38 protein-coding genes are annotated in these 51,555 nt (G+C 72.5%); 21 read left to right on the top strand and 17 right to left on the bottom strand.

Going from position 1 to position 51,555, the window contains the following annotated elements; all coding sequences use genetic code 11:
• The 9 genes from ACFQ87_RS05185 to ACFQ87_RS05145 all read left to right on the top strand — a co-directional run.
• Positions 1–2,664 (top strand): SDR family NAD(P)-dependent oxidoreductase (locus ACFQ87_RS05185; RefSeq protein WP_380609201.1); only part of this gene is annotated, 2,664 nt, incomplete at its 5' end.
• A 104-nt stretch (positions 2,665–2,768) separates the two neighbouring features.
• Positions 2,769–10,169, top strand: a complete 7,401-nt coding sequence (locus ACFQ87_RS05180; RefSeq protein WP_380609200.1) for a beta-ketoacyl synthase N-terminal-like domain-containing protein — start codon at positions 2,769–2,771, stop codon at positions 10,167–10,169.
• Between the two features lie 49 nt (positions 10,170–10,218).
• Positions 10,219–11,844, top strand: a complete 1,626-nt coding sequence (locus ACFQ87_RS05175) for a PfaD family polyunsaturated fatty acid/polyketide biosynthesis protein (protein WP_380609199.1) — start codon at positions 10,219–10,221, stop codon at positions 11,842–11,844.
• Positions 11,841–13,589 carry an acyl-CoA dehydrogenase family protein gene (locus ACFQ87_RS05170; protein ID WP_380609198.1) on the top strand — a complete coding sequence of 583 codons (1,749 nt, stop codon included), beginning with the start codon at positions 11,841–11,843 and terminating at the stop codon, positions 13,587–13,589. The genes ACFQ87_RS05175 and ACFQ87_RS05170 overlap by 4 nt, the downstream gene beginning before the upstream one ends.
• On the top strand, positions 13,589–15,382 hold the full coding sequence (locus ACFQ87_RS05165; protein ID WP_380609197.1) for an acyl-CoA dehydrogenase family protein: 1,794 nt from the start codon (positions 13,589–13,591) through the stop codon (positions 15,380–15,382). Before ACFQ87_RS05170 ends, ACFQ87_RS05165 begins: the two co-directional genes overlap by 1 nt.
• Before the next feature lie 44 nt (positions 15,383–15,426).
• On the top strand, positions 15,427–16,161 hold the full coding sequence (locus tag ACFQ87_RS05160; protein ID WP_380609196.1) for a 4'-phosphopantetheinyl transferase family protein: 735 nt from the start codon (positions 15,427–15,429) through the stop codon (positions 16,159–16,161).
• Positions 16,162–16,172: 11 nt separating this feature from the next.
• Positions 16,173–17,489 (top strand): NAD(P)/FAD-dependent oxidoreductase, encoded by a 1,317-nt coding sequence (locus tag ACFQ87_RS05155; RefSeq protein ID WP_380609195.1) that lies wholly within the window; start codon positions 16,173–16,175, stop codon positions 17,487–17,489.
• 50 nt (positions 17,490–17,539) lie between these two features.
• Positions 17,540–17,932, top strand: coding sequence for a cupin domain-containing protein (locus ACFQ87_RS05150; RefSeq protein WP_380609194.1), 393 nt, complete (start codon positions 17,540–17,542; stop codon positions 17,930–17,932).
• A 92-nt stretch (positions 17,933–18,024) separates the two neighbouring features.
• Complete coding sequence (locus tag ACFQ87_RS05145; protein WP_380609193.1) at positions 18,025–18,201, top strand: hypothetical protein; 177 nt, start codon at positions 18,025–18,027, stop codon at positions 18,199–18,201.
• A gap of 29 nt (positions 18,202–18,230) precedes the next feature.
• On the opposite strand, the gene ACFQ87_RS05140 is transcribed toward ACFQ87_RS05145, so the two are convergent.
• Complete coding sequence (locus ACFQ87_RS05140) at positions 18,231–18,851, bottom strand: MerR family transcriptional regulator (RefSeq protein WP_380609192.1); 621 nt, start codon at positions 18,849–18,851, stop codon at positions 18,231–18,233.
• 290 nt (positions 18,852–19,141) lie between these two features.
• Between ACFQ87_RS05140 and ACFQ87_RS05135 the strand changes: the two genes are divergently transcribed.
• The 7 genes from ACFQ87_RS05135 to ACFQ87_RS05105 all read left to right on the top strand — a co-directional run bounded on the left by ACFQ87_RS05135 (position 19,142) and on the right by ACFQ87_RS05105 (position 25,701).
• On the top strand, positions 19,142–19,564 hold the full coding sequence (locus tag ACFQ87_RS05135) for a DUF3291 domain-containing protein (RefSeq protein WP_380609191.1): 423 nt from the start codon (positions 19,142–19,144) through the stop codon (positions 19,562–19,564).
• A 165-nt stretch (positions 19,565–19,729) separates the two neighbouring features.
• Positions 19,730–21,229 (top strand): MFS transporter, encoded by a 1,500-nt coding sequence (locus tag ACFQ87_RS05130; protein WP_380609190.1) that lies wholly within the window; start codon positions 19,730–19,732, stop codon positions 21,227–21,229.
• 88 nt (positions 21,230–21,317) lie between these two features.
• Entirely contained in the window at positions 21,318–22,070 is a 753-nt protein-coding gene (locus ACFQ87_RS05125; RefSeq protein ID WP_380609189.1) for a TetR/AcrR family transcriptional regulator, read from the top strand.
• Positions 22,070–23,677 (top strand): multicopper oxidase family protein, encoded by a 1,608-nt coding sequence (locus ACFQ87_RS05120; RefSeq protein WP_380609188.1) that lies wholly within the window; start codon positions 22,070–22,072, stop codon positions 23,675–23,677. The genes ACFQ87_RS05125 and ACFQ87_RS05120 overlap by 1 nt, the downstream gene beginning before the upstream one ends.
• A gap of 137 nt (positions 23,678–23,814) precedes the next feature.
• Entirely contained in the window at positions 23,815–24,255 is a 441-nt protein-coding gene (locus ACFQ87_RS05115) for a hypothetical protein (RefSeq protein WP_380609187.1), read from the top strand.
• Positions 24,256–24,358: 103 nt separating this feature from the next.
• Entirely contained in the window at positions 24,359–24,559 is a 201-nt protein-coding gene (locus tag ACFQ87_RS05110; protein WP_380609186.1) for a hypothetical protein, read from the top strand.
• A gap of 569 nt (positions 24,560–25,128) precedes the next feature.
• Entirely contained in the window at positions 25,129–25,701 is a 573-nt protein-coding gene (locus ACFQ87_RS05105; RefSeq protein WP_380609185.1) for a hypothetical protein, read from the top strand.
• A gap of 466 nt (positions 25,702–26,167) precedes the next feature.
• Here the strand turns inward: ACFQ87_RS05105 and ACFQ87_RS05100 are convergent, their stop codons facing one another.
• Positions 26,168–26,515: a hypothetical protein gene (locus ACFQ87_RS05100; protein ID WP_380609184.1), complete on the bottom strand. Its 348-nt coding sequence runs from the start codon at positions 26,513–26,515 to the stop codon at positions 26,168–26,170.
• Positions 26,516–26,839: 324 nt separating this feature from the next.
• A complete protein-coding gene (locus tag ACFQ87_RS05095; RefSeq protein ID WP_380609183.1) occupies positions 26,840–27,799 on the bottom strand; it encodes a hypothetical protein in 960 nt (319 codons plus the stop codon).
• Between the two features lie 433 nt (positions 27,800–28,232).
• Between ACFQ87_RS05095 and ACFQ87_RS05090 the strand changes: the two genes are divergently transcribed.
• Complete coding sequence (locus ACFQ87_RS05090) at positions 28,233–28,415, top strand: hypothetical protein (RefSeq protein ID WP_380609182.1); 183 nt, start codon at positions 28,233–28,235, stop codon at positions 28,413–28,415.
• Positions 28,416–28,623: 208 nt separating this feature from the next.
• On the opposite strand, the gene glnA is transcribed toward ACFQ87_RS05090, so the two are convergent.
• Positions 28,624–30,036 carry a type I glutamate--ammonia ligase gene (gene glnA / locus ACFQ87_RS05085; RefSeq protein WP_380609181.1) on the bottom strand — a complete coding sequence of 471 codons (1,413 nt, stop codon included), beginning with the start codon at positions 30,034–30,036 and terminating at the stop codon, positions 28,624–28,626.
• 285 nt (positions 30,037–30,321) lie between these two features.
• On the opposite strand from glnA, the gene ACFQ87_RS05080 reads away from it, so the two are divergent.
• The gene (locus ACFQ87_RS05080; protein ID WP_380609180.1) at positions 30,322–30,789 is read left to right on the top strand and encodes an RDD family protein; all 468 of its coding nucleotides are present in this window, start codon (positions 30,322–30,324) and stop codon (positions 30,787–30,789) included.
• Positions 30,790–30,907: 118 nt separating this feature from the next.
• Here the strand turns inward: ACFQ87_RS05080 and ACFQ87_RS05075 are convergent, their stop codons facing one another.
• The 7 genes from ACFQ87_RS05075 to ACFQ87_RS05045 form a co-directional block, all read right to left on the bottom strand.
• A complete protein-coding gene (locus ACFQ87_RS05075) occupies positions 30,908–31,606 on the bottom strand; it encodes a DUF4191 domain-containing protein (RefSeq protein WP_380609398.1) in 699 nt (232 codons plus the stop codon).
• A gap of 101 nt (positions 31,607–31,707) precedes the next feature.
• A complete protein-coding gene (locus ACFQ87_RS05070) occupies positions 31,708–31,911 on the bottom strand; it encodes a hypothetical protein (RefSeq protein WP_380609179.1) in 204 nt (67 codons plus the stop codon).
• Positions 31,912–32,084: 173 nt separating this feature from the next.
• The gene (gene lipA / locus ACFQ87_RS05065) at positions 32,085–33,038 is read right to left on the bottom strand and encodes a lipoyl synthase (RefSeq protein WP_380609178.1); all 954 of its coding nucleotides are present in this window, start codon (positions 33,036–33,038) and stop codon (positions 32,085–32,087) included.
• Between the two features lie 177 nt (positions 33,039–33,215).
• Positions 33,216–34,013, bottom strand: coding sequence for a lipoyl(octanoyl) transferase LipB (lipB, locus tag ACFQ87_RS05060; RefSeq protein ID WP_380609177.1), 798 nt, complete (start codon positions 34,011–34,013; stop codon positions 33,216–33,218).
• 136 nt (positions 34,014–34,149) lie between these two features.
• Positions 34,150–36,060 carry a helix-turn-helix domain-containing protein gene (locus ACFQ87_RS05055; protein ID WP_380609176.1) on the bottom strand — a complete coding sequence of 637 codons (1,911 nt, stop codon included), beginning with the start codon at positions 36,058–36,060 and terminating at the stop codon, positions 34,150–34,152.
• A gap of 67 nt (positions 36,061–36,127) precedes the next feature.
• Positions 36,128–37,489, bottom strand: coding sequence for an MFS transporter (locus tag ACFQ87_RS05050; protein ID WP_380609175.1), 1,362 nt, complete (start codon positions 37,487–37,489; stop codon positions 36,128–36,130).
• Positions 37,490–37,721: 232 nt separating this feature from the next.
• Complete coding sequence (locus ACFQ87_RS05045; RefSeq protein ID WP_380609174.1) at positions 37,722–38,483, bottom strand: 3-hydroxybutyrate dehydrogenase; 762 nt, start codon at positions 38,481–38,483, stop codon at positions 37,722–37,724.
• 309 nt (positions 38,484–38,792) lie between these two features.
• Here ACFQ87_RS05045 and ACFQ87_RS05040 point away from each other — a divergent pair, with 309 nt between their 5' ends.
• Complete coding sequence (locus ACFQ87_RS05040; RefSeq protein ID WP_380609173.1) at positions 38,793–40,670, top strand: regulator; 1,878 nt, start codon at positions 38,793–38,795, stop codon at positions 40,668–40,670.
• A 582-nt stretch (positions 40,671–41,252) separates the two neighbouring features.
• Here the strand turns inward: ACFQ87_RS05040 and ACFQ87_RS05035 are convergent.
• Together ACFQ87_RS05035 and ACFQ87_RS05030 are read right to left on the bottom strand one after the other, a co-directional pair.
• Positions 41,253–42,584 carry an FAD-dependent oxidoreductase gene (locus ACFQ87_RS05035; RefSeq protein ID WP_380609172.1) on the bottom strand — a complete coding sequence of 444 codons (1,332 nt, stop codon included), beginning with the start codon at positions 42,582–42,584 and terminating at the stop codon, positions 41,253–41,255.
• A 347-nt stretch (positions 42,585–42,931) separates the two neighbouring features.
• Positions 42,932–43,846, bottom strand: a complete 915-nt coding sequence (locus ACFQ87_RS05030) for a TIGR01777 family oxidoreductase (protein WP_380609171.1) — start codon at positions 43,844–43,846, stop codon at positions 42,932–42,934.
• 55 nt (positions 43,847–43,901) lie between these two features.
• On the opposite strand from ACFQ87_RS05030, the gene ACFQ87_RS05025 reads away from it, so the two are divergent.
• Together ACFQ87_RS05025 and ACFQ87_RS05020 are read left to right on the top strand one after the other, a co-directional pair.
• Complete coding sequence (locus ACFQ87_RS05025) at positions 43,902–44,408, top strand: GNAT family N-acetyltransferase (protein ID WP_380609170.1); 507 nt, start codon at positions 43,902–43,904, stop codon at positions 44,406–44,408.
• A gap of 97 nt (positions 44,409–44,505) precedes the next feature.
• Positions 44,506–45,618, top strand: coding sequence for a DUF2510 domain-containing protein (locus ACFQ87_RS05020; RefSeq protein WP_380609169.1), 1,113 nt, complete (start codon positions 44,506–44,508; stop codon positions 45,616–45,618).
• A 10-nt stretch (positions 45,619–45,628) separates the two neighbouring features.
• Here the strand turns inward: ACFQ87_RS05020 and ACFQ87_RS05015 are convergent, their stop codons facing one another.
• The 4 genes from ACFQ87_RS05015 to ACFQ87_RS05000 form a co-directional block, all read right to left on the bottom strand.
• The gene (locus tag ACFQ87_RS05015) at positions 45,629–46,144 is read right to left on the bottom strand and encodes a DUF4240 domain-containing protein (protein WP_380609168.1); all 516 of its coding nucleotides are present in this window, start codon (positions 46,142–46,144) and stop codon (positions 45,629–45,631) included.
• 140 nt (positions 46,145–46,284) lie between these two features.
• The gene (sucB, locus tag ACFQ87_RS05010; protein WP_380609167.1) at positions 46,285–48,033 is read right to left on the bottom strand and encodes a 2-oxoglutarate dehydrogenase, E2 component, dihydrolipoamide succinyltransferase; all 1,749 of its coding nucleotides are present in this window, start codon (positions 48,031–48,033) and stop codon (positions 46,285–46,287) included.
• A gap of 66 nt (positions 48,034–48,099) precedes the next feature.
• A complete protein-coding gene (gene lpdA / locus ACFQ87_RS05005) occupies positions 48,100–49,488 on the bottom strand; it encodes a dihydrolipoyl dehydrogenase (protein ID WP_224284763.1) in 1,389 nt (462 codons plus the stop codon).
• Positions 49,489–49,850: 362 nt separating this feature from the next.
• Positions 49,851–51,356: a leucyl aminopeptidase gene (locus ACFQ87_RS05000; RefSeq protein ID WP_380609166.1), complete on the bottom strand. Its 1,506-nt coding sequence runs from the start codon at positions 51,354–51,356 to the stop codon at positions 49,851–49,853.
• Positions 51,357–51,555: the final 199 nt, after the last annotated feature.

The following is a 51,555-nucleotide window of genomic DNA, read 5'->3' as shown; positions in this document are numbered from 1 at the left end:
ACGGGTTATCCGGCGGACATGCTGGAGCTCGACATGGATGTCGAGGCGGATCTGGGGATCGACTCGATCAAGCGGGTCGAGATCATGGGTGTGCTCCAGGAGCGGTTTGCGGTCGACACCGCCGCCGGTCCGGAGCAGCTGGGTGAGCTGCGGACGCTGCGTCACATCGTCGACTTCATGGCCGGGACGGACGAGCCCGCGGGCACCGTCGCCGCAGCGCAGGCTCCGGCCGCCGCCACGGTCGAGCCCGCCGCCGCCGAGCCCAAGCGGTCCGCCCGAATCGGCCGCGCCCAGGCCGCTCTGGTCACCCTCCCCGAGCCGGACCGCCTGGTCGAGGCCTACCCGCAGGGCGCCGGCGCGCTCGTGGTGGACGACGGCGGCGAGCTCGCCCCGGTCCTCGTCGAGCAGCTGGCGGACGCGGGCTGGAAGGTGCACGTGCTGCGCCTGCCCGGTGTCGCCGAGCGCGCCTCGGGCGTGCTGGACCACGCCCTGTCGAGCTGGGGCGTGACCGAACTCGCCGCCCGCGTCGAGGAGGTGCTGGTCGACGGGATCAACCTGGTGCTCGACCTCACCACCACCCCGGACACCGACTGGGCCGACGGCGTGCGCCGACTGGCACACACCCTGCTGGTGGCCAAGTACGTGGTCGAGCCGCTGACCACCGCCGCGGCCTTCGGCCGGGCCGCCTTCGTGACCGTCACCCGGCTTGACGGCGCCTTCGGCCTGCACGGTGTGGCCGAGGAGTCGGCGCCGGCCGGTGGCGTGGCCGGCCTGGTCAAGACGCTGGCGGTGGAGGCTCCCGAGCTGTTCTGCCGCGCCGTCGACCTGGCCCCCGGGCTGGACGCGGCGACCGCGGCCGCCGCGGTCCTGGAGGAGCTGCACGCGGCCGGGGCCGAGCCGATCCAGGTGGGCCGGGACGGCGTCCGGCGGGTCGGCCTGACGCTGGCCGAGCAGCCGCTGACCGCCCCGGGCCGGGTCGCCGCGCCGCTCGGCACCGAGGACCTGCTGGTGGTCACCGGCGGCGCCCGCGGGATCACCGCGGCCTGCGTGACCGAGCTGGCCCGCCGGCACCGTCCGGGGCTGCTGCTGCTCGGCCGCACCCCGCTGGAGGAGGAGCCGACCTGGGCGGCCGGCGTGCCGGACGCCGCGCTGAAGGCCGCCGCGGCCGCCGGACTGAAGGCGGCGGGCGAGAAGCCCACCCCGAAGCGGGTCGAGCAGCTCTTCCGCACCGTTGTGGGCATCCGCGAGATCAACGCCACCCTGGCCGAGGTGCGGGCTGCCGGCAGCCAGGTCGAGTACCTCCCGGTGGACATCACCGACGCGGCCGCCACCGCCGCCGCCCTCGCCCCCTACCGGGAGCGGATCACCGGTCTGGTGCACGGCGCCGGAGTGCTGGCCGACCAGCTGATCGCCAACAAGAAGGCCTCCGAGATCGAGCGGGTCCTCGCGCCGAAGCTGTCCGGGCTGCGCTCGGTCACGGCCGCGCTGAACGCCGACTCGCTGCGCCACGTGGTGCTCTTCTCCTCGGTGGCCGGGTTCTTCGGCAACCGCGGCCAGTCGGACTACGCGATGGCCAACGAGGTGCTCAACGCCTGGGCGTCGTCCTGGAAGCAGCGCCACCCGCAGGCCCGGGTCACCTCGCTGAACTGGGGCGCCTGGGACAGCGGGATGGTCTCCCCGGAGATCAAGGCGCTCTTCGAGGAGCGCGGTCTGGTCCTGATCCCGGTGCGGACCGGTGCGGAGATGTTCGTCGAGCAGTTCGCCGACGAGCGCGCCGACGACGTGGTGACCGTGCTCGGCCCGACCACCCCGCTCTCCGAGCGGGAGGCGGCGGTGCCCGCCTCGGCTGTCACCGTCGAGCGCCGGCTGGGCTCGCTGGCCGACGACCCGATCGTGACCGACCACGTGATCGGAGGCGAGCCGGTGCTCCCGGCAGCGGTCGCGCTCGGCTGGGCGATCGGCGCGGCGGAGCGGGTCAGCGGTGTCCCGGTGGGGCGGGTGCGTGACTTCGCGGTGCAGAAGGGGATCGTCTTCGACGGCGGCCACCCCGACATCTGCCGCCTGGTGCTGACCCCGGCCGGGGACGCGATGCAGGTGGCGATCCGCTCGACCGACGCGGACGGCGCCCTGCGCCCGCACTACGCGGCCGTGGTCGACCTCTCGGCCGCGCCGGCCGAGGCGGTCCTGGCCGGTGAGCTGCCCGCACTGGGCGGCGGGCGGGACGCCGCAGGGTTCTACGCCGACGGCACCCTCTTCCACGGTCCGTCCCTGCGCGGGGTGAGCCGGGTGCTGGCCGAGTCCCAGGAGCGGCTGGTCCTGGAGTGCGAGCTGCCCGAACACCGGCCGGCCGACGGCGCCTTCGCCGGCTCCCGGTTCGCGCCCGGCACCGCCGACCTGCTGCTCCAGGCGGGCCTGGTCTGGGTGAAGCTCTTCCGCGACACGGCCGGACTGCCGCTCTCGGTCGGCCGGGCCGACCTGCACCACCCGCTGCCCGACGGCGAGCCGTTCCTGGTCGTGGTCGAGCCGGCCGCGGGCAACGGCGGTAGCGGGGCCGCGTCCCTGACCATCACCGCCTGCGCCCCCGACGGTCGGGTGCTGACCCGCCTGGACGGTGTCTCGGTGGTCTCGGCTCCCCAGCTGGCGGCCAAGTTCGTCAGCAGCTGACCGCCCGCGTCCGACCGACGGATGAGACCCGGTCGGTCCGGTCGGCGCAAGATCGCGCCCGCCGGCCGGACCGACCGCCCCCAGAAGGGACACCCCAAGCTCCGATGAGCAAGTACGCCATCGTCGGCCTCTCCTGCCTGTTCCCGGGAGCGCAGACCCCGGCCCAGTTCTGGCAGAACCTCCACGCCGGTACGGACAGCCGACGGGACGGGGGCGAGGAGGTCTTCGGCCCCTCCCTCGACGCCCGGGACACCGACCCGCAGCACGGCATCTACTGCCGTCGGGGCGGCTTCGTCACCGACTTCGACTTCGACCCCTCCGGCTACCTCCTCGACCCCGACCGGCTCTCCCGGCTCGACCGGATCTTCCACTGGTCGCTGCACGTGGCCCGGGAGGCGCTGCGCGACAGCGGCAACGCCGACCGGCCCGAGGTGCTGGCCCGCACCGGGCTGATCCTCGGCAACTACTCCTTCCCCACCCCGACTTCCGCGAAGGTCAGCGTCCCGCTCGCGCAGGAGGCGGTGCTGGAGGGCCTGCGCCTGGCGCAGCTGCCCGCCCTGGACGGACTCGCCCCGGGCACCGCGCTGGTCGACCGCGACGGCCTGCAGCCGCAGGACCTGCGGGTCAGCGGCTCCCCGGCCGGCCTGGCCGCCACCGCCCTCGGGCTCGGCGGCCCCCGCTACGCCCTGGACGCCGCCTGCTCCTCCGCCCTGTACGCGCTCAAGCTGGCCTGCGACCACCTCGCGGCCGGCCAGGCCGACCTGGTGCTGGCCGGCGGGGTCTGCGCCCCGGACCCCACCCTGATCCACCTCTCCTTCTCCGACCTGCACGCCTACCCGGAGGACGGGTTCAGCCAGCCGTTCGACGACCGGTCCGGTGGCATCCTCACCGGCCAGGGCGCGGGTATGGTCGCGGTCAAGCGGCTCGCGGACGCGGTGCGCGACGGGGACCGGATCTACGCCGTGGTAGACGGCATCGGCCTGTCCAACGACGGCAGCGGCCGCCACCTGCTGGTCCCGCAGAGCGGCGGCCAGCTCGACTCCTACGAGCTGGCCTACGCCGGAGCGGGGATCGACCCGGCGGGCATCGACTACCTGGAGTGCCACGCCACCGGCACCCCGATCGGGGACGCCACCGAGGCCGAGTCGGTGGCCGCGTTCTTCGGCGAGCGGGGCAAGGTGCCGCTGATCGGCTCGGTCAAGGGCAACATCGGTCACCTGCTCACGGTGGCCGGACTGAGCAGCCTGCTCAAGGTCGTGCTGGCCATGGCGAACGGGCACATCCCGCCGACCATCGGCGTGGACCAGCCGGTGCGATCCAAGGACGGCCGGGTCGGCGACGAGGTGCTGGTGCGCACCGTGCGGCCGTGGCCGCAGGGCGACGGGCCGCGCCGGGCGGCGGTCTCCGCCTTCGGCTTCGGCGGCACCAACGCGCACGTGGTGCTCTCCCAGCCGCAGGCGGACCCGCAGTCGGACTCGCAGCCGCAGCCCGACGCCGCGGAAGCCGAGCCGGTGGCCGCACTGCCCGCCCTCGACGTCATCGGCCTGGGCGCGCACTTCGGCTCGTTCGACTCGGTGGAGGCCTTCGAGCAGGCCGTGCACGCCGGTGCCGACTCGCTGGGCCCGCTGCCCGAGCGGCGCTGGCGCGGCCTGGAGCAGACCGTCGGCGGCTCGCTGGAGCGCGCCGCCGGCGTCGGCCCGGAGGCACTGCCGCACGGCGCCTTCGTGGACGCCGTGGGCATCGACCCGGTGGACCACAAGATCCCGCCGGCCGACCTGCGCACCTACAACCTCCAGCACGCGCTGGCCACCAAGGTGGCCGACGAGGCGCTGCACGACGCCGGATTCAGCCGCGCGGTGCCGCCGGGCCGCAGCACGCCCGAGCCGCGCCGGATCGCGGTGGTGGTGGCGATGGAGATCGAGCCCTACACCCACGCCCGGCTCACCCGCCACGGCCTGGGGGCCTTCCTGCGCCGGGAGTTCGACCGGGCCGGGCTGGAACTCACCGAGGAGCAGCTCGCCGCGATCGCCGCGGTGGGCCGGGACGCGGTGGTCGACCCGATTGTCGCCAACGAGGTGCTCAGCTACATCGGCAACGTGATGGCGAGCCGGATCTCCTCGCTGTGGAACCTGACCGGCCCCTCGTTCACCGTCTCCTCCGACGGCTCGGGCACCGCCGAGGCGCTGGAGATCGCCCGGCTGCTGCTGCTCGACCCCGACATCGAGGCGGTGCTGGTCGGCGCGGTGGACCTGGCCGGCTCGGCGGAGAACCTGCTGCTGCGGCCCGAAGTGGTCGCCGAGGCGGGCCTGACCTTCGGCGAGGGCAGCCAGGGGCGGCGGATCGGCGAGGGCGCCGGTGCCGTCGTGGTCACCCGGCCGGGCAACCCCGCCCACCGCAGCTACGCCCGGCTGGACGCGGTCGCCGTGCGGCACGCCGCGCCGGTGGACGGGGAGCTGCCGGAGGCCGCCACCGAGTCGCTGGTGGCGGCGGCCGAGGCCGCGCTGGCCGAGGCCGGGGTCACGGCCGCGGACATCGGTTACCTGGAGGCGCACGCCGGCGGCAGCGCCGCCGCCGACCGGGCCGAACTCGCCGCGCTGGCCCGGGTCTACCCGGCCGGCGGCGGCAGCGTGGCGCTGGGCAGCGCCAAGGCGCAGGTCGGCGACACCGGGTGTGCGGCGGCCATGGCCGGACTGATCCGGACCGTGCTCTGCCTGCACCACGGCTACCTGCCCGGCACCGGCTCCTGGCGCCGCCCGGCCCCCGAGCTGGCCGAGGCGTTCGCCGCCTCCGCGCTATACGTCCCGCAGGCGTCCCGGCCGTGGCTGCGCGCCGCCAAGGGAGCCCGCCGGTACGCCGCGCTCGACCTGATCGGCTCCGGCGGGGCCCACGGCCACCTGGTGCTGTCCGCCGAGGCCACCCGCGGCGCCGTCGCCCCGAGCGACTGGCAGCGGGCCGGCGGCCCCGCGCTGCTGCCGCTCGCCGCCGACACGCTGGACGAACTGCTCGCCTCGATCGAGCGGCACCGCGAGCTGCTGGCCCAGGGCGCCGATCCGTACCGGCTCGCCCGCGAGGCGGTACGGGCGATGCCCGGCAAGCAGCTGCGCGTGGTGCTGGTCGGCACGGACGCCGCCGAGCTGCGGCTGCAACTGCAGCTGGCCGCCCGCGACCTGCCGACCGCGCTCGCCAAAAGCGGCGAGTGGGCCACGCCGGTGGGGTCCTTCTTCACGGCCCGTCCGATCGGCCCGGAGGGCAAGGTCGCGCTGGTCTACCCCGGCGCCTTCAACTCCTACCCGGGGCTCGGCCAGGACTTCTTCCGGGCCTTCCCCGGCCTGCTGGACCGGTTCGAGGAGCAAGCGGACGAACCCGCCCGGCTGCTGCGCGCCGAGCTGCTCTACCCGCGCACCCAGGTCGCCCCCCAGCGGCGCGACCTGATGCAGCTGGAGGCACGGCTGGGCGAGGACATCCCGTTCATGCTCGCCACCGGCACCAGCTTCGCCATCCTCTACACCGAGCTGGTCCGCGAGGTGCTGGGCGTCCAGGCACACGGCGGCTTCGGCTACAGCCTCGGCGAGAGCAGCATGCTCTTCGCCACCGGGGGCTGGCAGTCCGGCGGCCGCCGGGACGACCTGATCAGCGACACGCCGATCTTCAAGGACCGGCTCTGCGGCCCGCGCCGGACCGTGCGCGAGCTGTGGCAGCTGCCGGAGCAGACCCCGGACAAGGACATCTGGGCCACCTTCGTGCTGCTCACCGGTGAGGAGCAGGTCCGGGACGCTCTCGCCCGCCACGACCGGGTCCACCTCACCCACGTCAACACCCCCGGGGAACTCGTCATCGCCGGCGACCCGGCCCAGTGCGCCGCGCTGATCGCGGAGTTGGGCTGCCCGGCGGCGCGCTCCCCGGTCAACGTGGTCATGCACAACCCGGTGGTGGACGCGGAGCTCGACGGCCTTGCCGGGCTCAACAGCTACCCGACCGGGTCCTTCGGCGACCTGCAACTGTTCAGCGCGTACGACTACGAGGCGCTGGCCGACCTGGACCGCGAGCGGGTCGCCCGGCGGATCGCGCACACCCTGCGCTCCACGATCGACTTCCCGCGCCTGGTGCGCACCGCCTACGACCGCGGGTTCCGCTACTTCATCGAGGTCGGGCCCAGCGCCACCTGCTCGCGGTGGGTGCGCGACACGCTCGGCGACGCGGCGCACGTCGCGGTCCCGATCGACCGCCGCGGTGTGCCGGCCACCAAGTCCGTCGCCCAGCTGGTCGCCCGACTGGTCGGCCACGGCCTGCCGGTGGACCTGATGGCGCTGCTGGGCCAGGATCCGGAGCCCGGTTCGGCCCGCTCCGCCGCCCGCACCGGCCGCGCCACCCGGTTCCGGGTGGGCGGCGGCGACCCGATCCCGGCCCGGATCGCCCGCGGGCTGACTGCGGCCGCCCCGGCCGCCGGGCTGCTGCCGCAGACCCGTCCGCATGCCGTCCCCGTCCTGTCCGTTCCGCCGGAGGAGCCAGCGCTCATGCCCGCCGACCCGACTCTCGCCGACCCGGAGGTCATCGCCTTCGACGGCGATCCGATTACCTTCCTGCCGTGGGCGTCGCCAGCGCCCGCGGGCCAGGCTGCCCCGGCCCCGCTGGCCGCGGTGGCCGTCTCGACCGAGGCCGCCGCCGAACGGCTGCTGCCCGCGACCAGGCCCGTCGCCGCGGCTTCGGCCCCGGCTCCGGTCGCGCCCGCTGCCGCCGCTGCTCCTGCCGCCGCGGTGCCGGCCGCCGCTCCGGGAGCGAGGCCCGCCGCCGAGCTGGTCCGGGAGCTGCGCCGGCAGATGCTCGCCACCCACTCGGTGGCGATGGAGACGCAGCGCATCCTCCAGACCGCCACCCTGAGCCGGGCCGAGGCACTGCTCGACACCGCGCCCGCGGCCGCCCGGCCAGCCCCGGCACAGCCCGCGCCGGCCCCCGAGGCCGCCCACCCGGCGCTGCCCGCCCCGGCCGCCGTGCCGCAGCCCACCGCCCCGGTCGCCGCGCTGCAGCCGACCCCGGCCGCCGCCCCCGCGCCGGTCGTGCACACGCCGGTCCCGCTCACCCCCGCCGCCGGCTCCGGCCCCGCGGCCGCGCGCTCCGGCGTGATCTGGGACGAGGCGGACCTGCTGGAGTTCGCCACCGGCTCGGTCGCCAAGGTCTTCGGCCCCGAGTTCGAGATCATCGACACCTACGCCAAGCGGGTGCGGCTGCCCGCCCAGCCGTACCACTTCGTCACCCGCGTCACCGCGCTGTCCGGTGAGACCGGCGTCTTCAAGCCCGCCACCATCACGACCGAGTACGACGTGCCCGAGGACGCCTGGTACGCCGTGGACGGCGGCGTGCCGCCGGCGGTGACGGTCGAGGCCGGACAATGCGACCTGCTGCTGATCAGCTACCTGGGCATCGACTTCAGGAACAAGGGCGAGCGGGTCTACCGGCTGCTGGACAGTTCGCTGATCTTCCACGGCCCACTGCCCCGTACCGGCCAGACGCTGCGCTACGACATCTCCATCGACCGCTTCGTGCACCAGGGCGACACCACCATCTTCTTCTTCAGCTACCTCTGCTACGCCGACGGCGAGTTGATCCTGGAGCTGAAGGACGCCTGCGCCGGCTTCTTCTCGCAGGCCGAGCTGGACACCCCGCTCGGCGTGGTGATCACCGAAAAGGAGCGGGCCGCTCGCGCCGCGCTCACCAAGGGCACCTTCAAGCCGCTCGCCCACACCGAGAAGAACCACCTGACCACCGCTGACCTGGAGTTGCTGGCCCACGGCCGCCCCGGCGACGTCTTCGGCCCGCACCACGCGCAGGCGCCGGGGATCAACCCGGCGCTGCGGCTGCCGGACGAGCGGCTGCGGATGGTGGACGAGGTGACCATCGACCGCACCGGCGGCCCGCGCGGGCTCGGCACCCTCAGCGCGGTCAAGCATCTCCAGCCGGACGCCTGGTACTTCGCCTGCCACTTCCCGGACGACCCGGTGCTGGCCGGCTCCCTGGTGGCCGAGGGCGCGGTCCAGCTGCTGCAGATCTACCTGCTGCACCAGGGCATGCACCTGACGCTGCCCGACGCCCGGTTCCAGTGCATGACCGACCTGCAGATCGACGTCCAGGTCCGCGGCCAGATCACCCCGGAGCACAGCGAGATCCGCTACGAGGTCGAGGTGATGGAGCTGACGCTGCTCCCGCGCCCCTCGGTGGTCGCCGACATCCTGGTCTACCTCGGCGACAAGCCGGTCATCCGGATGCGCAACCTCGGCCTGCAGGTCCGCGAGAAGGAGGGCACCCCCTACCGCCCGGAGGTCGGCGGCTTCCCCGTCTTCCTCGGCCGGACCAACCGCAACGGCGAGCCCGCCATGATCAACGAGATGCACCTGGCGCACGCCGCCAAGGGCGACCTCGGCATCGCGATGGGCCCGGAGTTCGACATCTACCGCACCAGCCGGGCGCCCTACATCCCCAACGGCGACTTCCAGTTCGTCGACCGCGTGATGTCGCTCAGCGGCACCCGCGGCGACCTGAGCCCCGGCTCGGTGATGGTCTGCGAGTACGACTCGCCGGCCGACGCCTGGTACTACCAGCAGAACTCCCACCCGCACATGCCGAACTGCGTCTACATGGAGAGCTCCCTCCAGGCGGCCATCTTCCTCGGCTACTACCTCGGCGCCACGCTCAAGAAGCCCGACGAGAAGTACGCGATCCGCAACCTGGACGGGCGGGCCACCCTGGTCAAGGACATCGACCTGCGCGGCAAGACCATCCGGCACACCTCCAAGCTGCTGATGACCAGCGCCGTCTCCGGGGCCGTGCTGCAGAACTTCAGCTACGAACTCTCCGCCGACGGCGAGGTGTTCTACACCGGCGAGTCGCTCTTCGGCTACTTCAGCGACGCGGCGCTGGCCAACCAGGTGGGCCTGGACAACGGCGAGTACCTGCCGCCGTGGATCGAGCGCGAGCAGGTGCCGGCCGAGCGCGTGCGCCGGATCGAACTGCCCGCCGACGCGCCCGCCTTCACCGACCCCACCGGCGGTCACCTGCACCTGCCGGGCGGCCACTTCGCGCTGGTCGACCGGGTCGACCTGGTCGCCGACGGCGGCCGGCACGGCCGGGGCTACCTGTACGGCCGGCGCCAGGTGCGCCCCGACGAGTGGTACTTCGACTGCCACTTCCACCGCGACCCGGTGATGCCCGGATCGCTCGGCGTGGAGGCGGTCCTCCAGGCACTGCGCCTGTTCGTGCTGGAGCAGAACCTGGCCGAGGGCATCGAGCGGCCCCGGTTCGCGATGGCCACCGATGTCGAGATGAGCTGGAAGTACCGCGGCCAGATCCTGCGCCACGACGGCGAGATGCAGTTCGACGCGCACATCAAGGAGGTGCGCCGCGAGGAGGGCCGGCTGCTGGTGATCGCCGACGCGGACCTGTGGAAGCCGGGCCTGCGCATCTACGAACTCACCGACGTGGCCATCGAGGTCCGGCCCGGCGCTGGCGCCTGACCGCCTTCGCCCACCCGAGCTCGCACAGCCGATGGAGAACCGAGGACCCATGGACAACCGCGACATCCCGCTCCGCTGGTACGGGGAGCGATACCCGAGCACCGACCCGGCTGGGATCTACCAGGTGCTGGCCGACCTGGACGAGCACTGTGCCGTCGTCGTCACCCCCGAGGGCATCGGGGTCGTCTCCGGCGGCTCGGTGGCCGTCGGCGGCGAGGGCCTGCCGCTGCTCGCCGCCGCCGCGCCGCTGCCCCCGCACCGGCTCGGCTCGGCCGCCTTCCAGGCCGCGCACGGCGTCCGGCAGCCGTACATGGCCGGCGCGATGGCGGGCGGGATCGCCTCGGCCGACCTGGTGATCGCCTTGGCCAGGGCGGGCTTCCTGGCCTCCTACGGCGCGGCCGGGCTGCTGCCCGAGACGATCGGGAAGGCGCTGGCCCGGTTCGCCGCCGAGATCCCGGGACTGCCGTACGCTGTCAACCTGATCCACAGCCCCAGCGAGGACCGGCTGGAGCGGGAGGCGGTGGAGCTGTTCCTGCGCCACGGGGTGCGCTGCGTGGAGGCCTCGGCCTTCATGGGCCTCACCCCGCACGTGGTCCGCTACCGGCTGGCCGGGCTGCGCCGGGACGCGGCCGGCCAGGTGGTGGCCGAGAACCGGCTGATCGCCAAGGTCTCCCGGGCCGAGACCGCCGAGCGCTTCATGCGCCCGGCCCCGGCCGCCCTGGTCACCACCCTGCTGGAGCAGGGCCTGATCACCGCCGAGCAGGCCGCGCTCGCACACCACGTCCCGCTGGCGGACGACATCACGGTGGAGGCCGACTCCGGCGGCCACACCGACCGGCGCCCGCTGCCGGCGCTGTTCCCGCCGATCCTGCGGCTGCGCGACACCGTGCAGCGCGAGCACCGCTACGCCGTGCCGATCCGGGTCGGCGCGGCCGGCGGGCTGGGCACGCCGGTGGCGGTGGCCGCGGCCTTCGCGATGGGCGCCGCGTACGTCGTCACCGGCTCGGTCAACCAGTCCTGCCTGGAGTCCGGGGCCTCCCCGGCCTCCAAGGCGCTGCTCGCCGAGGCCGGCATCGCCGACTGCGAGATGGCCCCGGCGGCCGACATGTTCGAGATGGGCGTGGAGCTCCAGGTGCTCAAGAAGGGCACCCTCTTCCCGATGCGGGCGCAGCGGCTGTACCAGCTCTACCAGGCCTACGACGGCCTGGAGGCGCTGCCCGCCGCCGAGCGGGGCAAGCTGGAGCAGCAGATCTTCCGGCGGCCGCTGGAGGACGTCTGGCAGGAGTGCGTGCGCTACTTCGAGCGGCGCGACCCCGAGCAGCTGGCCCGCGCGGCGGGCAACTCCAAGCGCCGGATGGCGCTGGTCTTCCGCTGGTACCTGGGGATGTCCTCGCGCTGGGCGGTCACCGGCGAGGCGGACCGCACCATGGACTACCAGATCTGGACCGGCCCGGCGATGGGCAGCTTCAACGACTGGGTGACCGGCAGCTACCTCAAGACCCCGGGCAACCGCCGGGTCGCCGAGGTGGCCCACCATCTGATGCGCGGCGCCGCCTTCCACACCCGGCTGGCCCAGCTGCGCAACGCCGGGGTGCACATCCCGGCGCCCGCCGCCGACTACCGCCCGGTGCCGCTGGAGGCCCCGGTCCTGGGCAGCTCGGCGGGCACCCGGTGAGCGCCACCCCACCGGGCGCCGACCGGCCCGCCGCCCTCACCCCCGAGGCGCTGGAGCTGCTGCTCGGCGACCCGGCCGACGCCGCCAACCCGTACGGCTTCGCGGCGGCCGTGGCCCGCGACGAGCACGACGAGTTCCCCGAGGACCTGTGCGAGGCGCTGCGCCAGGCCGGTTTCCACCTCAACTACCTGCCCCGGGAGTGGGGCGGCACCTTCGAGTCCTTCGACCGCAGCCTGACCCTGGTGCGGGCCGCCGCCCGCCGGGACGTCAACGTGATGCCCGGCACCATGTTCAGCATCATCGCGGCGACCTGCCTGCAGCTGCACGGCAGCCAGGAGCAGCAGCGGCGGGCCGCGGAGATCCTGCGCCGCGGCGGCGCCGTGGCCTTCGCGCTGACCGAGGCGGAGCACGGCAGCGATCTGCTCGCGGGCGAGGTCCGGCTCTCCCCGGACGGGCTGCTGGACGGCGAGAAGTGGATGGTGGGCCTCGGCCAGCGCTGCGAGGCGGTCTACGTGGTCGCCCGCACCGGCGAGCGCGGCCCGGGTGCCTTCTCGGCCGTGCTGCTGGAGCCGGCCGAGCTGCCCGCGGACCACTTCGCCCGGCTGACGGCCCCCCGCACCGGCGGGATGCGCGGCATCGACTTCGCCCGGCTGCGCTTCGACGGCCTGCCGGTGCCAGAGGGGGCACTGGTCGGCCGGCGCGGCGAGGCGCTGGAGATGGCCGTCAAGGCCCAGCAGGCGGTCCGGCTGATGAGCATGGCCGGCAGCCTAGGCTGCGCCGACACCGCGGTGCGCCTGACTCTGGACTTCGCGCAGACCCGCCGGGTCGGCCGCACTGTCCTCACCCAGGCGCCGTACTCCCGCCGCGAGTTGGCGGTGGCCTCGGCGGCTCTCCTGGCCGCGGACGCGGTGGCGCTGTCCGCCGCGCGCGGGGTGCACGTGGTGCCGGAGGTATTCAGCGTCTGGGGGCTGGCGGCCAAGCACGTGGTGGCCGACGCCTCGGACGACCTGATCCGGCGCTGCGCCTCGGTGCTCGCCACCCGCTCGGTGCTGCGCGACGGGCTGTTCCAGAAGCTCCAGCGCGACTCGACGGTGGTGCGGGTGATCGATGCCAGTGCGCTGGCCAACCTGAAGTCCTTCGCCGGCCAGCTGCCCACCCTGGTCGAGCGGGCCGCCGACCACACCGGGCCCACCGAGGAGGCCGAGGCACAGCTGCGGACGATCTTCACGCTCGACGCGGAGCTGCCGCCGTACGTCCCGGCCCGGCTGGACCTCTTCGCCCGGGGCGTGGACCCGGTGCTGGACGGGCTGCCGCAGGCGGCCGACGAGCTGGCGAAGGAGGCGGCGGCGGACCCGACCGCCGCGGGCATCACCGCTCTGGTCGAACAGTTGACCGAGACGGTGGCCGGGCTCGGCGCGCGCTCCGCGGCGGCCCGGCGGCCCGGCGCCGACCCGAACGCGCTGGTGGACCTGGCCGAGCGGTACAGCTGGCTGCACGCCGCCGCCAGCTGCGTCCAGCTGTGGCGGGCCAACCGCCACCGCTCGCTGTACGGCACCGAGCCCGGCTCGACCGGCTGGCTGGGTGCGGTGCTCGGCTACCTGCTCGCCCGCGCGGACGGGACGGACCCCCGGCAGTACGGGTCCGTGCTGCTGCCCGCGCTCGACGCCGTCGCTGCGCTGCGCGACGGTGACCGGTTGTTCACCGCGCTGCCCGTCCGGCTCGCCGTCACCCGAGAGGAATCCTGATGCCCAAGGCCGATCTGACCGCGCTGGCGGCCCGGCTCGAAACGCATCTCGGCGACCCGCACGACCCGGGCAGCCGGATGCCGTTCACCAAGATCATGGAGCACGACGAGCGCGAGCAGTACCCGCACGCCTTCGTCAACGACCTGCGCCGCTGGGGCGTGCCCGAGTACGCCCTGCCCGCCGCCCAGGGCGGCCGGGCGGGCGACGTGGAGGCCGAGTTCAACCTGGTGCGGCTGATCGCCCGCCGGGACCCGACCACCGCCACCGCGATGATCATCACCAACCTCGCCTTCATGCCGGTGTGGATCGGCGGCAGCGAGGAGCAGAAGCGGGCCGTGGTGGAGGCCGTCAAGCACGGTCTGCGGCTCTCCTGGGGGCTGTCCGAGCGCGGCCACGGCAGCGACCTGCTGGCGAACGAGATGACTGCCCGGAAGGTCGACGGCGGCTACCTGCTGACCGGCGGCAAGTGGCTGATCGGCAACGCCACCCGGTCCGACGGGATGTGCGTCTTCGCCCGGACCGGTGAGCGCGGCGGCCCCGGTGGCTTCTCGATCTTCGTGCTGGAGAAGCGCCGGACGCCGGTCGGCTCGGTGGTCGAGCTGCCCGGTGAGCGGCTGCACGGCCTGCGCGCGATGGACATCAGCGGAATCGAGGTCGACGAGGTCTTCGTGCCCGACTCGGCCCTGGTCGGCACCGAGGGCCAGGGCCTGGAGATCGCGATCAAGGCCACCCAGACCGCCCGCGCGCAGATCAGCAGCATCGCGCTGTCGGCCGTCGACACCGGGCTGCGGCTCACTCTCGACTTCACCGAGGGCCGGGTGATCCTGGGCAAGGCGGTCAGCGACATCCCGTACAGCAGGCGCCAGTTGACCGAGGTCTTCGCGGACCTGATGGTCTGCGACGCGGTCAGCCTGGGCGCGGTGCGCGCGCTCCAGGTGGTGCCGCAGCAGGCCAGCGTCTGGTCGTCGGTGGCGAAGTACTTCGTGCCGACCGTACTGGAGCAGACCATGTCGCAGCTCAGCGTGGTGCTGGGCGCCCGGTTCTTCCTGCGCGGCCACCCGCACTACGGCGTCTACCAGAAGATGCTGCGCGACCTGCTGGTGGCCAACTTCGCCGACGGCAACACGGTGGTGAACCTGCGCAACCTCGGCAGCCAGCTGGAGGGCCTGCTGGCCTCGGCCACCGGGGCGGGCGAGGAGGTCCGGGCCGCCGCCGCCGAACGGGCGGCCGTGCTCTACGGGATCGACCGGGCCATGCCGCCCTACCAGCCCTGGGAGCAGGAGTTGCACAGCCGGGGCCTGGACGACGCGCTGCTCGCCGCACCGGACGGGCTGCGCCGGCTGCGGGCGCTGGCCGAGGAGGCCAAGGAGGAGGAGCGGGAGCGGCTGCTGCGCGCCGCCGCGGTGGCCGAAGAACTGCTCGCCCAGGCCGGTCCGCTGGCCGAGCGCAACGCCGCGCTGCGGGCCGAACTGGGCCGGGAGTACGGGCAGTCGGCCGAACTCTTCGACCTGGCCAAGGAGTACTGCCTGCTGCACGCCGCGGCCGCCTGCGTGCTCACCTTCGTCCACTCGCACGGCGCCCTGGACGACCCGCTGCCGAGCGGTGCGCTGCTGCTGCTCCAGCTCGAACGGTTGCGCCGACAGTGGTACCCGCACCAGGCGGTGACGGACCCGGGCGTGATCGACGAGGTGATGCGGGTGCTGCGCCACCTGTACCGCGAGAACCAGCTGTTCTCGCACTGGCAGTTCCCGCTCGCGGAGCGCACCGGCGACCTGTCCGCCGCCCGCGACTGACGACCGATGACCGAGGACCGAGCAGTGTGAGGGAGGAGGTCGGTGTGACCAGGCGGGCGATCCGCTCCGACGCGGTCGACCTGTGGCTGCTGCCCGAGCACGCCGTGGCCGCCTTCGCCGCCGAACTGGGCGGGCTCGCGCTGCTCACCGACGAGGAGCGGGCCCGGCACGAGCGGCTGCGCACCGCCGGCGCCCGGCGCCGCTACCTGGGCGCGCGGCTGCTCTCCCGCCACGCGCTCAGCGCCCGCACCGGCCGTCCGCCGGACGGCTGGCGGTTCCGGCTCGGCGAGTTCGGCCGGCCCGAGCCGGAACCGGAGTGCGAGGGCGTCAGGTTCAACCTCTCGCACACCGACGGTCTCATCGCCTGCGTGGTCACCCAGGACCGCGCCTGCGGTGTGGACGTGGAACGCGCGCCGGCCGACCCCGGGTCGGCCGGCCACCTCAGCCGCCACTTCGCCGCCGCCGAACGCGCGGAACTGGCCGCCCTCGAACCCGCGGCGCGCCACGCCAGGCTGAGCGAGCTGTGGGTGCTGAAGGAGTCGTACCTCAAGGCCCTGGGCACCGGGATGACCCGGGGACTCGGCGGGTTCCGCTTCCGGGGGCCCGCAGCCGGCCGGATCACCGTTGAGGACTTCGAGCAGCCCGCGGACGCCGGCGACCGCTGGTGGTTCGACCTGCTGCATCCCGGCCCGGAGCACGTCCTGGCCGTCGCCATCGAGCACGGGCGCCCCGGCGCCCTGCGCTGTACCGAGCTTTCGCCCATTCCCACCGGACTGTGAAGGACACAGCCATGCTGCTGAACCCCACCCCCCGCCCCCGCGTCGCCGTCGTCGGTGCCGGTGTCGCCGGGATTTCCGCCGCCTACCACCTGCGTGAGCACGCCCAGATCACCATCTTCGAGCGGGAGGACCGCCTCGGCGGCCACGCCAACACCGTCGAGGTCGAGGAGAACGGCCGGATCCTCGGCATCGACACGGCCTTCGTCGTCTTCAACCGCCCCGCCTACCCGAACCTCTTCCAGTTCTTCGAGGAGCTGGGCGTGGGCGCCGTGCAGCACCTCGGCGGCTTCAACTTCTTCGGCCTGGACAGCGGCCTGGAGTACGGCACCAGCGAGCTGGAGTGGAGCGAGGAGGAGGTGGCGGCCAAGTACGGCGACAAGTACCCGCAGTTCCTGACGATCTGGCGCGAGGCCCACCGCTTCCACACCGAGGGGCGCAAGGACTTCGTGCGCAAGCTCGCCGACATCCCGCTGGGAGAGTACCTCGACCGCGGCGGCTACAGCGAGGAGTTCCGCCACTCCTACGTCATCCTGCTCGCCTCGGCGGTCTGGTCGGTGCCGGCCGAGCTCATCTGGGAGATGCCCGCCGCCACGGTGATCGCCTTCTTCCTGGGCCACGACGAGGGCGGCCTCGGCGGCCGCCGGGTCGACTGGCGCACCGTCAGCGGCGGCTCCATCTCCTACGTCCGCAAGGCGATCGCCGCCATCGGCGCCGAGCTGCGCACCGCCGAGCCGGTCATCGGCATCCGCCAGGACGCCGACTCGGTCACGGTGACCACCGCGAGCGGCAGCGAGACCTTCGACTACGTGGTGCTCGGCGCCCACGCCGACGAGTCGCTCGCCCTGCTGGAGAACCCCGGCGAGCGCCAGCGCGAGGTGCTCACCCCGATCCGCTACAACGGCTCGCGGGTCATCCTGCACACCGACGCCTCGGTGATGCCGGGCGACCGCAGCCGCTGGGAGGCGTGGAACTACGGCAAGGTGGCGGTCGACGGCGGCGAGGCCCGCACCTACGTGGCGTATTACATGAACAAGCTGCACGGCTTCACCGCGGAGAAGGACTACTTCGTCACCCTGGACTACCCGGGCGAGGTCGACCCGGAGACCGTGATCGCCGAGTTCCCGTACACCCACCCGATCATCGACGTGCGGGTGCGGGAGCTGCAGAAGGACATCTACCGGGTCAACGAGGGCACCCGGGTGAAGCTCTGCGGCTCGTACTTCCACTCCAAGGCGCTGCACTGGGACCAGATCGGCTCGCACGAGGCGGCCTACTCCTCCGGCATGGAGGCCGCGGCCCAGCTGCTGCGCGAGCTGCCGGGCCGGTGAGCCGCGACCGGTCGGGCACCCCGTCACCGAAGGAAGCGCTGGAGGAACCGATGGCGGCGCTGACCCAGGAGCCGAAGGCGCCGTCACTCGAAGGCTGGGACATCGCACGGGTCGGCGAGTTCGACGGGATCCGGTGGATCCCGTGGGGCCCCGGCGGAAAGGCCCGAGCCAAGATCCTGGCCAGGGCCGATGGCTACCACATCGCGCTGGTCGAGGGTCAGCCCGGCTACCGGACCGAACCGCACGTCCACGAGTACGCCGAGTTCCTCTACGTGATCAGCGGGACCATGCACAACCAGGGCGTGCCGATGAGTACTGGGGACGTCTTCGCGGCGTCGGCCGGCTCGGTGCACAGCGATTTCGTCGCGGACACCGCGGTGACGTACCTCTCCATCTTCAAGCTCCCGCCCGGTGCCGAGCTGCCGGGCGGCGAGAAAGCCTGACTCTCGTCCGGTTCGGCCCACCGCACCTCGACCAGTGTCACACTCCGATTCCGGTCCGCTCGGCGGCCGGCGCCGAAAGGCAGGTACGGGACATGGCTCTGTGGAACACCGTCCGAGGGGGGACGGTCGCCAGCGAGCGGCACCAGCAACTCACGTTCAACCTGGTGGAGTTGTTGTGCCTGGGGCTGGGAGTCCACCCGGACGTCCACCCGGGTGAGGAGGAGCCACCGCAGCACAGGGAGAACGAGCGGGTGGACGTCGAGCGGTGATACCGGCGCCCGCCGCGTCCGCGGGGCGGTCAGCCGCCGTGCCGCACCGCGGACTCGTGCTCCTGGGCCATCCTGCGCAGCGCCAGCAGGGCCGGCTCCAGCAGGATCGTCAGCAGGACGGCTCGCTCGGCCTGTTCGAGCGAGTCGTCCGTGTTCCTCAGCTGGTCCAGGTCCAGTGCAGCGGTCTGCTGGGCGAGCTCCGCGTACGGGATCAGGGTGCGCCAGCTGAAGTCCGCGCCGAGCGAGCGCAGCGTCTCCAGGGTCTCGGCGATCACGCTCCGGGCAGGGGCGTGCTCCGAGAGCTGCCACCCCATCTGCGCCACCAGGGCGTCCACGTCGGACATGCCGGGCTCGTCGTCGGGCTCATCGTCCTTGTCCACGGGCCTGGCGCCGAGCACGAGTCCGAGTACCTGGTGCACGTCGGCCTCGTGCTCGGAGACCGCGCTCAGCACCTCCCGGGTGGCGTTCACGCTCAGTCCGCGGATTCCGATCAGGGCTCTGATCAGCCGCAGTCGCCGCAGGTGCGCCTCGCTGTACTCGGCCTGGGTCGCGGAGGTGGCGCGCCCCGGGGGCAGGAGCCCCTCGCGCAGGTAGAACTTGATGGTCGCGTTCGGGACCCCGCTGCGGCGGGTCAGCTCGGAGATTCGCAATTCGTCCTGCCCTCGACTGGCATCGGCTACGGCCACATGGTCTCGATCTAGATACTGCCATGTCCTTTCTGTAGATACTGCCACTCGCCAGCTGGGAGGGCGAGGCCTGCCGGCCGAGGCCCGGCCGCGGCCGTCGAGAGCGGGCGCGGGAGCGCCAGGGGCGCCGGTGGCGGGCCCGGGCTGGTGTGTGCCCCAGGTCTGGAAGTTGGCGGCGCACTTGACTAGCCATTGGGTACTGACGCTGTCTAATATAGACACCGTCACTCACCAAGTATGAAGGCGGGCGTACGGTGCCAACTCTTCCCTGGACGATTCCGAACCCGGCCACGCCGAACACTCGAGCGTTCGTCATGGCATCCCGCTTCGAGGTGCGGTCCTTCGCCGATGTGCCGCGCTTCTTCCTGAAGTCGTTGTCGGCGTGGCGTCAGGTCAGGTCTGCACCGGGCGCGTTGGGCGCCTCGCTGATCGCCCAGCCGCTGAAGCGGACCTTCTTCACGCTCTCCGCGTGGGAGGGGCGTGACGCCCTTTACGCCTACGCCAAGGCGGAGCCGCACCGCAGCATCATGAACGGCCTGCGCTCCACCATGCGGGACTCGACGTTCACCTTCTGGGAGGCGCCGGTGGAGGAGTTGCCGATCGCCTGGGAGAACGCCAAGCGGCGCCTCGCCGAGCAGGCGCGGCTGGACTCCGCCAGGGGCGGCGCCGGCCGCTGACCGGGCGTCCGCCCCTAACTCCGTGCTCCCTGTCCCCCCCTACACGGCACCCGGGCCCGCCCCACCGGGCGCCGGCGCCCGCCGGTGATGCCCCCTCCTGTCCTCATCCAGCACTACCGCGCGTTCCGCGGAGGTTCCGCGGGGCGGTCTCCAGTAAGGAGTGTCATGAGCATGACCAATAACTCGGGTGGGGCCCTGCCACCCGCGGGCGCTGGCGGTCGCCACATCCCGGTCTGGCTGTCGATCGTCGCCTGCAGTGTGCCCATGTTCATGGTGGCGCTCGACAACCTGGTCGTGTCGACGGCGCTGCACACGCTCGCCATCGAGCTCGACGCCGGCACCCAGGACCTCCAGTGGTTCGTCAACGCCTACGTGCTGAGCTTCGCCTGCCTGCTGCTCACCGGAGCCGCGCTGGGCGACCGCTTCGGCCGGCGGAAGATCTTCCTGGGCGGCATCGCCGTCTTCACGCTCGCCTCGATCGGCTGCGGGCTCTCCGAGACCGCGAACGAGCTGATCTTCTGGCGGGTCATCGAGGGCTTCGGCGCCTCCGCCGTGATGCCGCTCTCGATGACCCTGCTGGCCGCCGCCGTGCCGGCCAAGCGTCGCAGCCTGGCACTGGGCCTCTGGTCCGCCTTCAGCGGCCTGGCCATCGCGCTGGGCCCGGTGGTCGGCGGCGCGGTGGTGGACGGCCTCGCCTGGCAGTGGATCTTCTGGATCAACGTGCCGGTCTGCGTCATCGCCATCCCGCTGGTGGTCTTCGCGCTGAAGGAGAGCAAGGTCGCCGACACCCACCTGGACCTGCTCGGCATGCTGCTGGCCACCGTCGGCCTGGTCGCCGTGGTCTGGGGCATCGTCAACGGCCAGGAGGACGGCTGGACGTCGGGCCGCATCCTGGGCGCCTTCATCGGCGGCGGGCTGCTGCTGCTCCTCTTCGTGCTCTGGCAACTCCGCGCCAAGCACCCGCTGCTGCCGCTCAGCCTCTACCGCTCCCGGTCCTTCGTGCTGACCAACATCGTCTCCGCCAGCATGTACTTCGGGGTCTTCGGCTCGATCTTCATGCTCTCCCAGTACCTCCAGATCGCGCCGCACCGGACCCCCCTCCAGGCCGGTGTGCTCACCCTGACCTGGACCCTGATGCCGATGGCCATCGCGCCGATCGCCGGGGCCATCACCGACAAGGTGGGCGGCGGGCGCCTGATGGCGCTGGGCCTGTTCCTCCAGGCGGTGGGCCTCGCCTGGATCAACCTGGAGGCCACCTCGAACACCCCCTACTCCCACCTGGTCGGCGGGATGCTGCTCGGCGGCGCGGGCATGGGCTTCGTCTTCGCGCCCACGGCCTCCGTGGTGCTCGCCTCGGCCGGTCCGGAGCAGCAGGGCAAGGCCTCCGGGGCCAACGCCACCGTCCGGGAGATCGGCGGCGCGCTCGGCATCGCCGTCCTCAGCACGGTCTTCGCGCACAGCGGCAGCGCCCGCAGCCCGCAGACGTTCGTCGACGGGCTGCACCCGGCGACCTGGGTCGGCGTCTGCGTGGTGGTGGTCGGCGGACTCTGCGCCCTGGGCATCCCGCGCAAGCCGCGGTCCGTCGCGACCGCCGACGCCCCCGGCACCGCCGCTGACGGGGAGTCGGCCCGCGGTCTGCGATCCGTGACCTCGACGTCGGTCTGATGCACTTCCCCGGCCCATCCCATGAGGTGCGCCGTCCGTCGCTGGGCGGCGCACCTCACCGAGACCTGACCACCCAGCGGAGGCGCGCATGAGGATGACTGCTGATCTGCGCAGAGCATCCGTGTTGCGCGCGGCTGTCAGGGAATTCTCCCGACGGGGGTTGTACGGCACATCGACCGATGTGATCGCGCGCAGCGCCGGAGTCTCCCAGCCGTACCTGTTCCGGCTCTTCCCAGGCAAGAAGGCGATCTTCCTGGCGGCTTCGCGGTACTGCTTCGAGCGGATCTCGGAAGCGTTCGAGACCGCGGCCCGCGACCTGGCCGGCGAGGCGGCGATGCACGCCATGTGGCGCGCCTGGGAGGAGCTGATCGAGGAGCCCGAGCTGCCGATGATGCAGAGCCAGGTTTGCGCGGCGGCCTGCGGCGACCGCGAGATCGCCCTCCAGGCGGCCGCGGGCTGGCAGCGGGTCTGGGAGATCGTGGACAAGGGCACCGGACTGCCGCGGCCGGCTGTGGCCCGGTTCTTCTCCCACATGGCACACGGCAGCCTGCTCGTCTCGCTCGAACTCCCGGACGACCTCGCCCACCCGGCCGGACCGGACCGCGGGCGACGGCGAACGACCCCATCGAGCCCGGCTCTCCACCGGGCGCCGGCCCTACACCCGGCTGGTGACTCGGGACCGCCCAACACCGGCACGCTGGTCGCCGGTCGGCTTCTCCAGCTTGACTGTCTTCCAACGCAGTTGACGCAACAGCTCGGGTCCGACTCATGTCTTGTCGGCGAAGTCAGGCCGTGGCCCGCACCACCAAGCCTCACGGACAACACGAATACGGAGACCTGATGTCCCGCGACATCCAAGACGCTGCCGACACCCACCGGCATCAGATACGGCGCACTCGGCGCGCCATCCACGCCGTCACCGCGGTGGCGGTCCTGCTCTCGGCCGCCGTGGGCGCCGAGGCGATCGCGGCCTCACCAGCGGACGTTCCGCAGCCGCCCTCGACGGCCGACCAGGAGAAGGGCATGCGGGCGGGTCTGCCGTTCCACGACCCGGTCTCGGCCGAGACGGACGGCACGGACCCGCACCTGACCATCGACCTCGGGGCAGCCCGTACCCGGTTCGACGTCTCCGGGCGCGAGGTCTACGGCGACTCCTACAATGGCGCGTTCGTCGCGCCAACCATCAAGGTGGCCCCGGGGGCGATCGTCACCATCCACCTCGTCAACCACCTGCCGGTCGCCACCAACCTGCACTTCCACGGTCTGCACGTCTCCCCGGAGGGGCAGTCCGACGACCCGTTCCTGTGCGTGGCACCGGGTCAGTCCACCACGTACAAGCTGGCGGTCCCCGGCGACCACCCGCAGGGCACCTTCTGGTACCACAGCCACGCGATGGGCACCACCTGCCCCGCGCCGGATGCCGGGAGCATGGCCGGCATGGCCGGCATGGCCGGCATGCCCGGCGCCGTGGAGAACCAGGTCTTCGCCGGCCTGTCCGGCGCCCTCATCGTCGGCGACGACCGCACCCTGCTGCCGAAGCCGCTGCGGCACATCGAGGCGCACACCCTCGTCCTCAAGGACGTCCAGCTCGACCCCAGCGGGCACATCCTGCAGAACAGCGACACCACCTCGATCAACTCCGGCAACCCGACCGTGCGCCTGGTCAACGGCCAGCTGCGGCCGGTGCTGTCGATGAAGCCGAACGAGACCCAGCTGTGGCGCCTCGCCAACGCCGGGGCCGACATCTTCTACCAACTCCGGCTCGACGGCTACCACTTCACCGTCATCGGCGAGGACGGCACCCCCGTCGCCGAGGTCACCACCCCCGACACCCTGCTGCTGCCCCCCGGCAAGCGCTACGACGTCCTCGTCACCGCCGGCCCCCACCCCGCCCAGACGACGCTGCGCACCACCGCCTACAGCAACGGCCCGCAGGGCGACTCCTACCCGGACACGGAGATCGCCACGGTCAAGGTCGCGGGCGACCCCGTACACCGGCTGGCGGATGTCACCGGAGCCATCCCCACCGCCCCGGCCGACCTCTCCGCGGTGCCCATCGCCCAGCAGCGGACCCTGGACCTGTCCGAGAGTGCGGACGGAAACACCTTCTACATCAACGGCAAGCAGTTCGCGATGGACAGCTCGGTCTTCGCGACCCCTGCCAAGGTCGGCACGGTCGAGGAGTGGACCATTGTCAACCACTCCGGCGAGGACCACCCCTTCCACCTGCACACCAACGCCTTCCAGGTGGTGTCCGTCAACGGCGTGGCCCAGCCCTACACCCACCGGCAGGACACCATCCCCGTGCCGCACGCGGTCGACGGCGTGCCGGGCAAGGTCGTGATGCGGGTCGCCTTCGCCGACTACCCGGGCAAGTGGATGTTCCACTGCCACATCGCGGCCCACGAGGACAACGGCATGATGAGCTACATCGACGTCGTCCGCTGACCAGTATCGCTGCTGTCACGCGAATCGGCACCCTAGAGTGGCGAGGGACTGGCGTTCGAGCCGCGGACCTCTTTACTGCCCTCGCCAGGTCCGACACCGAGAACCCAGCTATCCGTGCGCTTGCCGCCCGAAAACTCATGGCCTACGACGACCGGAGTCAACTGACTGCGCGTCATGTCCTCGGCAAGCTGATCACTCGGCATGACCTTCCCACGCTCCTGACGATCCAGCTATGCATGGAGCTGGCCCAGGCGGGTGAGCGTGCCCAGCCGCTCACCCGCCTTGCTTTGCTGGGCGGGTTGATGCCGAAGGCCAGGGGAGTCTCGTACGACGCTTCGTTGACGCGGATGATCCGGAGTCCGGGGAGGTCTGCAGGGGTTCGGGCCGGGCTGGGCAGGGCCATGCTGCAGTCCTCGCCGGGGAGGCGGAGCTGGTTGGGGGTGATGTGGCTGTTCAGCAACCAGGACCAGGTGTCGTTCGGCGCAGGGATGGGCGCGGGCGAGGAAGAGCCGGGGGGTGTGGGAGTCGATGGCCAGGGCCTGGGTGATGAAGTCGGTCAGTTGGCTGCGCTCGCGTGAGGGGATTCGGCCTCGCCCCGCTGTGAGCGCTCGGGGGAGGTCCTGGGAGCGGCGCCGCCCCACTGATTGGCCGTCACCGGCGGCCCTGAGCCGGGAGCTCTTGTTGAACGAGATCGTGCAGATTGAGCCAGTCGTACCAGGCCGGGCGACGGGTGTGGCTGTAGAGATCACGCGGGTGGCCGCCGTGGCTGTCGTGCTGGTGACTGTGCTGCTGGTACACCGTGAGCTCGACGCCACCACGGGGGCCCTGGTGGGCGCAGGTTTCGGGCTTCTCGGCCCGCAACATCGGCCCGGAGTGGGGTGAAGACCTGGGCCCGTCGTCGCGTTGGCGAGGGCGGGCCCAGTGGTCCGTCCTCCGGGTATGCCTCGATTGGGTGGGGGTGTACGAGGCCGGCCGAACACGACTCGACAGCCCCGCCAATCCGTCAGCCCCTGCGGACTCGCCGAGCGTCGCCGCGCCGGCCGCCAGGCTCACCACGAACAACTCCAGCAGCGTGGCGAACAGCCCACCCGAGCCGCCAGGTCCGCCGAACCGCTGAACCGAGCCCGGCGACCGGCACCAGGTACAGGTCCCGGCCCCAGAGTCCGCCCGTGCAACAGCAGATGGTCCAACCGCGCCTGCGGCAGGCGCGCCAAGACCCGCAGAACCCGCGCCTTCGCTAGAGGGAGCGTCCGCGCTGGGCGGCGGCCTGGACGCTCAACGCTGAGAGGCCCCACCAGGTCCGGTGTTGGCCCGGGCCAGGGGCCTGCCAGGGGCGCCGGGTACGGTGTCGGCTGGACACGGCCGGGTCGCTTGAGGGCTGGCGGCGGGACGACGAGGCGGGGAAGATGCAGAACCGGTACGCAGACCGGTGCACGACATGCTCGGTGTGGGTGTTCGAACGCGGCGGCCTCCTCCGCAAGACCGACGACGCCTGGGCGGTGCAGTGCATGGTCTGCCACGGCTTCGCCGAACTGTGGGAGTCCGAGGACTTCGACCCGGCCGACCTCGAACTGCACCTGCCGAAGACGCGGCCGCCGCTGACCGCGAGGTTCCTGACCTTGCGGGTGCTCGGGCTAACCCGCACGTGCTGGAAGTGCCACGAGGACACGACATGCCTGGTCGGGCTCTACCCGCAGCAGCCGGCCCGCGGCTTCGACTCCCTGCACACGGGAGACGAGATCACGCTTGCGCTGATGCAGAAGCTCTTGCGGCGAGGCGGTCGGGTGGACCTCGCCGAGACGATCAAGATCCGGTACAGCAGCATCATGGGCCGCTACCTGTCCAACGGCTGTATTCACTGCGATGCGCTCCAAGGCGACTTCTACCTCCAGGAGGACGTCTGCGACCGTCTCAGCGCGCACGGGCTGGCAGGCCTGGAGGCTCTCCTGACCGTGGACTGCCCGGTGCTCGACTGGTACCCGGTGGTCCACCAGAACGGCGGCGGGATTTCGGTCCAGGCCTGAGGGACCCAGCTGCGTCTCGGACGGTAGCCTGCGGGCCGGGCCGGGTGGCGGGTGGTCAGACGGTGAAGCGAACCGGCCGCCCTGACCACTCACGGTCAGCTCACGGTCCGGACCTTCGGGACGACCTGCTGGAACTGCATCCGGCTGAACGACGAGCCCACTTCGCCGGCTCCGAGCAGGAGCTCGACAGGGTGGGCCAGACCGGAGTGCCGGTACTCGTGCAGATCCCAGCCGGTTCCCGGCCCCGCGAGCGCGGAAGCTGATGTCGTTCCCGACCGGCCGCCGCATTGTTGAGCAGCATGAATGCCCACTTCCCCGGGGCGTTCACCGCCTGCTCCACGCGTCTTGGCTGTCGAAACCCCTTGGCCAGGCGGCACACGGAGGGCTCGGGAGGCGTGGCCGCCCGAGCCCGTGCGCAGGGTGGGAGGGGGCTGGCCGGCAGACACCGGTCAGCCCTCGGTCGCGGTCAGGACCGCCGGTTGCCCGGTCGGGTCCGGTTGCCAGTCCTGCGCCGCGGGGCCGGCAGGGGCCGTGCGGGAGCCACCGGGGCGGGCTGCGCCGCTCGGCGGGTGATGCGGTCCTTCACGCGGTGCAGTTCGCCGGCCCGGCCACGGTGCTGGCGCTGCACCGGGCGCGGGGACGGCTTCGAGGGCCTGGGCGCAGGCTCCTCGCGCCACGGCCGGTCGGCGGCGGGCCGCTGACGGCCCGTTCGCTTCGCTGCCCGCTGGTCGACGGCCTGCCGGATCAGGTCGGAGAGGAAGGTCAAGGTGATGACGAGCACCTTCGCGGTGACCTCGTCGGAGAACGTCGGCAAGAGGTGGTGCACGGTGGGCCCCCAGCGTGAAGTGGTTCCGCCCCGATGGCGGTGATGTGACGGCTCGTCCGGCCCGCAGCCGGTAGGGCGGTGTGCCGAGGCGCACCGGTCGGTGGCCCGGGCCGGTATCGGCCTGGGCGCGCACGGGCTCGGGAGAGATGCCTCTAACACCCGGTGGCCTGCGGTTTCCGCAGCCGGGAGTGGTCGGACATACTGGGGGTGCTCCTGTTCATGGGAATGGCGGTGAGCAGGCTGGCCCGCGGCGCCTGAGAAACGTGCGGGTGGCCAAGGTTGGACTGAGGCCAGGGGCGGGAACCCCTGGCCTCAGCTCTTAGTCGAGGTGAAGGTGCCGTCCGGGTTGGGCCAGACGACCTCGATCCCGAGCCCGGCGCACAGGTCGCGCAGGTCGGAGAGCGGATCGGACGGCAGGAGCACCGCCATGTTGGCCGGTGCGCCCGGGCGCCGGTGAAGGTCGAGAAGGTAGCCGATCGCGGAGCGCACAGCTTCGCGGGAGACAGTCGACTTCGCCTCGTAGACGGTGTCGCTGGTGGCGTCCACCAGGTCCGTGTGGAGGGTGTTGCTTCCGTCGCTTGTGGTGAGCCGCAGGCGGGTTGTGGTGTGGCCGAGGTTGGTGAGGTGGGCCTTGAGGCTGCTGAGAAGGACTGCTTCGCGGCGGGTACTCGATTCCCGGACGACGACCGCGCTCGGCCGACGGGCCCACGAGGAGGCTTCCAGCAACCTCCGCTCTGACGGTCGAGGGGGAGTTGTCTTGGGGGTGTCGGCTGCGGTGTCGGACAACAGGCCCGAGAGCCGGACGCCGCCGAGCTGAGGGCGAAGCCGGAAGATGATCACGCGCCGGTCCTGGCCGCGCTTGTCCGGGGAGTCCACCAGGTAGTAGGGCTCGTTGTAGTCGATCTCGAACTGCCCGATGTACCGGAAGGGTTCCTCGGCGAGCGAGCCGTCGTAGAGCGCGGTTCGCGCCTCGAAGACGTGGATCGGGCGGCCGGTTCGCTTGTGGTCCAGGAGTGCCTTGTTGGACTGGGTGAACTGCTGGTCGCCGTCGTTGCCCTCTCCGAGCAAATGCAGTATGCCTTCGCCGTCCTGTCCGTTGACGGGGAGGTGGGGGTCGGTGTTCGAGTCGTGCCGGAAGCTAAGGAAGACGAGGATGCCGTTGTCCTTTGTGGGCGAGATCGCACCCTGAGGGCGCCCGCCAAGGATCTTGTGGACCTCCCTGCGGGTGAGCTCGGCACCGGGCTTCGGCTTCTCCGTCATCATCACCTCCATGCCAGCAATCTACCTCCCTCCTGGCTTAGGTGCAACAAGAGCTAAACGCGTCATCTAGGTCTTGTTGCACCTTCCCTGGCGCACCTGCGGGCCGGGGAACGCTGGTGTGAACCTGACAAGCCCCGGCCAACGGCAGCAGCGCCGCCGACCACCGGCCGCGTACGGTGCTGGCCCAGCCGCCTGGCCATCAGCACGGATCGGTGGGCTACCGGGCGTGGACCCGCAATGGGGAATCATGAGTGGCCGCGCGGGGGTGCACCACGAAGGACCTGTGCCTATGCCCCGCCCCACCAACCCCGCCCCACCAAGGCTCGGCGCCCCGCCATCGCTCGACGGCGGGCCGACGCCGTCGAACTGTGTCTCGCCGTGCTGACCCGCTGACGGTCGGCCGCAAGCTGGCCGCCGACCCGGCCGTCAACACAGACGGGCTCGCATGCCCATGCGGGCGCGCGGGTGCGAGCTGTACGCGCGCCGCCGTCCGGCGCCAGACGACACCACGCTCGTCCGCTCGGTGCGCCGCGGCGTGGCCGACGCGCTCGACCGCCGGCTCGACGCCGCCCTCGCTTCCGTCGAAGACCTGCGGGCCCGGGAGAGCGCACTGCCTGGTGCACGGTAACGGGGGTCGTCACGCTCTGTGAGGAGCATGACGACCCCCGACGTTGCTCCTCCCAGCTGATCAATCGTCAGCTATCGGCGTCGCCATTCCACACTCGTTTCACATGAGGGCGAGGGCGAGCGAGTGACGACGAGAGCTGCTGAGAGGCGTTTTCGCAGGCCAGAGGCCCTAAAAGGGCCTCATGGCCAAGTGGCCCATGCGGGCCGATTTAGAGGTCGTAGTACAGCTCGAACTCGTGCGGGTGGGGCCGGAGGGCGATCGGGGCGATCTCGTTGGTGCGCTTGAAGTCGATCCAGGTCTCGATCAGGTCCGGGGTGAAGACGTTGCCGGCGAGGAGGTACTCGTGGTCGGCCTCCAGGGCCTCCAGGACGGCGGGAAGGGAGGAGGGCACCTGCGGGACGTTGGCGTGCTCCTCGGGGGCGAGCTCGTAGAGGTCCTTGTCGACCGGCTCCAGCGGCTCGATCTTGTTGCGGATGCCGTCGAGGCCGGCCATCAGCATGGCGGAGAAGGCCAGGTACGGGTTGGAGGACGGGTCCGGCGCGCGGAACTCGATGCGCTTGGCCTTGGCGTTGGAGCCGGTGATCGGGATGCGGATCGCGGCCGAGCGGTTGCGCTGCGAGTAGACCAGGTTGACCGGCGCCTCGAAGCCCGGGACCAGGCGGTGGTAGGAGTTCACCGAGGGGTTGGTGAAGGCCAGCAGCGAGGGGGCGTGCCGGAGCAGGCCGCCGATGTAGTAGCGGGCGGTGTCGGACAGGCCGGCGTAGCCCTGCTCGTCGTAGAAGAGCGGCGAGCCCTCGCTCCACAGTGACTGGTGGACGTGCATGCCCGAGCCGTTGTCGCCGAAGATCGGCTTCGGCATGAAGGTGGCCGTCTTGCCGTTGCGCCAGGCGACGTTCTTGATGATGTACTTGAACAGCATCAGGTCGTCGGCCGCGTGCAGCAGGGTGTTGAACTTGTAGTTGATCTCCGCCTGGCCGGCCGTGCCGACCTCGTGGTGCTGGCGCTCGACCTCAAGGCCGGCCTTGGCCAGCTCCAGCGACATCTCGGCGCGCAGGTCGGCGAAGTGGTCCACCGGCGGGACGGGGAAGTAGCCGCCCTTGTACTTGACCTTGTAGCCGCGCGCGTCGCCCTCGGCGGCGCCGGTGTTCCAGGCGCCCGCCTCCGAGTCGATGTGGTAGAAGGACGCGTTGGCGCTGGTCTCGAACCGCACCGAGTCGAAGACGTAGAACTCCGCCTCGGGCCCGAAGAAGGCGGTGTCGGCGATGCCGGAGGACGCGAGGTAGGCCTCGGCCTTCTTGGCGACGTTGCGGGGGTCACGGCTGTAGGCCTCGCCGGTGACCGGGTCCTGGATGAAGAAGTTGATGTTGAGGTGCTTCTCGGCCCGGAACGGGTCGAGGCGGGCGGTGGCGAGGTCCGGCACGAGGGCCATGTCGGACTCGTGAATGGCCTGGAAGCCGCGGATCGACGAGCCGTCGAACATCAGGGTCTCGGACGGGTCGAAGGTCGCCGCAGGTACGGAGAAGTGCTGCAGTACGCCCGGCAGGTCGCAGAACCGGACGTCGACGAACTTCACGTCGTTGTCCTGGATGAACTGCTTCACTTCGGCGGCGTTGTTGAACATCCATCCTCCTCGGCTGGCGAATGGGGCTCACCCTAGGAATGGGTCGTTTCCAGTCGGTGACCCGCTCGTTTCCTAGATGTTAACCAGGGCCGCCGAGTGGGTGGCAAAGGCGTACGGTACGGGGCAAATCACCTCGTCGACCTGGGGGCCCTCGGGGAAGTGGTCTGGACCACTTGGTAAGCCCGGTGATCGGGATTCACCCGGTCGGGGCGGGGCCCGGCGCCGCGCCCCGCCCGGAGGGGAGCCGGTGCGGGCGCCCGGGGTCAGCCCGGTTAGTGTGGATTCGTGGACACCAGAGAAGCGTTGGGATCGTGGATCGACGGCCCGAAGGCGGCCGCCGAGAAGATGGGCGCCGACTTCGGCTACCGCGGCGAGCGCCTCGGACTGCCGCAGGAGGGCCCCGGCTCGCTCGCCGGCCCCGGCCGACGGATCGGCTCCCTGTTCGTGGACGGCTGGCTGGTCGCCATGGTCTCCTACGGCCTGATCGCCAAGGGCGATCAGGCCGAGGCCAACCTGTGGACCCTCCCGCTCTACTTCCTGGTCGCCGCCGTCCTGCTCGCCACCACCGGCACGACCGTCGGCAAGCGGCTGTTCGGCCTCCGGGTGGTCCGCCTGGACGGGCGCCGCGCGACCATCCCGCAGATCCTGCTGCGCACCGTCCTGCTCTGCATGGTGGTGCCGGCGTTGGTCTGGGACCGCGACACCCGCGGCCTGCACGACAAGGCGGTCGGCACGGTCGAGGTCCGGATCTGACGACGTCCACATGGGCGGATGGCGTCCACGTGGACGACCACGCAGCGGCTGAACGTCGAACGGCCCCGCTGAGGAAACTCAGCGGGGCCGTTCTCGTGTCGTCAGGGGAGGGGAGGGGTCAGCGGGCCTGGCCGCCCTTGGGCATCCGGGCGCCCTTGGGCATCGGGCCCTTGGGGATCGGCGCCTTGGAGAGCAGGTCGCCCAGCGCGCGCAGGCGGTCGTTGGTCTCGGTGACCTGGGCGGGGGTGATGGCGCGGGGCAGGCGCATCAGGTGGATCTGCAGCTTCTTGAGCGGGACCTCGCCCTCGCCGTCGCCCACCACGATGTCGTGCACCGGCACGTCGCCGACCACCCGGGCCATCTTCTTCTTCTCGGAGGCCAGCAGCTGGCGCACCCGGTTCGGGTTGCCCTCGCCGATCAGCGCGATGCCGGCCCGGCCCACGGCGCGGTAGACCGCGTCCTGGTTGCGGGTGACCGCGACCGGGGTGGAGCTGGAGCTCCAGCCGCGCCGGATGTTGTTCAGCACCGCCGCGACAGCGCCCGGCTGCCCCTCCATCTGACCGAACGCGGCGCGCTCGGCCCGGCGCCCGAAGACGATCGCCATGGCCAGGACGGCCACGATGAAGCCCAGGATGCCCAGGTAGATGGGGTGGTCGATCGCGAAGCCGATGGCGAGGAACACGCCGAAGGTCAGCAGGCCGACGCCGGCGATGATCAGGCCGATCTTGGTGTCGACCTTCTTGGTCATGGTGTACGCCAGGCGGATCTGCTTCAGCCGCCCGGGGTTTTCGGATGTTTCCCTCGCCATAACGCTCATGGTACGTGGCACGGGTGCGGGATATCCAAGCCTGGGTACCCGTTCGCCCGAACCGTGACCTGTGTGCCCGCGCACCGTCGCGCACAGCGACGTCGGCGACCTCAGGGGCGTACGGAGCGCGCCCTCGCCGTGCCCGCCGCCGCCCCGCCGCCCGCCAGGGCGTCGTGCCGGCGGTCCGCCGCGTACCGGCGGTTCTCGCACACCGCCGCCCAGGCGTTGAGCCGCGCGTGCCGCTGGCCGGGCGCCAACAGGACGCTCTCGGCGAACCGCAGCGCCACCCCCACCGACCGGATCCGCATCCGCATGCCGAACAGCTCCTCTCGTGGCTGAGAAGAATCGAACGCTCACTAGGCGTCCATCGTCCCCACCCCGTGTTACCAGCCCGTGACCAGGCAGTCAAAGCGTGGTGAAGCCCGAAAGGGCGGAGCCGTAGCTCCGCCCTTCGAATGGCCCAGCGGCCGAAACCTGCCCCGGAACGTCAGACCGCGGCCTGCGCGCGCCGCTCCAGCGCCTGCCGGTACAGCCGGCCCGCCCGGTACGACGAACGCACCAGCGGCCCCGACATGACACCCGCGAAGCCCAGCTCCTCGGCCTCCTCCTGGAGCTCGACGAACTCCTGCGGCTTCACCCAGCGCTCCACCGGGTGGTGGCGCAGCGAGGGGCGCAGGTACTGGGTGATGGTGATCAGCTCGCAGCCGGCCCCGACCAGGTCGGCCAGCGCCTGGCTGACCTCCTCGCGGGTCTCGCCCATGCCCAGGATCAGGTTGGACTTGGTCACCAGCCCGGCCGCGCGGGCCTGGGTGATGACGTCGAGCGAGCGCTCGTACCGGAACGCGGGGCGGATCCGCTTGAAGATGCGCGGAACCGTCTCGACGTTGTGCGCGAGCACCTCGGGGCGGGAGGAGAAGACCTCGGCCAGCTGCTCGGGCACCGCGTTGAAGTCGGGGATGAGCAGCTCGACGCCGGTACGGCCGCCCGCGCGCTCGGCGGTCATCGCGTGCACCTGGCGCACGGTCTCGGCGTACAGCCAGGCGCCGCCGTCCTCCAGGTCGTCGCGGGCGACGCCGGTGATGGTGGCGTAGTTGAGGTCCATGGTGACGATGGACTCGGCGACCCGGCGCGGCTCGTCGCGGTCGAACTCGGCGGGCTTGCCGGTGTCGATCTGGCAGAAGTCGCAGCGGCGGGTGCACTGGTCACCGCCGATGAGGAAGGTCGCCTCGCGGTCCTCCCAGCACTCGAAGATGTTGGGGCAGCCGGCCTCCTGGCAGACCGTGTGCAGCCCCTCCTTCTTCACCAGCGACTGGAGGGCGTTGTACTCCGGGCCCATCTTCGCGCGGGTCTTGATCCACTCGGGCTTCCGCTCGATGGGGGTCTCGCTGTTGCGGACCTCCAGGCGGAGCAGCTTCCTGCCGTCGGGCGCGACAGCGGACACGTGCGACTCCTAGAACTAGACGGGGTACCCCCAGGGTACGCCTGTGGTTGTACGGCCTGTGCCGGGCCTGCCGCCCTGCAATCGCAGGGCAACGCGGCTACCGGCCAGTAGATTCCCAGTGGCTGGCGGTTTCAGCTGCATGGGCACCGGGCCGCAGCGGCTGAACGGCGGCGGGCTTCAGCGGTTGAGCGCCGGCTCCGGCAGCTCGGCGAAGACGTCCTTCAGGTGCCGCTCGACGGCCGGCAACGCCTCGCTCACGCCGAAATCGCGCCCCAGCTCGCCGGCCAGCGAGGCCACGCCCGCGTCCCGGATGCCGCAGGGCACGATCTTGTCGAAGTACGTCATGTCGGGGTCGCAGTTGAGCGCGAAGCCGTGCATGGTCACCCCGCGGGCGACCCGGACGCCGATCGCGGCGAGCTTGCGGTCGCCGCCGCGCTGCCCGGCGTTGGACGGGGCGTACTCGGGCCCGGCCAGTCGCGGGTCGATGCCCAGCGGCAGGCCCATCCGCAGGGTCAGTTTGCCGATGTCCACCACCTCGGCCGGGTCCACCACGGCGTCCGGGATGTTCTGGCCCAGCACCCAGACCCCGCTGCGGCCCTCGACCCGGGTGGTCTGGACGCCGAAGTCGGCGGCGGCGCGGATCAGCGCCTCCTCCAGCCGGCGGACGTACGCGATCACGTCGATCGGGTCGGGCAGCTTGATGATCGGGTAGCCGACCAGCTGGCCGGGGCCGTGCCAGGTGATCTCCCCGCCCCGGTTGACCTCGACCACGGGGGTGCCGTCCAGCGGCAGGTCGGCGGGGTTGGTGCGCTTGCCCATGGTGTAGACGGGCGGGTGCTCCAGCAGCAGCACGGTGTCGGGGATCTCGTCCGCGACCCGCAGCGCGTGCAGTCGCTGCTGCTCCTCCCACGCCGCCTCGTAGGGGACGACGTGCTCGCCTATGCCCATCCGCACGAACCGCACGTTGTCGCTCATGCGCCCACCTCGCTTCGCTCGGCGGTCGCTTCGCGAGACGCGCCTCGGTTCACTGTTCGCTCGCTCACCGCTTGCGCTCCTTGCCAGGCGTTCGAGACCAACCTCGCCACTGTACGCCCACGCCCGTACCAGCCGTTCAGCCGCCCGAGAGCAGCTGCAGCCGCAGCGCCAACTGCAGTTCCAGGGAGCGCTCCGGCTGGCTCCAGTCCCGCCCGAGCAGCGCCTCGACCCGGTCCAGCCGCTGCACCACGGTGTTCACGTGGACGTGCAGCTCGTCCTTGGCCCGGGTGAGGCTGCCGCCGCAGTCGAAGTAGGCGCGCAGGGTGCGGACCAGCTCGGTGCCGCGCCGGGCGTCGTAGGCGAGCAGCGGGCCGAGCGTCGCGCCGACGAAGCCGTCCACGTCGTGGCCGTCGCCGAGCAGCACCCCGAGGAAGCCCAGCGCGCAGGCCGAGGCGCCCTCCCCGGCGCGGCCGAGCACCCGCAGGGCGCGCACGCAGCGCAGGCCCTCGGCGTACGCGGCGGCCAGCGCCCGGGGGCCGGCGGCGGGGCGGCCGGCGCCGACGGTGACCGGGAAGCCGGCCAGCCGGGCCAGCCGCTCGGCGGCCTGCCGGGCGGTCTCCTCGGGGTCGTCGGTCGTGCCCGCTTCGAGCGGCACCAGCAGCACCACCGCCTCGCCGTGCTCGGCGCCGACGCCCCGGGAGCCGAACAGATAGCGCCGGGCGGCCCCCGCGAGCCGTCCCCGCCCGTCGCCGTCGCCGTCCGCCGGTTCCGCGACCAGCACCAGGTGCGGCCGGGCGAGGTCGACCCCGAGCCGGCGGCCGCGCGCGGTGAGCCCGGCCGGGTCTCGCTCGGGGGCGGTGAGCAGGTCGGTGAGCAGCTCGCCGCGGACCCGGTTCTCGGTCTCCGCCACCGAGCGGCGCAGCAGCAGGAGCAGCGCGGTCACCACGCTGGCCCGCTCGAACAGCCGCCGGTCGGCGTCGTCGAGGTCGGGCCGCCCGCGCAGCACCATGGTGCCGAGTGCGTCGTGCCCGGCCAGCACCGCGCACACCCACAGCTCGCCGTGCCGTACCGACCGGCCCTCGGCCCGGGACGCGGCCACCGCCCCGGCCAGCTCGGCGGCGGGCGTCGGCCGCCCGGCCAGCGGCTCGCCCTCGGCGTCCAGGACCGCTATCTCCCCGTCCAGCAGGAGTGCGACGGCGGCGGCGACGTCCGGCACCTCGGCGCCGCGCAGCACCAGGTCGGTGAGCCGGTCGTGCGCCTGCTCGGCGCGCTGGACGGCGGCGGAGTGGGCCCGGACCAGCTCGTTGGCGGCGTTCAGTTCGGCGAGCGCGGCCCGGGTTCCGGCCAGCGACTTGGCGGTGTCCAGGGCGATCGCGGCGTGCGCGGCCAGCGTGCAGAGCAGCGCGACCTCGTCGGGGGAGAAGGCGCGCGGCGAGCGGTCGGCGGCGAACAGGACGCCGATGACCTGCCCGCCGAGCAGCAGCGGCACCCCGATGATCGCCACCAGGCCCTCGTCCAGCACGCCCGCGTCGATCGTGCCGGTGTGGTGGAAACGTTCGTCGGTGCGGTAGTCGGGGGTGGCGTACGGGCGGGCGGTCTGGGCGACCAGCCCACCCAGGCCGTCGCCGAGGCTGAGCCGAAGGGTCTGGAAGAGCACGGAGACCGAGCCGTCGGTGACCCGCATGTAGGTGTCGCCGGCGGCCTCGTCCGGCAGGGTCAGGTACGCGGTGTCGGTGCCGAGCAGCATCCGGGCCCGGCGGACGATCGCCTGCAGCACGGTGTCCAGCTCCCGGGAGGCGGCCAGGTCCCCGGCGGTGTCGAACAGTGCGGTCAACTCGGCCTCTCGGCGCCGGTGTTGACGCAACGTACGGTGCACCCGCAGGGCCTGCCAGGTGGCGTCGTCGATCTCGGCGAGGACGCCGGCCGGCGCCCCGCGGCGGCGGGCGTCGGCCAGCACCTCGGCGAAGTCCTCGGTGGCGGCGCCGGAGGCGAGCAGGTCGAGCAACCGCCGCAGCGCGGGTGCGGCGCCTTCGTCGGGGTGGTTCATGGTGCGGGCCGCCAATCGGCGTCGGGTCCGACGGTTGCGAGGAATCGCGATGCTATCGGCTCAACCCTCAGGCCACAGCGGGCTTTCCGACCACGGCACCGTCCGCCGACTGCTCCTCGACCTCGGTGAGGTCCTGCCCCCTGGTCTCCCGTGCGCACAGCACCGCCAGCAGGGTGATCGCCGCCGCGACGGCCACGTACACCGCGATGGGGGTGGCGTTGCCGTAGTCCTTGAGCAGCGCGGTGGCGATCAGCGGGGCGGGCGCCCCGGCTGCCACCGAGGCGAACTGGGCGCCGATCGAGGCCCCCGAGTACCGCAGCCTGGTCGCGAACAGCTCGGAGAAGAAGGCCGCCTGCGGCGCGTACATCGCGCTGTGGAACACCAAACCGACGGTCACCGCGACCACCAGCGCCCCGAAGGACTTGGTGTCCACCATCCCGAAGAACACGAACGCCCAGACCCCGACCCCGGCCGCGCCCACCAGGTACACCGGCCTGCGCCCGACCCGGTCGGACAACGCGCCGAACAGCGGGATCAGCGCGAACTGGATCGCCGAAGCGATCAGTACGGCGTTCAGCGCGCTCTGCTTGTCGAAGTGCGCGTGGTTGACGGCGTACGTGAGCACAAAGGTCGTCATCACGTAGTACGAGATGTTCTCCGCCATCCGTGCGCCCATGGCCACCAGCACCTCCCGCCAGTGGTGCTTCAACACCCCCACCAGCGGCGCCGGTTCGGCCTCCTGTCGGGCCTGCGCCGCCCGCAGCGCCTGCCGGAACAACGGCGACTCGTCCACCGCCAGCCGGATCCACATCCCGACCCCGACCAGCACCGCCGACAGCAGGAACGGCACCCGCCACCCCCACGCCAGGAACGCGCTGTCCGACTGCACCGCCGTCATCAACGACAGCACCCCCGCCGCCAGCAGGTTCCCGGCCGGCGCGCCGCCCTGCGGCCACGACGCCCAGAACCCCCGCCGCCGCTGGTCCCCGTGCTCCGACACCAGCAGCACCGCCCCGCCCCACTCCCCGCCGAGCGCGAACCCCTGCACCAGCCGGAGCGTCGTCAACAGCACCGGCGCCGCGACCCCGATCGACCCGTACGTCGGCAGCAGTCCGATCGCCGTGGTCGACCCACCCATCAGCAGCAGGCTCACCACCAGCAGCTTCTTCCGCCCCACCCGGTCCCCGAAGTGCCCGAACACCAGGGCCCCGAGCGGCCGCGCCGCGAACCCGATCGCATAGGTCAGGAACGACAGCAGCGTCCCGGTCAGCGGATCGGTGTTCGGGAAGAACAGCTTCCCGAACACCAGCGCCGCCGCCGTTCCGTACAGGAAGTAGTCGTACCACTCGATCGTCGTGCCGATCAGACTCGCGGCCACCACTCGCGGGAGTGAGCTGGTCGCCGCCGAACCACGTGCAGGGGCCTTCATGGGTCACCACTTCCAGGTCCAGAGGGGAGGATGTCGCCACAAGGTAGGAACCCCGTGCGCCATGGACTATGTGACCGACCCACACAACCCATGGGCGGAGATAGCCGACCATCCCATAAACCCCTTGGCTCCTGACCGTTGCCCACCCCCGCCCCCTTCACCCGTCGCCGCTCCGGCACCACCGAAGCGGCGACATTGCCGAGCGCTCTTGACCCCCAGAAGCAGGGGGAGCTCAGTGCGCCGTCCAGCCGCCGTCGATGGGGAGGCTGGCGCCGGTGATGTAGGAGGCGGGCGGGGTGCAGAGGTGGAGGGCGAGGGCGGCGACCTCGGAGGGTTCGATGAGGCGCTTGACGGCGGTGCGGTCGAGCATGACGCGCTCGACGACCTCGTCCTCGGGGATGCCGTGGGCGAGGGCCTGGGCGGCGATCTGCTGCTCGACCAGGGGGGTGCGGACGTAGCCCGGGTTGAGGCAGTTGCTGGTGACGCCGTGGGGGGCGCCTTCGAGGGCGACGGTCTTGCTGAGGCCCTCCAGGGCGTGCTTGGCGGTGACGTACGCGGACTTGAAGGCGCTGGCGCGCAGGCCGTGGACGGAGGAGATGTTGACGATCCGGCCCCACCGCTGTTCGTACATGTGGGGGAGGGTGCGGCGCAGGATGCGGAACGGGGCCTCGACCATGACGCGTTGCATGAGGGTGAAGCGGTAGAGCGGGAACTCGTGCACGGGCGCGAGGTGTTGCAGGCCGGCGTTGTTGACCACGATGTCGGCGTCGTCCGGCAGGGCGTCCACGGCCTCGGGGTCTGCGAGGTCCGTGACGATCGCGCGCCCGCCGATCCGCTCGGCGACGTCCCGGGCCGGGCCGGCCGCGAGGTCGACGACGTAGACCCGGGCGCCGGCCCCGGCGAAGGCCTCGGCGCAGGCCCGGCCGATGCCCGAGGCGGCGCCGGTCACCAGGGCCGTGCGGCCGTCGAGCGGGCGGGCAGTAGAGGTGTCCATGGCCGAGAACGGTAGGAATCCGGCGGCGCGGCTCCCATGTGGTGGGCCGCTACAGCAGCGGGGTCCCCCATGGTGGAAGCCAACATGACGGTCGATCGACGGTTCGAGCCCGGAAGGCCAAACCCATCATGACCTCGCTTCCCCACAATGGGCGCGGTTGCTTCACCCGTTCGGAGGATTGCTCGGTCGGATCCACCCATAGCGCCCGAATGCTCGCTACATTCACGCCGATTCCCGACAGGGGGCGCCGCCCCAGGCCGCCGAAGTGCTGGTAGAGCCCGGTGCGACGTCCGAGAGGTGTTGACTGACATGCCCCAACGGCCTGCAACCGACAGCCCGGCGTACGGACCGCTCGACCCGCTCGGCCAGCACCGAGGTCCGGTCGGCCGGACCCTTCCGGACGCCCACGACGCCCTGGCCCCCAACGCCCTGACCGGCGACACGCTGACCACCGACGCCCCGACCGCAGACGAACTGCGGCTGCCCGTGCAGGCCACACCGAACCGGCACGAAGCCACCGCCGCACCCGCCCCCGCGACCACCAGCGGCCACGGCAGCCACACCGGCCACTCCGGCCCGGCCCCGCAGAACGGCCAGCTCGCCGCGCTGATCGAGGAGGCCGGCTTCTCGCACGCCGGCCTGGCCCGCCGGGTCGACCAGCTCGGTCTGGAGCACGGCCTCGACCTGCGCTACGACAAGACCTCGGTCACCCGCTGGCTGCGCGGCCAGCAGCCCCGCGGCGCCACCCCGGCGCTGATCGCCGAGGTCTTCACCCGCCGCCTCGGCCGCCGCCTCACCGCCCAGGACCTCGGCCTGGACGCCTGCGCCCCGGTCTACGCGGGCCTGGAGTTCGCCGAGACCCCGCAGGAGGCGGTGGACATCGTGGCGAGCATGTGGCGCAAGGACAACGGCCCGCAGTCCGAGCTGCGCCGGATCGCCTTCACCCCGGCCGGTCTGGTCGTCCCCAGCCGGGACTGGCTGATCGGCCGCACCGACGAGCGGGTCGCCCGGGACGGCTCCACCCTGGTCCGCCCGGACGCCACCACCGGCCCGCCGGGCACCGCCCCCACCGCACCGGCGCCGAGCGCCACGAGCGCGTCCGGCGCCCCCACCGTGAGCCCCGCGCGCGGCCAGGCCCCCGGCGCCCCCAGCTCCCGCAGCACCGCCGGAACCACCGGTACCGCCGCCACCATCGGCCGGGTGCCCACCCAGAGCCGCCGCTTGCCGGCCGTCGTCGAGCCGCCGTACACCGACCCGACCCGCGAGGCGCGCCCCGCCCTGCGGGTCGGCCGCGGCGACATCGCGGCCATCCGCGCCGTCGGCGACCTCTTCCGCGCGCTCGACCACGCCTACGGCGGCGGTCACGCCCGCCAGGCGCTGGTCCGCTACCTGGAGAGCGAGGCCGAGCCGATGCTGCGCGGCCGCTACGGCGAGCAGATCGGCCGGGCCCTGTTCGGCGCGGTCGCAGACCTGACCAGGCTGGCCGGCTGGACGTCCTTCGACATCGCCGCGCACGGCCTCGCCCAGCGCTACTTCGTCCAGGCGCTGCGCCTCTCCCAGGCCGCCGGGGACCGCGCGCTCGGCGGCTACGTCCTGGTGACGATGAGCCAGCAGGCCGTCCACCTGGGCCACGGCCGGGAGGCCGTCCAGCTCGCCCGGGTCGCCCAGCAGGGTGTGGGCACCGCCGTCCCGCCGGTGGTCCAGTCGCTGATGCACGCCGCCGAGGCGCGCGGGCACGGCCTGCTGGGCGACGTCCGCTCCTGCACCACCGCCCTGGTACGGGCCGAGCGCTCGCTCGCCGCCTCCCGGACGGGTGACGAACTTCCCTCCTGGGCACGGTACTTCGACGAGGCGCAGCTCTCCGACGAGTTCGCCCACTGCTACCGCGACCTCCAGCAGTGGCGCACCTCCGCGCAGCACGCCGAGAAGTCGCTGCGGCTGCGCTCGCCCGCCTACGCGCGCAGCCGGATCTTCTGCCGGCTGGTGCTGGCCACCGCCCGGCTCGGCATGGGCGACCTCGACGAGGCCTGCACGATGGCCACCGACGCACTGCGGGCGGCGGGGGAGATGCGCTCGGCCCGGTCGCTGGAGTACGTCCGGGACTTCCACCGCCGTCTCACCCCCTACCGGGGCAGCCCGGTGGCCCGCGCCTTCGAGGAGACGGCCCGCCAGGCGGGGGTGATCTGACCGCGGGCCTGACGACACCCGACCACACGGATCGCCCGCCCGACCGCCCGACAACACGGACCGCCTGACAGCCGGGCCGAGAAGGCCAGCTCTCGGCCCGGACCTTCGGCTGCTCCGGATCGGCGCCCACCGGCGGCCGGGCGCCCAGGAACACCACTCGGATCGCGAGCCGCCCCGAGGCGCGCAGGGTGCGCTCGATGAAGCCGGGTGGCCCAGGCCGAACCGGGAGAGCGCGTCGACCAGGTTCGGCGCGCGCCCAGTCGAGGTCGTCCGGGCCGATCAGGACACCGAGCACGATCTCGAACACGACGGTCGGTACGGCGATCCACCGCGGCAGCCGGTCGGCGCGCAGCGGCGCGGCGACGGCTGCCGCGGGGAACGGGATCAGCGCGACCGGCTGGGCGGGGGCGCTCACCGCGAAACGGCAGAACGGTGGAAATCATCCGTTGAACGGTCAGAACGTGCATGTCGGCATCCCGGCACGCCGTCGGTCTGTCACCCCGGCAGACCGCTGGCGTGTTCGGGCGACCGAACGGCACGCGCGAGCAGCACGCACGAGCAGAACGCCCCGGGCCAACGGCCTCAGGCCGCCGCCTCGGCCTCCCGCGCGTCCGCCGGCAGCCCGAGGTCGCGCAGCGCCGCCCACGCCGCCCGCCGCCCGGAGACCAGCGCGCCCTGCACGGTGCTGGTGTCCCGGTGGTCCCCGGCGACGTACAGCCCGGCCAGCACCCGCACCGGCCGGCGCGGGTTGTGCGGCGGCGGCATCGCGGGCAGCGCGTCCGGGACGTGCCGCACGCTGAGGAACTGCCAGCCCGCCGTCGAGGCGCCGTACAGCTCGGCCAGCCGGGCCCGGACGGCCGGTTCCAGCCCGGCCGGGCCGCCCGCGTCGAAGGAACGCCGCCCGAGCACGGTGGTGGCGACCAGCGCCTGCCCGGCCGGGGCGAAGGACGGGTGCAGCTCGCTGAGCACCAGCGAGTGCGAGACCAGCGGCGGGTGCCCGCTCGGCCGGTCGCCGTCGAGCAGCAGCACGGCCTCGTTCAGCGGGGCGCGGTCGGCCGCGTGGAAGAAGGTGGTGACGGGGTGGAAGTCCGGCAGCCGCAGCCCGGGCAGCAGTTCGACGGCGGAGCGGGCGTCGGTGGCGACCACGACGGCCTGGGCGCCGATCCGCCCGTGGGCGAGGGTCTCCACGCCGTCGGCGGTGACCGAGGTGACCTGCACCCCGGTCCGCACGGTGCCGGCGGGCAGCGCGGCGGCCAGCTGGGCCGGCACGGCCGCGATCCCGTCGGCGGGCAGACAGAGCCGTCCGCGGGCGTAGGAGCGCAGCACCAGGTCGGCGATCCGGCTGCTGGTGCCGAGCGCCGGATCGCTGAGCAGCGCGCTGAGCAGCGGGCGCAGGAAGCCGTCCACGGTGCGCGGGGCGAGGCCGTGGCCGGCCAGGGCGCGGGCGGCGGTGGTCTCCGGGCGGGCCTGCAGCCGGCTGGCCGGGGTGGTGGCGGTCCGGCCGAGCCAGCTGCCGAGACGGGCCTTGTCCAGCGGGCTGCCGAGCGGCGCCCGGGTGGCGGCCTGGCGGGCGGTGGTGAGCTGCGGGTCCCCGGCGCGGTAGCGGCGTCCGGCGCTGTGCACCAGCACGCCGGGCGTGAGCTGGCGTAGGTCCAGGCGGTCGAGGTCGAGCGCCCGGCGCAGCTCGGGGAAGGCGGTGTTCAGCAGGTGGCTGCCGTCGTCGAGTCGGAATCCGTCCAGCTCGCGGGTGGCCATCCGGCCGCCGATCCGGTCGGTGGTCTCCAGGACCTGAACGGCGAGGCCGTGGTCGGTGAGTGCGCGGGCGGCGGCCAGGCCCGCGAGTCCGGCGCCGACCACGACGACGTCCGGGTCGGACGGTCGACGGGCGCGGCGGGTGAAGTCGTATGTGGGCACTGGCGTGCTCCCTCCCTGGTCCCGGGGCTCCGGCCGACGCAGGCAGCGGGGTGCCGGGACACGGTCCGTGGAAGGTGATGCCCAGTCAGTATGAGCATCAGACAAGCACAACGGACCGGATGCGGGGGTCGGGAGGGGTTGTGCGGCACCGGGCGGGGGCGCGGTCACGGACAGTGCGCTGTGGCGGCCGAGATACCGGGCTGGCGGGCGCGTACGGTCACCGGGGGCGTGCGACGCGCCCGCCATGTGCTCCCGTGCGCCCCCTGTCGGAGCCCCGTCCGACCCCCGCCCGGCATATGCCCCTGGCCAGGGTGAATGCCGTAGGAGGCCTACGCGCGAAGCGGGAGTCAGAGTGCCGCGCGCACTGCCGAGTCCACGTCCGGGTGCGCGAAGCGGAACCCCGCGTCCAGCAGCCGCCGCGGCACCACCCGGTGGCTGCCGACCACCTCGACCGCCAGCTCCCCGAGCACCGCCTTGAGCACCGCCTCCGGCACCGGGAACGGCGTCGGCCGCCCCAGCGCGCGCCCGATCGCCGTGGTCAGCTCGGCGTTGGTCACCGGTTCCGGTGCGGTGAGGTTGAAGGCGCCGGAGAGGTCCTCCCGGTCGATCAGGAACCGCAGCGCGGCCACCTCGTCGGCCAGCGAGATGTAGCTCCAGTACTGCCGCCCGCTGCCCAGTCGTCCGCCCAGGCCCAGCTTGAACAGCGGGAACAGCCGCCCGCCCGCCCCACCGGCGGTGGAGAGCACCATCCCGGTGCGCGGGTGCACGACCCGGATCCCGGCCCGCTCGGCCGGCCGCGCCGCCGCCTCCCACTCCAGGCACACCTCGGCCAGGAAGTCGTCCCCGGCGGGGGAGTCCTCGTCGATCACCTGGTCACCGGTCTGCCCGTACCAGCCGACCGCGGAGGCGCTGACGAGCACCCGCGGCGGCTCCTTGAGTTCGGCCAGTGCGACGGCCAGGGTCTCGGTGCCGTAGACCCGGCTCTCCCGGATCTCCCGCTTGTACGCGTCCGTCCAGCGGCGGTCGCCGACGCCGGCACCGGCCAGGTGCACCACCGCCTCGACCCCGGCGAGGCCGTCCCGCTCGACCTGGCCGAGCAGCGGGTTCCAGCCGATCGCCGTACTGCCGTCGGGCTGCGGGCCCGTCCTGGAGCGGCGCCGGACCAGCCGGACCACCTCGTGGCCGTCCGCCAGCAGGGAGCGGACGAGTGCCGAACCGATCAATCCCGTGGAGCCTGTGACAGCGATGCGCATGGGCCCCATCCTCGCAGTACTTAATCCCCGCCACGTTCGCACGCGCCTCATTAGGCTGACGCGCATGCCCCATGACTCCCATGACGATCTGATCATCCGTCCGGCGCGGCCGGAGGACGACCGCGAGCTCGCCGCCCTCGACCGGGCCTCCTGGTCCACCCTCTCCGACGTCTCCCCGGAACCACCGGCCAGGGACGGGATCTTCGACGAGCGGCACACCCCCGACCAGTACCTGCTCGCCGTGCTGGACGGCCGGATCGTCGGCTACACCCGCCAGGTCCCGTCGACCCCGCTGGCCAGCAACCGGCACGTCCGGCAGATCCAGGGCCTCGCCGTCGACGGCACGGTCCGCGGCCGGGGCATCGGCCGCCGACTGGTCGAGGCGGCCTGCGCCGCGGCCCGGGCCGAGGGTGCCCGCAGACTGACCCTGCGGGTGCTCGGCTGGAACGCCCCGGCCCGCCGGCTGTACGAGAGCTGCGGTTTCGTCGTGGAGGGCTCGCTGACCGAGGAGTTCCTGATCGACGGCCGGTACGTGGACGACGTCTGGATGGCCCGCCGACTGGTCGACTGAGGCCCGCTGGCTGGCGCGCAGTCAGCGGATCGGGCGCTGCAGAGTCGTGACGTACCCGCCCTGTCTGGAGCCGCGCCCCGCCGGGTACCGTACGCCCGTGAGCAACTCGACGCCTCCCGGGTGGTACCCGGTCCCCGGTGCGGACGGCACCCCCGGTCACGAGCGCTGGTGGGACGGCAACGCCTGGACCAGCGAGGTCCGACCGCTCCAGGGCGGCGCCGGACAGCTCGCCGACGCCCCGACCCAGGCCTGGCAGCCGCCGGCCCCGCAGCCCCCGCAGCCCGGCTACGGCTACCCGGCGCAGGGCGGCTCGCCCGCCCCCGGCTACGGATACCCGGGTCAGGACGCCAGCCGGGCCCCCGGCTACGGCTACCCCGGCCAGGACGGCCGGGCCCCGGGCTACGGCGCGCAGGCCTCCGGGTACGGCTACCCCGGCCAGGAGGCCTACCAGGGCGGCGGCTACTACCCGGACCAGGGCTACCCGCCGCCCGCCCCCGCGAGGACCAAGCCCGGTGTGATCATCGGGATCACGGTCGGCGTGCTGGCCGTGGGCGGGATCATCGCCGGGATCATGTTCAGCCAGGGCGGCGACCCGAAGGCGGGCCCGACCCCGAGCCCCACCGTGTCGGCCAGCCAGAGCGACAGCCCCGGGCCGACCCCCTCCCCGACCGAGAGCACGCCCACCGTCGCGCCGCCCAAGCCCGTCCCGGCCGTGAAGAGCACCGTCCCGGACGCCCAGCACGCGATAACCGTCCCAGTGTTGGACGGCTGGGACGTGTCGCCCAACCCCGCGCACTCCACCGTCTACCTCGGCAGCGGCCGCTACACCTGCGCGGACGGCAACGCCTGCATCCGCGGCCAGTTCTCGGTCGAGAAGGACACCGTCCAGGGCGCCTCGCCCAAGGCGGCCGCCGACGCCGCGATGCCGGCCTACGCCGGGGGCATCTTCACCGGGATCACCTCGCACACCGACTCCGGCTCCGGCTTCGTCAGCGTCGCCGGTGTGCTCGGCTACGCCACCCGCTGGCACGTCCGTACCTCGGACGGCACCCAGGGCTACGTCCTGCTGGCCGCCGTCCCCGCCAAGGGCGGCGGCTACGTGGTCTTCGAGGGCGGCGTGGACGACGACCCGGCCGCGCCGGACGCCTCGGTGCTGGACCAGATCCTGAAGGGCATCAAGCAGGACGGCAGCTCGGGCAGCAGCACCTGATCGATCCCGGTCAATCCCCGTAGCGCTCCCAGAGCTTGGGAAAGCGTTTCGCCATGACGTCCGGGTCGTCGAAGTCCAGCGCCGCCCCGGCCGGCCGCCCGGCCTGTCGACCGCCCACCTCGGGCAACGGCAGGCCGGTCAGCCGCTCGTACGCCTCGTCGGCCGCGTAGCCGAGGTCCTCGGCCTCGCCGTCCTCCTCCTCGTCGAACTCGGGCAGCAGGTCCGCCAGGTCGTCCGGCTCGGCCAGCCCGCCCTCGAAGACCTCCCGGCCCTGGCCGATCAGCCAGCAGCGGAAGAAGTCGAAGGTGTCCTCGGAGGCGCCGTCCAGCAGCAGGTAGGCCGCGCCCCACAGGTCGTGGCGGTAGGCGCGCTGGAAGCGGGCCTCGAACAGCCGGGCGAAGTCGATCACGTCGTCCGGGGTCAGCCGGACGAGGTGCTCCACCAGCCGGTCGGCCTGTTCGTCGGGATCGCCCTCGGCGGCCTCCCGGGTCTCGTCGATGATCTGCCAGAAGTCGGTCTCGTCCATCACCGCTCCAGCATCCCCGCTCGGCAGCCCCGGCGCATGCCGCGACCCGAAGAGAAGGCGGCGGAATCCCGCGCCGTCCGGGAACGGCGGAACCCCGCGCCGTCCGGGGACGACGCGGGGTTCGGTACGACCGGGGTGCCTTACAGGCCGAGCTCGACCTCGAACTCGCCGGCCTCCAGGATCTCCTTGACCGCGACCAGGTAGCGGGCGGCGTCGGCGCCGTCCACCAGGCGGTGGTCGTAGGAGAGCGACAGGTAGGTCATGTCGCGGATGCCGATGGCGGTGCCGCCGTCGGCCTCGATGACGACCGGGCGCTTCACGGTGGCGCCGATGCCCAGGATGGCGGCCTGGTTCGGCGGCACGATCACGGTGTCGAACAGCGCACCGCGCGAGCCGGTGTTGCTGATGGTGAAGGTGGCGCCGGACAGCTCGTCCGGGGTGATCTTGCTGTCGCGGACCTTGGCGGCCAGCTCGGCGGTCTTCTTCGAGATGCCGGCGATGTTGAGGTCGCCCGCACCCTTGATGACCGGGGTCATCAGACCCTTCTCGGAGTCCACCGCGATACCGATGTTCTCGGTGTCGAAGTAGGTGATGGTGCCCTCGGCCTCGTTGATCCGGGCGTTGACGACCGCGTGGGCCTTCAGCGCCTGGGCGGCGGCCTTGACGAAGAACGGCATCGGGGAGAGCTTGACGCCCTCGCGGGCGAGGAAGCCGTCCTTGGCCTTGGCGCGCAGCGACATGATCTTGGTGATGTCCACCTCGACCACGCTGGTCAGCTGGGCCTGCTCGTGCAGGGCCTTCATCATGTTGTCGCCGATGACCTTGCGCATGCGGGTCATCTTGACCGTCTGGCCGCGCAGGGCGGACGGCGCGGCGGCGGCCTTCGGCGCGGCGGCCGGAGCGGCGGCGGCGACCGGGGCCGGGGCGGCCTTGGCGGCCTCCGCGGCGGCGATGACGTCCTGCTTGCGGATGCGACCGCCGACGCCGGTGCCGACGACGGAGGACAGCTCGACGCCGTGCTCGGCGGCGAGCTTGCGCACCAGCGGGGTGACGTAGGCGTCACCGGCGTCGGCGGCCGGAGCAGCCGGGGCGACCGGGGCCGGAGCAGCAACCGGGGCCGGGGCGGCGACCGGAGCCGGAGCGGCCGGGGCAACCGGAGCGGCGACGGGGGCCGGGGCAACCGGAGCGGCGACGGGGGCCGGGGCAGCGACCGGAGCCGGGGCGGCGACCGGGGCCGGGGCGGCGACCGGGGCCGGGGCGGCAGCGGCGGCACCCGGGGCACCGATCAGCGCGAGCTGGGCGCCGACCTCGGCGGTCTCGTCCTCGCCGACCAGGATCTTGACGACGACGCCGGCGACCGGCGACGGGATCTCGGTGTCGACCTTGTCGGTGGAGACCTCGAGCAGCGGCTCGTCGATCTCGACCGTCTCACCCTCGGCCTTCAGCCAACGGGTGACGGTGCCCTCGGTGACCGACTCGCCCAGCGCGGGCAGCAGCACCGGGTGGGCGTCGCCGGCCGGAGCGGCAGCAACCGGAGCGGCGGCGGCCGGAGCGGCAGCCGGGGCCTCGGCGACCGGAGCCGGAGCGGCGACCGGGGCAGCGGCCGGAGCGGCCTCGGCGGCGGGCGCCGGGGCGGCAGCGGCGGCCTCGGAGCCGTCGTGGATGATCGCCAGCTCGGCGCCGACCTCGACGGTCTCGTCCTCGCCGACCTTGATCGAGGCCAGGATGCCGGAGGCGGGAGCCGGGATCTCGGTGTCGACCTTGTCGGTCGACACCTCCAGCAGCGGCTCGTCGACCTCGACACGCTCACCCTCGGCCTTCAGCCAACGGGTGACGGTGCCCTCGGAAACGCTCTCGCCCAGCGCGGGCAGTGTTACTGAGACCGCCATGGTTTCAGCGACTCCTATCAAGTCTTGCGTACGGGAAGTACTGGAAAAGGGGGGTGGTGGGCGCGATCAGTCGTGCGCGTGCAGCGGCTTGCCGGCCAGCGCCAGGTGCGCCTCGCCCAGGGCCTCGGACTGGGTCGGGTGCGCGTGGATCAGCTGCGCGACCTCGGCCGGCAGGGCCTCCCAGTTGTAGATCAGCTGGGCTTCGCCGACCTGCTCGCCCATGCGGGCGCCGACCATGTGGACGCCGACCACGGCGCCGTCCTTGACCTGGACGAGCTTGATCTCGCCGGCGGTCTTCAGGATCTTGCTCTTGCCGTTGCCGGCCAGGTTGTACTTCAGGGTGACGACCTTCTCCTTGCCGTACAGCTCGACGGCCTTGGCCTCGGAGATGCCGACGGAGGCGACCTCGGGGTTGGAGTAGGTCACCCGCGGGACGCCGTCGTAGTCGATCGGCATCGGCTTCAGGCCGGCCAGACGCTCGGCGACGAGGATGCCCTCGGCGAAGCCGACGTGGGCGAGCTGCAGGGTCGGGGCGAGGTCGCCGACGGCCGAGATGGTGGGCACGTTGGTGCGCATGTACTCGTCGACCAGGACGTAGCCGCGGTCCATCGCGACGCCGTTCTCCTCGTAGCCGAGGCCGGCCGAGACCGGGCCGCGGCCGATGGCGACGAGCAGCAGGTCGGCGTCGATCTGCTTGCCGTTCTCGGTGGAGACGCGGACACCGGTCTCGGTGTACTCGACGCCGGAGAAGCGGGCCTTCAGCTCGAACTTGATGCCGCGCTTGCGGAACGCGCGCTCCAGCAGCTTGGAGGAGTTCTCGTCCTCGAGCGGGACGAGGTGCGGCAGCGCCTCGACGATGGTGACCTCGACGCCGAAGGACTTCCAGACCGAGGCGAACTCGACGCCGATGACGCCGCCGCCCAGGATGACGGCCGACTTCGGGATGCGGTCGAGCTTGAGGGCGTGGTCGGAGGAGATCACGCGGTTGCCGTCGATCTCCAGGCCCGGGATCGAGCGCGGCACCGAACCGGTGGCCAGGACGATGTGGCGGCCTTCGATGCGCTGGCCGTTGACGTCCACCGAGGTCTGCGAGGAGAGCTTGCCCTCGCCCTGGATGAAGGTGACCTTGCGGGACGCCACCAGGCCCTGCAGGCCCTTGTACAGGCCGGCGATGACGTCGTCCTTGTACTTGTGGACGCCGTTGATGTCGATGCCCTGGAAGGTGGCCAGCACGCCGAACTCGGCGGCCTCCTTCGTCTCGTCCGCGATCTCGGCGGCGTGCAGCAGCGCCTTGGTCGGGATGCAGCCGCGGTGCAGGCAGGTGCCGCCCAGCTCCCCCTTCTCGACCAGGGCAACGCTCAGACCCAGCTGAGCGGCGCGGAGCGCCGCGGCGTAACCGCCGCTTCCGCCTCCGAGAATGACTACGTCGAAAACGGTGCTGGCGTCGTTCGCCACGTCACGTCCTCCATGCAATGGGGTGGGTCGCCGGGCCGGTCGCGGTCCGGTGGGTCGGATGCCTTTGTGAGGCGCCCAGTCGTGCCGGAAATACATCTTCGCACTTGTTCGCGGTAGCTGATGTCCGGGTCCACCCCAGGGGTGTCCCGCAGGGTGGTCACCGGGGCGGGAACGCCCCCGACGGAAGGGCATCATCGCAGCTCAACGCGGTATTGACAGCCGCCGGACGGGCGCCTTCCGCCCCGTTCGCCGCCACCTGTTCCGCTCTGTGGAACAAAGTTTCGCCCGTGGCGAACAGAGGTGTGCCGGGGCGTCCCGGCCTACTCGCAGGTAACCCCCGTGGAGGCTCAAGTCCGGTCGGATCAGGCCTTGCCGTTGGCCGCGGTCTGCTCGGCGAAACGGATCAGGGTGCGCACCGCGCTCGCGGTGCCGCCCTTCGGGGTGTAGCCGAACGGCGCGCTCTCGTGGAACGCCGGGCCGGCGATGTCCAGGTGCGCCCAGTCGGTGCCCTCGGCCACGAACTCCTTCAGGAACAGGCCGGCCACCAGGCCGCCGCCCATCCGCTCGCCCATGTTGGCCAGGTCGGCGATGGTCGACTCGGTGAAGCCCTTGCGCAGCTCGGCCGGCAGCGGCATCGGCCAGGACTGCTCGCCGACCTCGCCCGCGATGGCGTGCAGGTTCTCGCGCAGCTCGTCGCTGTTGGACATCACGCCGAAGGTGCGGGTGCCCAGGGCCAGCACCATGGCGCCGGTCAGGGTCGCCACGTCGACGATGACGTCCGGGTTCTCCTCGCCGGCCCGCACGATCGCGTCGGCCAGCACCAGACGGCCCTCGGCGTCGGTGTTCAGCACCTCGACGGTCTTGCCGCCGTACATGCGCAGCACGTCGCCCGGACGGGTGGCGGAGCCGGACGGCATGTTCTCGGCCAGCGCCAGCCAGCCGGTGACGTTGACGACCAGGCCCAGGCGCTTGGCGGCCACCACGGCGGCGAACACGGCGGCGGCGCCGGCCATGTCGCACTTCATGGTCTCGTTGTGGCCGGCCGGCTTCAGCGAGATGCCGCCCGAGTCGTAGGTGATGCCCTTGCCGACGAAGGCCAGCGTGGCCTTCGCCTTCGGGTGGGTGTAGGCCACCTTCACCAGCCGCGGCGGGTTGGCCGAGCCGCCGCCGACGCCCAGCAGGCCGCCGTAGCCGCCCTTGGTCAGGGCCTTCTCGTCCAGCACCTCGACCTTGAGGCCGTGCTCCTTGCCGGCCGCCTGGGCGATCGCGGCGAAGCTCTTCGGGTTCAGGTCGTTCGGCGCGGTGTTGACCAGGTCGCGGGCGCGGTTCATCTCCTCGCCGATCGCGGCGGCGCGCTCCACGGCGGCCTTGGCGTCCTTGCTGCCCTTGCGGGCGGCCAGCACGACCAGCTCGCCGACCGGCTCCTTGCCGTTGCCGTTGCCCTTGTACGTGCCGAAGGCGTACGAGCCGAGCAGACCGCCCAGCGCCAGCGCCTCCACGTCGTCCGCGGACTCGGCCGGCAGGGCCAGCGCGGCCTTCTTGACGCCGGCCAGGGCGCGGGCGGCGACACCGGCGGCGCGGCGCAGCGCCTCCGGCTCGTAACGCTCCTCGGCGGCCTCGCCGAGGCCGACCGCGAGCACGAGCGGGGCCTTCAGGCCGGTGGGGGAGGGCACCTTGACGGTCTCGCCCTCGGCGCCGGTCGCGCCCAGGGTGCTGAGGACCTCGGCCAGCTTGCCCTCGAACGCCTCGTTCACGGCCTCGGCGCCGGGGGCCAGCACGATGCCCTTCGGGCCCTTCGCGAGACCGACCACCAGGGCGTCCGCGCGCAGCGAGGCGGCGGAGGAGGTGCTCACAGACAATGCAGTCACGTAATGCGTCCTGTTCTTTCGCGGGTCCACGGCCGGTCACGGCGTGACTGCCGAACCGGCGCAGCCCGCCGTGGCAGGCCGTCCGCCGACGCGTCTGCGGGTCCGGGCCCCCTGGTGGGGGGGGGGGGGGAAGGGGGGGGGGGAACACAAAGAAAAAGACCCCCTATGCGCACCGGGGGGGGAGAAAACGCCCAGAAGG

Source organism: Kitasatospora sp. NPDC056531, from assembly GCF_042794375.1.
GTDB lineage: Bacteria > Actinomycetota > Actinomycetes > Streptomycetales > Streptomycetaceae > Kitasatospora.
This window is presented reverse-complemented; position numbering and strand designations above follow the sequence as displayed.

Excerpts from the sequence above, each read along its gene's own strand:
- ACFQ87_RS05090 (WP_380609182.1), top strand. The coding sequence starts at position 28,233 with ATGCCCATGCGGGCGCGCGGGTGCGAGCTGTACGCGCGCCGCCGTCCG.
- ACFQ87_RS05040 (WP_380609173.1), top strand. The coding sequence starts at position 38,793 with ATGCCCCAACGGCCTGCAACCGACAGCCCGGCGTACGGACCGCTCGAC.
- ACFQ87_RS05125 (WP_380609189.1), top strand. The coding sequence starts at position 21,318 with ATGAGGATGACTGCTGATCTGCGCAGAGCATCCGTGTTGCGCGCGGCT.
- ACFQ87_RS05025 (WP_380609170.1), top strand. The coding sequence starts at position 43,902 with ATGCCCCATGACTCCCATGACGATCTGATCATCCGTCCGGCGCGGCCG.
- ACFQ87_RS05155 (WP_380609195.1), top strand. The coding sequence starts at position 16,173 with ATGCTGCTGAACCCCACCCCCCGCCCCCGCGTCGCCGTCGTCGGTGCC.
- ACFQ87_RS05030 (WP_380609171.1), bottom strand. The coding sequence starts at position 43,846 with ATGGGGCCCATGCGCATCGCTGTCACAGGCTCCACGGGATTGATCGGT.
- ACFQ87_RS05015 (WP_380609168.1), bottom strand. The coding sequence starts at position 46,144 with ATGGACGAGACCGACTTCTGGCAGATCATCGACGAGACCCGGGAGGCC.
- ACFQ87_RS05150 (WP_380609194.1), top strand. The coding sequence starts at position 17,540 with ATGGCGGCGCTGACCCAGGAGCCGAAGGCGCCGTCACTCGAAGGCTGG.
- ACFQ87_RS05055 (WP_380609176.1), bottom strand. The coding sequence starts at position 36,060 with ATGAACCACCCCGACGAAGGCGCCGCACCCGCGCTGCGGCGGTTGCTC.
- ACFQ87_RS05165 (WP_380609197.1), top strand. The coding sequence starts at position 13,589 with ATGCCCAAGGCCGATCTGACCGCGCTGGCGGCCCGGCTCGAAACGCAT.
- ACFQ87_RS05075 (WP_380609398.1), bottom strand. The coding sequence starts at position 31,606 with ATGAGCGTTATGGCGAGGGAAACATCCGAAAACCCCGGGCGGCTGAAG.
- ACFQ87_RS05175 (WP_380609199.1), top strand. The coding sequence starts at position 10,219 with ATGGACAACCGCGACATCCCGCTCCGCTGGTACGGGGAGCGATACCCG.
- ACFQ87_RS05070 (WP_380609179.1), bottom strand. The coding sequence starts at position 31,911 with ATGCGGATGCGGATCCGGTCGGTGGGGGTGGCGCTGCGGTTCGCCGAG.
- ACFQ87_RS05180 (WP_380609200.1), top strand. The coding sequence starts at position 2,769 with ATGAGCAAGTACGCCATCGTCGGCCTCTCCTGCCTGTTCCCGGGAGCG.
- ACFQ87_RS05145 (WP_380609193.1), top strand. The coding sequence starts at position 18,025 with ATGGCTCTGTGGAACACCGTCCGAGGGGGGACGGTCGCCAGCGAGCGG.
- ACFQ87_RS05130 (WP_380609190.1), top strand. The coding sequence starts at position 19,730 with ATGAGCATGACCAATAACTCGGGTGGGGCCCTGCCACCCGCGGGCGCT.
- glnA (WP_380609181.1), bottom strand. The coding sequence starts at position 30,036 with ATGTTCAACAACGCCGCCGAAGTGAAGCAGTTCATCCAGGACAACGAC.
- lipB (WP_380609177.1), bottom strand. The coding sequence starts at position 34,013 with ATGAGCGACAACGTGCGGTTCGTGCGGATGGGCATAGGCGAGCACGTC.
- ACFQ87_RS05045 (WP_380609174.1), bottom strand. The coding sequence starts at position 38,483 with ATGGACACCTCTACTGCCCGCCCGCTCGACGGCCGCACGGCCCTGGTG.
- ACFQ87_RS05120 (WP_380609188.1), top strand. The coding sequence starts at position 22,070 with ATGTCCCGCGACATCCAAGACGCTGCCGACACCCACCGGCATCAGATA.
- ACFQ87_RS05095 (WP_380609183.1), bottom strand. The coding sequence starts at position 27,799 with ATGGAGGTGATGATGACGGAGAAGCCGAAGCCCGGTGCCGAGCTCACC.
- sucB (WP_380609167.1), bottom strand. The coding sequence starts at position 48,033 with ATGGCGGTCTCAGTAACACTGCCCGCGCTGGGCGAGAGCGTTTCCGAG.
- ACFQ87_RS05115 (WP_380609187.1), top strand. The coding sequence starts at position 23,815 with ATGGCCTACGACGACCGGAGTCAACTGACTGCGCGTCATGTCCTCGGC.
- ACFQ87_RS05050 (WP_380609175.1), bottom strand. The coding sequence starts at position 37,489 with ATGAAGGCCCCTGCACGTGGTTCGGCGGCGACCAGCTCACTCCCGCGA.